We start from the raw sequence: 44,896 nt of genomic DNA, 5'->3' as shown, positions 1-44,896 counted from the left end.
AGCTCCCAAAAGATTTATCTCCTTTGTTTGAGTGGCGTTGAGGGGCTTTTGAGCGGGGCTCAAAAGCCCCTCAACGATCATATGACAAACTTACAGCTAAAGACCGGTGATCCCTCCGGGGCTCCGCCCCTGCGGGATCGGCAGGCGTGTGCATTAGGAGAGGAATCTCGCGCCGCAGATCTCCTCTGCATAGCTGTAAAGCTCAAATGCGTCACCCCTATAGGCGCAGATCTAATACCGGTATTAGTCTGACGGCACAGCCACCTGATCCTAATGCATTATCCCCAAGCACGGAACTATCCGCTCTTTGCCTCATTTCCGGCCCGTCCGACCCGTCTTACCTGCCTGACCCTCGCCATCAATATCGTACTACCTTATATTTGCAAGGTACTAAGATTATACGTATCTTTGCCGTACAATATAGAGATAGAATCATTTTCACTAACTACAGTAAGAGCATCATGGCAAAGACTGACTTGGCGGACAAGTTCCGCTCACAGATGAGACGAGGGCTCCTGGAGTACTACCTGCTCCTCCTGCTTGACAGTCGCCAGGCCTACTCGGCAGACATTATCGATCTGCTCAAGGAGGCCGACCTGCTTATCGTGGAGGGCTCACTCTACCCTCTCCTGAGCAAGATGCGTCGCGCCGGCATCATTGGCTACACCTGGGCGGAGAGTACTCAGGGTCCTCCTCGCAAGTACTACACCCTTACGGATAAGGGACGAAGTATACTGGATAAGCTCAATCAGAACTGGGCTGAGATGAATGCTCAGGTCGATCTCATACGAGCTGCCAAGCAGGAGAATAACGGTCCGCAGATCACCCCCGCTCCTATGCAGGAGCCCGTCGATGAGATGCGACCGACAGATAAGGAATAGAGAACCATAAGGGCAAAAAAAACAGAGCATCATGAAAAAGAACCTTTCAGTCACCCTTGGCGGCCGCTCCTTCACGATCGATGAGGACGCCTACTTCGCCCTTGACGCCTACATCGAGGGCATCCGATCACACTATGCCCCCGAGGACCCCGATGGGGAGATCGTCTCCGACTTCGAGAGCCGCATCGCCGACCTCTTTGCCGATGAGATCCGGCAGCAGGGTCCGGGAGCCACCATCACCATCGATGCCGTCCGCCGCACGATAGAGCGGGTCGGCTCCTTAGATCGCCTCTTCGACGACGAGGAGGAGCAGCAGTCGGTCGAGGAAGAGCTGCTGGCAGACGACGAGCCTGCCCAGTCCGACACCTCTGCCCCAGAGACCGAGACGGAGCAGAGGAGGACCCCCACGCCACCGATCCCACCGATCGGCATGGAGGGACCACGGCCTCGGCACATCTACTACCGCTCCACTGTGGACCGCTGGCTCGGTGGTGTCCTCGGCGGCATCGGAGAGTACCTCGGCATGGACGCCCTACTCTTCCGTCTCACATTCATCCTCCTACTCTTCACCCCCGTCGCACCGGCGATCATCCTCGTCTACCTGGCGATGGCACTCTTTGTTCCTAGGGCGAGGACCGTGACACAGCGGCTGGAGCTCCACGGCAAGCCGGTCTCCCCCTCGACGATCTGGCAGAATATCGACGAGACGATCACCAAGAGCGAGGCGGAGGGCAAGGAGCCGGGAGAGCGGAGGAGTACCTTCCCCCGCCCCTCCGACTTCCTCTCCCCCGCCTGGCGTAAGGGACTACTTTGGGCAGGGGTCATCCTTATGGTCATTGCCATATGTGTGGCGATGGTGGGTGTGATCGCCGGCCTTGCCGACGGCGATCTCTTTCAGTACGACTTCTTCCACGATGGGCAATACTTCATCAATACCGCAGCAGGCATCCTCTTCACCATCGCGATGAGCTTTGCCGCCCTACCGATCGCCGCCCTGCTGATCTACGTGATCGGGGTGATCCCGATAGGGATGATCCTCCGGAGCAAGCACAGCAGCACGACAGTCAAGGCCGTCAGCATCGCCCTCTGGGTCATCATCCTGCTCGCCCTCTGGCACATCATATTCTGAGGTCTCTACACTGAGGCACAGATCGATTATCTTTTCATATAAGCTAAACCCTATTTAAGACTGCGCCCGCCCTCCGATGCGACATCGAGGGGCGGGCTTCCTTTTTTACACGCCACAGCAAGCCTCCTCCCGGGGAGCGAGAGGTGAAATATCGCTACCTTTGTATTGCTATGGATAAGGGAGTACAGAAGAGTCAGAGGAGCGGACAGACGCTCCAGTTTTACGAGGTGGAGATGGGCGAGGGACTCACCCTGCCCTATGCCGAGGAGGGGATCTTTGCCGGCTTTCCCTCGCCGGCGCAGGACGACCGGCTGGAGTCGATCGACCTGAATAGGGAGCTGATCCGTCACCCGGCGACGACATTCCTTGCCCGCATCGTGGGCGACTCTATGGAGGGGGCCAATATCTACGAGGGGGACATCGTGGTCGTCGACCGCGCCCTGGAGGTGCATAACGATGACGTGGTGGTCTGCTGCGTGAATGGGGAGTTCAATATCAAGTTTGTGGAGCGAAGGGGCGATGTGGCCTACCTCGTCTCTGCCAATAACGCCTACCCGCCTATGCGGGTCGACCCTGAGGACGACTTCATCCTCTGGGGCGTGGTCACCTACGTCATCCATCGGCCGAGACGGATCTGAGCCGTGTATGGTCTGATCGACTGCAACAATTTCTACGTCAGCTGCGAGCGGGTCTTCCGACCCGAGCTGCGCAACCGACCCGTCGTCTGTCTCTCCAATAACGATGGCTGCGTCGTCAGCCGGTCCAATGAAGCCAAGGCACTCGGCATCCCTATGGGCGTGCCTCTCTTCAAGATCCGGGACTTGGTGGAGCGCGAGCACATCGCCGTATGCTCGAGCAATTACGTCCTCTACGGCAATCTCTCCCGCCGCGTGATGAGCGTGGTCCGATCGATCATACCGGAGCAGGAGGTCTACTCCATAGACGAGTGCTTCGTCCACTTTGCCCCCAATGAGGAGTACGAGCGGCTGGCGCGGGAGATCCGGCGAGCCGTCCTCAGGGGCGTGGGCATCCCCACCGGCATCGGTGTCGCCCCCACCAAGACCCTCGCCAAGATCGCCAGCCACTACTCCAAGAAGCACCCCGAGACCGGTGGCGTCTACACCCTTGACAGCCGACGGGACATCGTCAGAGCGCTCGAGGGGACACCTATCGGCGACGTGTGGGGCGTCGGCAGGCGAAACCTCCGCAAGATGGAGAGCTTCCGCATCGAGACCGCCTACGACTTCGTCCAGCGGACACCGGAGTGGGTGCGACGAAATTTCACCATCGTCGGGCTGGACACCTACTACGAGCTGCGAGGGGTGCCGAGGATCCCCTTCGGTGAGGAGACGCCCACGAAGAGCATCGGCCGCTCCCGCTCCTTCGGCAACGCCGTCTCGGACAAGAAGCAGCTGGAGATGATCCTCCTCGAGTTCCTCGACATCGTCTGCAGCGAGCTGGAGCGACAGCACCTCGGCACGCTCAATCTCGCGATCTACCTCCGCACCAATCGCTTTCGCTTCGACATCCCGCAGTACAATCCCTACGTGCAGAGCTCCTTCACGATGCCGACGAGCGACTTCTCGCAGCTGGTGCCGGTGGTGCAGCAGCTGCTCGACTCGATCTGGCGACCGGGCTATGACTTCAAGAAAGGGGGGATCCTCGTCTCCGACCTGGTCCGGATGGACCGGGCGCTGCCCTTTGAGACCGAGGAGGAGCAGCGACGGAAGCGCCTACGAGCCATCGAGGGGCGCATCCGGGAGCGGTACGGGGACCACGGGCTCTTTGTCGCAGCCCGCGACCCCGATGCACTGCAGGGCGTCGTCCGCCGGGAGCACACCAGCCCCCACTACACCACCGACCTCCGCGACATCCTGTGCATCACCCCCCACTGACCTCTTTGTCGTGAATAATCCTTACCTTTGTCGTTAACCGTATAAAAACCACCAATTACAGATGGACAAACCGCTAACTGTAATCATCAAAGGAATAAGAGTAAAATGAGAACACGTACAATCACGATAGGAGCCTTCGTGGCTCTCATACTTGCCTTGGTGGGCTGTCAGTCTAGTAAGGAAGACTTGATTGACAGATCCTTCTACAAGTGTTGTGTCACAGAGTATATCACTAATCCTTCCTTTGTCGCACAATTTAATCCTGAGGGGATCATCCAGTTCTCACATCCAGAAGGCGATTTTGTAGCGTTCACTTGCGAAGCGGTACCCGGCTCTCACTCTACGGTATCTTACGATAATGAAGGAATAGATCGTAAGCGAGGGCTCTACTATTCGCTTAGTAAGAGATATAATGACCTGTCTTATAACGACTACTACATGACAACTCCCGTAATGGCAATCGCATTGTCGGAGCCGCTTAGTCAGTTCCGGTGTTTTGAAGTAACAACATCCGGGGAGGAGGTAGACATCTCGGACAGATTGTATGCCACAACCCGCAGCTTCCTACCTTTCATAGAGAGTGGCTACGATAAGACGCTCACAGGGCGAGATGCGGCGAATAATTTCGTCACGAGCACCAAGCTTGTCTCGGAGCTGACTGAGAAGAATCTCACACTCCTGACCTGCTACTGGATACCTGCCGTCATTTTACGAGCCAAGGCTCCATATAGGCTACCGAAGACCCTCTTGATTCGCACCTCATATAAGGGAGAGAAAATTGAGCTAACTGTACAGAGACCAGAAGAGAAGTAGAGAGTGAGACGGGCCCTCAGCGGATGCGCTGACGGATCTGGTCAGCATAGCCGGTCAGCCCCTGGCGGCCATTGAGGTGGGTAAGAGCTTCATTGTAAGCGCTCTTGGCGTCATCGAGCTTGCCGCCGACTCGGCGGAAGTCCTCCATCATATTATCCACCTGACGGAGCATCTTGTCCGCCAGCGCAATCACCTCGGCGATGTTCTCCTCCTGCCGGCGACTGATCCACGCCTCGCTGATGATCCTGAGGAAGAGCATCAGCGTCTCCGGTGTGACGATGAAGACCCTGCTCGCGAGAGCCTTGTCCCCAAGGTCACTGCTCGAGAGCAACTGCAGCACGACAGGCATGGGGACAAACATCAGGGTGTAGGGGAAGGTGCTCCGCCCCTCGAGCGACAGTTCGTGATAGCGTGCCTTGGCCAGTTCGCTCACATGTGCCCTTAGGTCTCGCTCCATATCCGCAAGAGCCGCCTGTCGTCCCTCCTCATTGGCGGCATCGTGGTAGCGTAGGAAAGCCTGTAGCGACACCTTGGCATCGACCATCACGTCCCGCCCGTCGGGGAAGTGGAGGACAAAGTCGGGGCGCAGCACCTGACCGCCCCGCCGCAACACCACCTGAGCATCGTACTCCGTCCCTCGGATAAAGCCCTCCCGCTGCAGGATCTGCTCCAGCCGCTTCTCGCCCCAGTCGCCCTGCACCTTACCGCTCGTCGACATCGCTCGGGCGAGGCGGTCGGCCTTGTCGCCGACGGCAGTGGTCTGCTCGATCAGCATCTGGATCTGCCGGTCGAGCTCACCGGAGCGGCGAGCATTGGTCTCACCGGTGGACTTCAGCGCGAGGTCCATCTTGTCAATGCTCGCCCGCAGCGGTGCCAGCACTAAGTCCAGCTCCTGCTTATTTGCGGAGGTGAGTTCGTCCGCCCGCCTCTTCGTGATCACCTCCGAGAGCGCCTCGAAGCGCTCCGTCATCCGGTCGAGCTGACGATCGAAGAGCCCCTCCTGCTCCTCCCTCTTCCTCTGCTCGCTCTCGAGGGTCGCCTCCGTGCGGGCAGCGGTCGCCGTGAGTCGCCCCATCCGCCCGAGGAGGAGCAGGACGAGGAGCAGCAGCCCACCGACCACCACAAGCAGTATGATCTCCAGCGTCGTCATCGCTTTGTTCCTGCTTTATCTCTTACTATATCCATACTTCTCACAAAAGTACAGAATTTAGAGGGGGAATGGAGATTCCACATAAAAAGATCCGGGAAAATAATGAACTTTGGGGTCAGAAGATAAATATAATGTCATAGAGTAATCATGGAAGTCATACCACCGCAGAGGGAGCCTAAGCACTCCCTACCCTTTGTCGCCAAGACGCTTATCCTCGGGCTGGTCGCCCTACTGCTCCTGATCCCCCTCTTTATGGTGGAGGGGCTGGTCTCCTCGCGACAGTACGAGGGGCACAAGGCCACGCAGGAGATCACCTCGCGCTGGGGCGAGAGCCAAAACATCCTCACCCCCGTGTTGGTCGTCCCCTACACACCCGATGTCAAGGACGCTCAGGAGAGCGCCCTCTACCTGATCCCCGAGGAGGTCTCCGCAGATGCCGTGCTCGACATTGAGAACCGCCACCGCAGCATCTACGAGGTCGCCGTCTATACGGCGCACGTGGACCTATCCGGCACCTGGCGGGCGGAGGAGATCCGTCGAGCTCTCTCCGAGGTGAAGGGGACATACGACCTCAGCCGGGCTAAGGTCGCCCTCTCCACCAGCGACGCCACCGGCTACCGGGACATCGTCAGGATCAAGGTCAATGGGAAGGAGTATAAGATGAAGAACGACCCCTCCCTCTCCACGCTCACTACCTGCATCGATGACAATTACGGCGATCTCATGGAGGTGAACTTCCCCTACCTGAGTGACATGGATGTGACCAGTGCCCCGCTCTCTGCCGACCTGCCCCTCTCCGACGATGAGGAGGGGGCGCTGAGAGACCTCTCCTTCAGCCTCCAGACCGACATCGCCGGGAGTGAGCACTTCGGACTCCTCGCCGTCGGCGTATCGGCCAAGAGCTCGATCAAGGGGAATTGGCCCGACCCCTCCTTCCGGGGCAAGAAGCTGCCGGACGACTACAGCATCACCGGCGGGGACTTTGAGGCTCACTGGAGCACCTTCGCCGAGGACAATCTGATCGCCAGCGAGGGACAGTCCACCCTCCTCCGCAACAGCCACTTCGTCAGTCTCCTCAGCCCGGTAGACAACTACGCCCAGACGGAGCGGAGCGTGAAGTACGGCATCCTCGTCATCGCCCTCACGCTCCTCTCGGTCTATCTCGTGGAGCTGACACTACGTCGTCGCGGCGGGAGCATCTACCTCCTTCACTACGTCCTCACAGGGCTTTCGCTGGTACTCTTCTACACCCTGCTCCTCTCCATGAGTGAGGTGATCGGCTTCGGCCTCGCCTACCTGATCTCCGCCGTGATGACGATAGGGCTCAATACCATCTACTTCCGCATGATCCTCCCGGAGACGAGGAAGGCACTCCTCCTCGGGGGCATCATGACGCTCCTCTACCTGACCATCTACGTGCTGATGCAGCTGGAGAGCTACGCCCTCCTCATCGGGAGCTTGGTCCTCTTCGTCATCCTGGCGATCGTTATGTACATCTCCGCCAAGACCCTCCGCGACTGAGGAAATCTAATATCGGTATTAGAGAAATCTTTTATCGGTATTAGAGATCACTAATATCGGTATTAGATTTCTCTAATACCGATAAAAGAAAATGCCCTCTCGGATGGCTCACATGAGGGTAGGCGTCCTAAAGCAGGAGAAAGGGGGTATCTTTGTCGTATGAAACCAACCCTGCCGGAGGAGGAGCACCAAGGGAGCAACAGTCGTATCGCACGGAATACGCTGATGCTCTACGTCCGTCAGCTGGTCGTGCTGCTGATCGGGCTCTATACCTCCCGGGCGCTCCTCGCCGCCCTCGGCGTGACCGACTATGGTCTCTACAACGTAGTCGGAGGGGTGGTGACGATGCTCGGCTTCCTCAATGGGGCGATGATCGGGGCGACGCAGCGCTTCCTCGCCGTCGATCTGGGGCGACGGGATGAGGCGCACCTGAGGATCACCTTCAGCGCCACCCGGTACCTCCATATGGCGCTGGCTCTCGTGATCGGGCTGCTGGCGGAGACGGTGGGGCTGTGGTTTGTCCACCGCTACCTGATCATCCCGCCGGAGCGTATGGCGGCGGCACTCTGGGTCTACCACTTCGCCGTGCTCTCCTTTATGGTGACGATCGTGCAGGTGCCCTTCAATGCCCTCATCGTGGCGGATGAGCGGATGGAGGTCTTTGCCCGGATCAGCATCCTCGAGACGCTCCTCAAGCTGGGCGTCGTCCTCGTGTTGGTCTACGCTGCCCTCGAGGCCGACCGGCTCGTCGCCTATGGGGGGATGCTCCTCGGGGTGAGCCTCGTCATCGCGCTGATCTATAGGCTCTACGTGCGGCAACACTTCCCCGGGGCGCAGCTGACGCGGATAGAGGACAAGGGCTACTTCCGGACACTGCTCGGCTATATGGGGTGGAATGTCTTTGGCAACCTCGCCGGGGTGATGAAGGGGCAGGGGGCCAATGTGCTGATGAACCTCTTCTTCGGGCCCACCGCCAATGCCTCCCGCGCCATAGCTATGCAGGTGATGTCGTCGGTGCAGACCTTTTACACCAATTTTCAGGTCGCCTCCAATCCTCAGATCATCAAGCGGTACGCCATCGGGGAGACGGAGGAGATGCTTCGCCTGGTGACCCGCACGGGAAAGTTCTCTCTCTACCTCCTGACGCTCGTCTGCGTGCCGGCGATACTGGAGATGGACTTCCTCCAGACGGTCTGGCTCGTGACGCCGCCGAGGGGGGCGGTGCTCTTTGCCTCCCTCGCCCTCATCGACTGTATGGTGGAGTGCGCCTCCGGTTCGCTCGCCATGGCGATGCAGGCGACGGGGCGCATCGCCAAGTACCAGGCACTCGTCGGTACGCTGATCATGCTCAATCTCCCGCTCACTTACGTGGCCTACAAGGTGGGGATGGCGGTGGAGACTGCCTTCTACATCCACATCGGGATCGATGTGGTGGCACTCGCTCTGAGGCTGCTCCTCGTGCGGGAGAAGATCCCGGCGCTCGGCATAGCCACCTATGTGCGGGAGGTGGTCGCCAAGCCGCTCCTCATCATCGCCCTCTCGACGGGCGTGACGCTGATGATGCAGGATGCGCTGGAGCCGTCGTGGGGGCGGCTCGTTACGGTAACTCTGTGTAGCTTTGCGGTATCCGGAGGGCTGATCCTCTGGATCGGGCTCACGACCGGTGAGCGGAGCTATCTCCGCCGTGTGGTGCGGGAGCGAGTAGGATCATGGAGAAGGTGACACCCAAGGAGAGACTAAAGAGACTGCTGGGACCGCGGCTGATGTCGTGGTACAATCGGGTGCGCCTCCGCCTGCAGGTGCCCCGGATCTTCATCGCCGACTATCGGCGCTACCGCCGTCACTCCGCCTACTTCCACCGGGAGACCCGCTCGGCTCGAGAGCTGGAGATCACCGTGCTCTACCACTCGCTCGAGAAGGGCTTCCTCCACGAGGGGGGCGACCTGAGGTTGCGCTTCGGGCGGGCAAAGGTGGCGCGCCTGCTGCAGTTGCTTCAGGCGTGGCGCGAGGAGGGACTCCCGGAGACCTCGCAGATCATCGCCGCCGAAGAGATCCTGAGCGCCTACTACAGCTACCACCGGGAGCGGGAGGCGGACATCTCGGACTACTTCCCCGACGCCACCTACAGCGCTCTCACCCACCACTCGACCCGGAGGGCGGTGGAGGTGCTACCCGAGGAGACACGGCATGGGGACTTTGCCACTTTTGCTCCCTCCCGCCATAGCATCCGCCGCTTCAGCGATCGCCCGGTGCCGGACGCATTGCTCAGGGAGGTGGTTCGCCTCGCCAATACCGCCCCCTCAGCCTGCAATCGGCAGGAGGTGCGGGTCCACTCGGTCTCCGAGCTTGCCGTAGTCCGTGAGATCCTCGATCTGCAGGGCGGCTTCCGAAGCGAGAGCGAGGGGATCAGGCAGCTGCTCCTTGTCACCGCCGACCTCACCTTTACCTATATGGAGGGGATGGATCGGCAGCAGCCCTACATCGACGGAGGGATCTACCTGATGAACCTCCTCTACGCCCTCCACTACCACGGCGTGGGCGCCTGCGCCGGCAATGCCTCGCTCCTCCCGCGGGACGAAGCGAGGATCCTCAGCCTCACCGGCTGTCGGGAGTCGGAGGCGCTCATCGCCATCGTCCCGATCGGCTTCCCCGCCACGCCGATCCTCACCACACCCTCACGGCGTCGACCGCCCGAGGAGACACTTTTAGGATAATGCTTATGTACGGGATCATCACCTTTGACGACGTCACCAATTACGGCACCATACTCCAGCTCTACGGACTCACGCGGGTCCTCCGCCGCCACTTCGGCATCGAGGCAAGGGCTCTGGGGTATGAGGAAAATCACGACTTTGCCCCTCAGGAGGGGTCCGGTTCCGGCGGTATCTCCATCGACCGCCCCGAGGAGTGGCTCTGGAGGGGCGACCGCTTCCTCTTTGCCCAGCGTAAGCGGACTGTCCTCCGCCGATTTGTCCGGGACAAAGGGCTGCGCGGGGGACGCCTCGCCGACTACCGCGACCTCGAGGGGGTACTGATCGGTAGCGATGAGGTCTTTACCCTCCATGCCGGGATCACTCCCGCGAGATGGGGCTTCGGAGTCCCCTCCGATCGGGTGTCGACCTACGCTGCCTCCTTTGGCCCCACCACTATGAGCGAGATCGCTGATCGGCATTGCCTCCCGATGGTCCGGGCGGCTCTCTCAGATATGGATCACATCTCCGTGCGGGATGCCAACTCCGCTGACATCGTGGAGGAGCTTACGGGGAAGCGACCCCTCCGGACGCTTGACCCGGTGCTGCTGGACGGCTTTGACGCCGAGCTTCAGATCGCCCCACCCGCACCGGCACGGCCTTACCTTCTCGTCTACGGCTACGACTATCGGCGGGAGGACCCCGTCATCCTCCGGCAGATCGAGTCCTACGCCTCCCGCGAGGGGCTGGAGATCGTCTCCGTCGGCTTTTACCACCCCTGGGCCCATCGTAACCTCGCGCTGGAGCCGGAGACGCTCATCGGCTACTTCGCACACGCTGCCGGGGTGGTGACCAATACCTTCCACGGCACGGTGCTGGGACTGCTGGCGGGAGTGCCGATGACGGTCTTCCCGACAGACTTCAATCGGATCAAGGTGACCGGTCTCCTGGAGGACTTTGGGCTCACCGGCTGTCTCGGCGAGGGGGTACCGCTCCTCTCCTTCAGCCCCGACTACGAGGCGGTTCGGCAGCAGCTCGAGGAGCAGAGGCACCTCTCCCTTGACTATCTGGCAGAGGTGGTGCAGCGATGACAAGAAAGCTCTCCATACTGGTCCCGATCTACAACGTTGCGCCCTACCTGCGGCAGTGTCTCGACTCGCTCCTCGCTCAAGGGTTGGAGGTCGGGAGCTATGAGGTGATCCTCATCGACGATGGGAGCACGGACGAGTCGGGAGAGATCGCTCGGGCGTATGCGGAGCGGGTGCCACACTTCATCTATCACCATAAGGAGAATGGCGGGCTCAGCTCTGCCCGCAACGCCGCCCTTGCCCTCGCCTCCGGGGAGTACCTCCTCCATGTAGACTCGGACGACTGGCTCGAGGAGGGCGTGCTGCCGGGGCTGCTCGCCGATGCGGAGGCTCGGCGACTCGACCTCTGCCTCCTTGACTGGACAGACCGCTACCCCGACGGCACCACCCGACCCAATATCGACTTCTCCGCCCTCGGGGAGCGGATCGTCACGGGGCGCGAATTGATCCACCGGCACCGCAGCTACGCCACCTCCTGGTCCTTCATCATGCATCGGTCGGTGGTGGAGCGGGGCCGGCTCACTTTCATCCCGATACAGCCGGGGGAGGATGTCGCCTTCTTCATCTCCGCCATACCCCACTGTCGGCGCATCGGGTACTATGCAGGCGCGGTGGTGTACAACTACCGGCGGGAGCGCCCCGGGGCGATCACGCAGGGACCTAAGGCCTCCAAGGAGCTGGAGGCGGCACGACGGCTACTCGGATGGATCGACGAGACCTATCCCTATCAGGGCAAAGGCGAAGACTACGCCGCCCTGCTGGCTCCGTGGTACGATGACATCCTCGCCGATATGGCGATGAATAAGATCGCCCGTGCGGGGGAGGTGAAGTGCTTTGCGGAGATCATGAGCCATTTCCGCTACCGCTACCCCTCAGAGCGGGGTGCGCGGCGCATCGCCTTCCGACTGATGGACTACGCCCACAGCTCCTACCGGCTCTCCGATCTGCTCTGGAGCATCAAGCGAAAGATCCGCTGACCGCGTATGCTGACGATTTTTACCCCCACCTACAACCGCGCCTACATCCTCCCCAAGCTCTACGAGAGCCTGAGGGAGCAGAGCTGTCACGACCTCGAGTGGATCATCATCGATGACGGCTCCACCGATGACACGAGGTCGCTCGTGGAGGACTGGACTGGGGCGGCCAACCCCTTCCCCATCCGCTACCACCGTCAGCCCAATGGCGGTAAGCACCGGGCGATCAATAGAGGGGTCGAGCTGGCGAGGGGCGACTTCTTTTTCATCGTCGACAGCGATGACCGCTTGCCATCGGATGCGGTGGAGACGATCCTGAGAGAGACGGAGCGGATCAGCGATGATGCCACCTTTGCCGGGCTGGTAGGGCTGCGGGGAGCCCTCGACGGCACCCCCTCGGGAGATCTCGGGGAGGAATTCTTTGACAACCACCTGCGGACGATCCGTCACCGGCGGGGGATGATGCAGGATATGGCGGAGGTCTTCCGGACCGACTACCTGCGGAGGTACCCTTTCCCCGAGCTGGAGGGCGAGCGCTTCTGCACCGAGGCGCTGGTCTGGAACCGCCTCGACCGGCAGTACCGCTTTCGCTTCCTCAATCGCGTCATCTACCTCTGCGAGTACCGCGACGATGGTCTCAGTGCGAAGTATATGAACCTCCTCTACCACTCGCCCCGGTCCGCCCTCACCTACCACCTCGAGCTGGCGCATGACCGGGAGGTGCCACTCAAGACCCGCCTGCGGTCGATCATCAGCGTCTGGCGCTACTACGACCTGATCCCGCCGGCAGAGCGACCGCGGATGCCGCGCCTTTGGACGCTGCTTCGCCTCATCGGGCGATACTTTAGAAAAAAAGATCAGCGGAGATACGCCCCACGATGATACCCAAGATCATACACTACTGCTGGTTTGGTCCCAATCCTCTGCCCCCCATGGTGGAGAGCTGGCGGGCGAAGCTCCCCGACTATGAGCTGAGGGCGTGGACGGAGGAGACCTTTGACATCGACCGGCTCGATTACACGCGGGAGGCTTACGAGGCGGGGAAGTACGCCTTCGTCTCCGACGTGGCACGCCTCTACGCCCTCGAGCGAGAGGGAGGGATCTACCTCGACACCGACATGGAGGTGATCCACTCCATAGACGACCTGCTGGACGACACCGCCTTCGTCGGACTGGGCGAGGAGGTGGGGCTGCACGTGCTGGCGGGGATCATCGCCGCCGAGCCGCACCATCCCTTTATCCAAGAGCTACTCGCTCACTACGAGAGCCGTCCCTTCCGTCTGCCCGATGGGACGCTCAACCTCACGCCCAATCCGCAGCTGCTCACCACGACGCTGCAGGCGAAGGGGCTTCGACTCCAAGACCGGCTCCAGCGGGTGGGAGACGTGACGGTCTACCCCACCGACTACTTCTACACCATGGACTTCGTCAGCCACCGCGTGACGCTCACGCCACGCAGCCGCACGATCCACCACTACGCCGCCTCCTGGCAGAGCGACGACCCCTATGCACGCCACCTCGGGACGATCTTCCGCATCAAGCGGGTACTCTATAGGCTCTTGGGTCAGGAGCGGAGCGAGCGGCTACTCAATGGGCGCCTCGTCCAGACTCTCAGGCGACTCGTCTGGGGCGACAAAAAGCGTCGCGGAGGTGATCGGTAGCATCATCCGACCGAGCGGATTCATCGCATTGATCAGAGAAATCTCCCTCCAGCGACCGGCGAGCAGCTCTGAGACCGAGACCGGCACGGCACTGATCGCCCCCGCATCGAGGTAGGAGCGACGCCTCGTCCCCTCCAGGAGAGGTACGTCGGGCGTCTCCCAGCGGCCGTCACGGCGGAGGCAGACATTGGTGAAGGTGGTGTCGGTCACCCGCCCGCCCTGCGTCAGCAGCGCCACCGTCTCGTGGTCCGGCAGGGAGGCGGCGATGCGGTCGAGGAGCTCCCGGTCGAGATACTTCCGGTCGTAGCGATAGTCGCTCGGCAGCTCCACCAACTGAAGTCTCCTCACCCGACTGATGTCGTACGTATAAGGAGTGACCGACACCTCCTCGATGCCGGCAGCGGAGTAGACGAGACGAAGCTTGTACTGCCCGGCCTCCTCAGCGGGGCGGTTTGCACGGAAGAGCCTGACCAGCTGTACCTCTGACCGGAGGAAGTCCGGCTCCTCCCCCAGCGTCTCCCGCACCCGCCGGAGGTGATACGCCGCGAGAGGGATCGCCTCCCCCTGCTCCACGCTGATGGTCTCGATGTAGCGGATCATAGGGGCAGGTATATCTTCTCGATTACCTCCTCATACTCGCTCCGGCAGTCGCTATTGATCGTGATGCCTCCGCCGGCGTGGTAGAAATAGTGCTCCCCATCCCGCTCGATGAAGCGGATCATCACGCCCGTGTTGAGGCTCTTCCCATCGAAGTGACCACAGATGCCGGTGTAAAATCCCCGCTCATGTCTCTCCGCCTGCTCGATCAGCGCCCGGGTCGCCCCCTTAGGCGCTCCGGTGATCGACCCGGCCGGGAGGAGCCGGTCGAGCAGGTCGCCCAGCCGACCGCGCCATCCCTCGGGCAGCTGTCCCGTTACCTCGGAGCTCACTTGAAGCAGCGCCCCACCCCGCGTCTCCACGCGATCCAGATAGCGGTAGCGCCGCACCCGGACCTGCTCTGCCACCGAGGAGAGGTCGTTGCGGATCAAGTCGACAATCGTCGCCGACTCCGCCTGCTCCTTTGGGTCGGTGAGGATCCGCTCCGCCGCATCCGGCAGCGTGGCATCGATCGTCCCTTTCATCGGGTAAGAACTGATCTCTCCGCCCTCAGATATACGGACGAAGATCTCCGGGGAGAAGCAGAGAAACCGCCCCGGCACCCAGGCGCAATACTTCGCCTGCACCCGCCTCAGGAGCTCCCTCGGGTCACCGCTGAAGTCCACCGCTGTCCGCAGCGTCAGATTGGCGAGGAAGGAGTCCCCCCGCAGCTGCCCCTCCCGGATCACCCCGAAGCGCTCCGCATACCGCTCGAAGCTCTCCGGATAAGCTGAGAGCGAGAGGGGCACCAATGGTCCATCGTAGGGGAGGCTCTCCAAGGGCCGATTGGCCTGCCCCTCTACAGAGAGGTAAAAAGCCTGCTCACCCGAGCCGTCACCCATGTCGATGTAGCACTCGTCCCCCTTATAACTCAGGAGGAAGTAGAAGGGGGTCCCGGACGCCCCCAGTCGATTGAAATCCCGGACTATCTCACTAAGCATAACCAAATGTACTACCTTTGTGGGAGAATCAACCCATGGACCAATGAAAAAGCTCTATCTCATCGACCAGCGAGACTCCTTTGTCTACAATCTTGCCCAGATCCTCCGCGAGGAGTGCCGGGCAGAGGTCGAGGTGCTGCCCGAGGAGGCGCTCAGTCGACCGGGTCTCCTCGAGGGGGCAGACGGGGTGATCCTCTCCCCGGGACCCGGTGTCGTGGAGGAGCACCCCGATGTACTCCACTTCCTCCATAGGCGACCCGCCGGGCTGCCGGTGCTGGGGATCTGTATGGGACACCAGCAGATCGGCACGCTCTATGGCATGGAGCTCTACCGGCTGGATCACCCGCAGCATGGCGTCGGGTCGCTCATCGAGTGGCGGGACGGCACCTACCCCCCGATGTGCGTGGGGCGGTACCACAGCTGGGCGCTTCGTGAGACCGAGGTGAGCCGATCGCAGATCGCCGTCACAGCAGAGACGGTAGAGGACCGGGTGGTGATGGCGATACGGCACAGGGAGCTCCCGCTCGTCGGGCTGCAGTTTCACCCCGAGAGCATCCTCACACCCGACGGCGCCTGCCTCCTCAGCGACTGGTGCCGATCTCTCTGAGGCGCTCCGGCAGCCGGGTCAGCGTCCCACTTTTTACTATCCGGACAGAAATAGCTACATTTGTCCCTAGTTGTGTCACCGACACACTCACTCCATAGATGGACTTCAACACCTTATCAATACGAATCCGTATGAAAAAAATTGTAACCCTCTTAGCAGGCATTGCATGTATGAGCCTGATAGGCATTACCGGATGCGACTCCAAGAAGGAGAAGCCTCTGACAGACAACCCCTTCCTCGAGGCGAGCACGCTACCCTTCCAGGCACCTGACTTCGCCAACATCAAGGATGAGGACTTCATCCCCGCATTCAAGGAGGGGATCCGCCTCCAGCGTGAGGAGATCAAGGCGATCACCGACAATAAGGAGGCGCCCACCTTTGAGAATACGATCATCTCCCTCGAGAAGAGTGGCGCCATGCTGGACCGTGTCAGCAGCGTCTTCTTCAAGCTCGTCTCCGCTGACGGCACCGATGCTCGGCGCAAGATCGAGACCGAGGCATCCAAGATGCTCACCGACTGGGACAATGAGCTCAACCTCAATCAGAAGCTCTTCGCCCGCATCAAGACGATCTACGACACGCAGCTCGATCAGCTCCAGGGCGAGGATCGCGCCCTGCTGGAGTACACCTACAAGGGCTTTGAGAAAAACGGTGCTGCCCTCCCCGAGGAGAGTCGCGAGGAGTATAAGGAGATCAGCTCTCGTCTCTCCGAGCTGACGACGGAGTTTGGCCGCGTCATTGTCGACGCCCTCGCCGCTCAGACCGTCTGGACGGACGATGAGGCAGAGCTGGACGGACTGAACGAGTCTCAGCTCGCACAGGCTCGCTCTGATGCAGAGCAGCGTGGCAAGAAGGCCACCTACGCCCTCGTGCTGACCAACACCACCCAGCAGCCGATCATGGCATCGCTGAATAACCGCGCCATGAGGGAGAAGGTCTACAACGCCTCCATCCACCGCGCCGACGGCGAGGGTGTCAGTGGAGCCAACACTTGGCCACTGATCACCGAGATCGCCAAGCTCCGCGCACGCCAGGCTCAGCTCCTCGGCTTCCCCGACTACGCCAGCTACTCGCTCAATTACCAGATGGCCGGCACCGAGCAGGCTGCCAACGACTTCCTCACCCAGCTCAAGGAGTCCTTTGTCCCCAAGGCTGAGGCTGAGATGGCATCGATCCAGGACTTTGCCCGCAAGACCGAGGGCAGCGACTTTACCCTCCAGCCCTGGGACGTCGCCTACTACTCTGCCAAGATGAAGGAGGACCGCTTCCACTTCAGCGATGCAGACGTACTGCCCTACTTCGAGATCGACTCCGTCCTCCGCAATGGCGTCTTCTACGCTGCTGAGCGCGCGTATGGTCTCACCTTCGAGGAGCGCTTTGACCTCCCCGTCTACGCCGATGATGTCCACGTATTTACGGTAAAGGATAAGGACGGCAGCGACCTCGGGATCTTCTACTGCGACTACTTCCACCGCGACACCAAGGCTCCGGGCGCCTGGATGGACGAGTTTGTCACCCAGAGCACCTTTGACGGCACCAAGCCGGTGATCTACAACTGCTGCAATTACCCGAAGGCTCCCGAGGGTCAGCCCAACCTCATCTCTTGGGACAACGTGACCACCATGTTCCATGAGTTTGGCCACTCCCTCCACGGCTTCCTCTCCAATAACAAGTACCGCAGCATCTCCGGGACCAATACCCCGCGCGACTTCGTCGAGATGCCGAGCCAGTTCAATGAGAACTTCGCCACCGTTCCTGAGATCTTCGACCACTACGCTCGTCACTACGAGACCGGTGAGCCGATGCCGAAGGAGCTGAAGGAGAAGATGCTCCAGTCTGTCCAGTATCTCGCTGCCTACTCCCTCGGAGAGAATCTGATCGCCTCCACGATGGACATTCAGTGGCACATGCTGACCCCTGATCAGGTACCGGCAGACGCTGCTGCCGCCGCCCAGTGGGATCTCAACCGCCGTCAGGAGCTGGGCCTCGCCTGGCAGTCCATCGTACCCCGCTACTTCCAGACCTACTTCAGCCACGTCTGGGGCGGTGGTTACGCCTCCGGCTACTACAGCTACCTCTGGACGGAGGTGCTGGCAGTCAATATCGCTCAGCGCTTTGAGCGTGAGGGATGGCTCAATCAGGCTGTCGCACAGGACTTCCGCGACAAGATCCTCTCCAAGGGTCGCACCGTGGATCTGAATCAGGCCTTCACCGCCTTCACCGGCATGGAGCACCCTGATGCCTCCGCTCTCCTCCCCGCTCGCGGCATCAAGTAAGTAGTTCATACACTATACATACGACTCAAGGGCTGTGGCGCATCTGCGTCACAGCCCTTCTTTTTTGCTCCCACCTCACGGGACAGCTCACCGATCTTGAGAGGCTCCCCACCCAAGAGGGACCTTACTTGACCGGTCGCTCTCAGACAAAACTAATACCGATATTAGTGATCACTAATACCGATATTAGAGATCACTAATATCGGTAAAAGAATTGCCCCACTCAGAGAGGGTACCACAGGTGTCTGAGGGGCTGGGGAAGCACCCTTGTGGATCGCAGAGGGAGCTATGTGCATCCGGTGCGACCCGCAAGGGGTTGAGGTCAAGACGTTGAACTGTCCACAGGTCATCGCCGCTATCGCGGCTCGACCTGTGGCTATCAAGCGGGGATCCCTATCGGGATCCTCCACCCGCAGAAGAGATTGAGGCATAGGGCAAGGACACGCACCTGAGTGGCACAGAAGCCCTTCGTCTCATCGTGAGGAGAAGCACCCCGGCAGGGGTGCCCGCTTCGTAGCCACAGGTCGAGGGGCGCAGCCCCGAAGACCCGTGGATCAGCCATTACAAGCGATCCCACGACCCCGCCAGGGTGTCGCACTGATTGCCTTACTGGTAAGTGCGACACCCTGGCGGGGTCGTTTACCTTAAAAGCATCGTCGTCTCCCGCGGTCTTCGGCACTTCGTGCCTCGACACGCAGGCTAAAAAACGATGATCCCAACGGGGCTTCGCCCCTGCGGGATCGACAGGCGGTGGCATATCGCTGAGGATGACGCACTTGAGCAATACAGAAGCCAATTAAACGGGTTATCGGCGAGGGTGAAAATGACCAAAAACCCAAAAATTGTAAGGTGGAGATGGCGCGTTGTACAATCAATTCAAAAAACCTTTGTATATTTGCACTCAGAGGTACATGTTTTCCCTCAAAATTTTAGGGTTCTGCGGTTTTTTCGGTCGTAAAGGGCTCACATACAGATCTTCACAGATTTGACCCTCGCAGACCATATTCCATTAAAACAAGGATTAAGACACACGAGTTTCTACAGTCTCATGTTCCTGAGACTGACTCGCAGACCATATTCCATTAAAACAAGGATTAAGACACAGTTCTCAACAGTACGAAGCGATTTGTTTATGTCTCGCAGACCATATTCCATTAAAACAAGGATTAAGACAAGCGGAAGACCATTGTCATCCACAACGGGAACCTCGCAGACCATATTCCATTAAAACAAGGATTAAGACCCAGCTGAGAGATAATTGTAGATATGATATGAACAACTCGCAGACCATATTCCATTAAAACAAGGATTAAGACGGAAAGAATAGAAAGCATCTCCTCCAATGGAATGGAGGAGCTCGCAGACCATATTCCATTAAAACAAGGATTAAGACTCCAGAAATAGGAGCATAAGAGCTCCCAGAGGATGCCCTCGCAGACCATATTCCATTAAAACAAGGATTAAGGCTCCATGTCGTAATCCCATTCTGGACGAGCAAATTTGCTCGCAGACCATATTCCATTAAAACAAGGATTAAGACATTTGGCTTTAGGATTTCTACTTTTGCTTTAAGCTTCTCGCAGACCATATTCCATTAAAACAAGGATTAAGACAACTCCACCTTGCCCCCTCCGTCACCTCGAGTGGCGCTCGCAGACCATATTCCATTAAAACAAGGATTAAGACCTCTAAAGCCACGGTCCATCTCTATCCTAAGACCCCTACTCGCAGACCATATTCCATTAAAACAAGGATTTATGTCGGGGGGGCATCCGAACCGTCCGGTCTGTCCCGCAGACCACAACATCGCTCATATCCGCATAGGGCAACCCCCTTGCGGGTCGCAGACGGAGCTATGTGCATCCGATGCGACCCACAAGGGTCGAGAGAACCCCCTCTCGCAGATCGCTGAGAGGGCTGTCGGTTGTTCGCTTTTTGGCTACTTTTGCCGATGGGGTAATTGAGAAGTATGAAGAAAAGAAAGATTGGCACCATAGTAGCCACGTGGGTGCTCAGTATCGTGGTGGGGCTGAGCCTCACAGCGCAGGAAGCAAGCATCACGACCCTCGAGGCGGCTGACTGTGGGATGCGTCCCGTGAGCGGTCAGGATAGCGGGAGAGGCTTCGCAGCGCTACTGCAGCAGGCGAGAGAGGTTTCCGCCAGGGGCGACAGTCTCGTCATCCACTTCGCTCCGGGCGTCTACACGATCCGGGAGCAATCGCTCCCCCGAGAGACCCTTTTTATCTCCAATCACGACCACGTCGCGGAGAGAGCGGTGGCGCTATTCCTGTACAATCTGCACCATACCCGCATCGAGGCAAAGGGGGTCACCTTCCTCCTCCATGGGCAGCTGCTCCCGGTGGTGATCAAGGGGTGTGGCGACCTGACGCTCTCGGGGCTGACGCTGGACTACCCGGCACCGACGCTCACCCAGCTGGAGATCCTCGCCGTGGAGGGCGACGAGGTGGTGGCAAGACTGCCGGAGGAGACGCGGTTTCGCATCGAGGATAATGGCAAGATCTTGCTGCTACTCGGGGAGGGGCGGGAGAGTCGGGTGAGCTATGCGCTTCCTTTCTCGTCCGATGGGCATATGAAGGCGGGTCGGGCGGATGTCGCCTTTGACCCCCACTCCATCCGGCAGCTGGATGAGCACCGGGTGGAGATCAAGGGCTGGGCGGAGGCACCTCACCTTGAGGTGGGGGACCGGTATGCCCTGAGGAGCGGGGCACGACCCACGCCGGCGATCACGGTGATCGACTCGGAGCGGATCGGGCTGGAGGGCGTGACGGTCCACTTTGCCGACGGGATGGGGCTGGTGGCACAGGACACGCGAGACATCTCACTGGATCACTTTGCCGTCAAGCGGCGGGAGGGGAGCGAGCGGTACTTCACCCTCCAGGCCGATGCCACCCACTTCTCCAACTGTCGCGGTCACATACGATCCGTCAACGGACTCTATGAGGGTATGGCAGACGATGCGATCAACGTCCACGGCGTCTACCTGCGGGTGGACAGCCTGCTCCCGGACAGAAGCGTGCTTGCCACCTTTGCGCACCCGCAGGCATTTGGTCTCACCTGGGGCTCCGTCGGGGATACGGTCCGGCTCGTAGACCGAGAGACGCTGCTCCCGCTGCTGACGACGACGATCAGTGCGATCTCGGCAAAGGACCCGCACCACAAGGTCATCCGACTGAGCGACCCCCTCCCCGATGACCTGCCTGCCGAGATGGCCCTTGAGAATTACTCCGCCATGCCCTCCGTGTACTTTGCCAATAACGTCGTGCGGGACAATCGGGCTAGAGGAGCCCTCTTCTCGACCCATCGTCGGGTCATCTGCCGGGACAATCTCTTTGACCACACCCACGGCAGTGCGATCCTCCTGAGTGGCGATGCGAATGGGTGGTACGAGAGTGGTCCGTGCGAGGAGGTGCTGATCACGGGCAACCGCTTCGTCAACGCTCTGACGGCAAGGTACCAGTTTACCGAGGGGGTGATCTCCATCTTCCCTGTGCTTAGGAGAGTGGTCCCGGGTAAGTACTACCACGGGCGGGTGGTGGTAGAGGGGAATACCTTTGACACCTTCCCCTCACCGCTGCTCTACGCCCTGTCGGTGAGGGAATTGGTCTGGCGGGACAATCTCGTCCGTCTATCGCACGACTATGCCCCGCTCTTCGACGACCCGAGCAGCCGGCTCATCAACGTCGGCACCGCAGTGGTGGACCGGAGCGCTACCTCTTGTCCCGGAAAAAGCGAGACATCAGCTCCCGGCAGTCGTCCGCAAGGATGCCGGAGGTGACCTCGGTCTTGGGGTGAAGGATCTCCCGGCTGACGGTGGTGAAGCCGACCTTCGGCTCATCGGCGCCCCAGACCAGCCGTGCGGGGCGACACCAGCGGATGGCACCGGCACACATGACGCAGGGCTCTATCGTGACGTAGAGCGTGCAGTCGGTGAGGAGCTTAGCACCGAGATGCCCCTGAGCTGAGGTGAGGGCGATCATCTCCGCATGGGCGGTCACGTCCCTCAGCCCCTCAGTCTGGTTGTGTCCCCTACCGATGATCTCCCCCTCCAGCGAGACCACCACGGCACCTATCGGCACCTCGCCCTCCTCCCGAGCCAGCTCCGCCTCCCGCAGAGCCTCCCGCATCAGCGCCTCATCACTCGGCCTCATCATCCCGTCCATTACTCGAGGGGAAGGGGCTTAGTGGGCGTCAGCCCCAGTTCGTCCTTTGCCCACTGCTCCATATACCCGAGCGCCTCCCGGCGGTCGTTGTGGATCAGACCATCGAGGATCGCATTCTTGATCGCCTCCTTGATCTGTCCCACGGCGGAGCAGGGCTCCAGCTCGTAGAGGTCCATGATCTCCCGCCCATCCACGGGGGGCTGAAAGTTTCGGATCCGATCCTTCTCCTCGATCTCCCTGAGCTTCTCCCGGACGATGGCGAAGTTATTGAGATACCGCTCCACCTTACGCGGGTTCTTACTCGTCAGGTCGCTCTCGCAGAGTAGCATCAGGTCCTCTATGTCGTCTCCGGCATCAAAGAGGAGCCGCCTCACGGCCGAGTCGGTCACACCGTCGTCTGCCAGCTGCGCCGGGCGCATATGGAGGGAGACCAACTTGCGGACATACTTCAGTCGCTCATCGGTGGGAAACTTCGCCCGACGGAAGATCTTAGGCAGCATCCGCTGACCCAGGTAGTCGTGGTTGTGAAAGGTCCAGCCGCCGCGGACAAATTGCTTGGACCTCGGCTTACCTATATCGTGGAAGAGTGCCGCCATCCGCAGCCGGAGGGAGTCGCTCCGCTCTGCCACATTATCCACCACCTGGAGGGTGTGGTAAAAATTGTCCTTGTGCCCCACCCCGTCCTGCGTCTCGGCGCCCTGCAGTGCCGACACCTCGGGTAGGTAAATGTCCATCAGCCCGGTGCGGTACATCAGGTCAAGCCCTATGGAGGGCTTCCGGCAGGCCATGATCTTCATAAACTCGCCCTCGATCCGGTCCGCCGAGACGATCCGCAGCCGATCGGCATTTCGCCGAATCGCTGCCAGCATATCCGGGGGAATGGTGAAGTGGAGCTGGGTGGCAAAGCGCACCGCCCGCATCATCCGCAGCGGGTCGTCGGAGAAGGTGATGTCCGGATCAAGGGGCGTGCGGATGATCCCCATGCTGAGGTCCCTCAGCCCCTCGAAGGGGTCGTGGAGCGTCCCCGCCTCCGGACCGGTCACGGTGACAGAGAGCACGTTGATCGTGAAGTCCCGCCGCGCCTCGTCCTCCGCAAAGGTCCCCTCCGACACCTCCGGCTTGCGTGACTCCTCCGTATAGCTCTCCCGACGTGCACCGACAAACTCGAGCTCCCGACCCCGATACTTCACCTGAGCGGTGCGGAAGTTGCGGAAAATAGTCGCCTGAGATCCTCGCCCCAGCAGCTCCGAGATGCGATCAGCCACCCGCTCGCAGTCCCCCTCGAGGACAAAGTCCAGGTCCGTCGTCGGTCGGTCGATGATCAGGTCGCGCACCGCACCACCGACCAAGCGTATCTCCACGCCGGTCTCCGCCGCCGCCTGGTCCAGCACCTCCAGCAGGTCCCGACCTATCAGTAGCTGAATATCCTCCCACAGAGGTCTCTCTATCGTCTCTCTTGTGATCACGTCTTGTCTCATCTCGTTAGGGTAGACCTTTTTTATGTAGCAAAAAAGGTCTGGCGCCAAGGAAGCCAAGGCTCTCCGGGCATGACCCATACAGAAAAGCACCTCAGGGGCAAGAGGATGAGCGAGAGGTGCGGTGCTCGCCTTTGCGACCGAGCCTGCCTCTCCGGAGTCCTCGTGTAAGGTATGGTGTATGGGTTCTTCGATGACAAAGGTAACCATTTTGCCCCATCAGTGGTGGAGCGAGAGGAAATCTCTTTCCCCCTCTCACCTGCACGAGACGAACCACCTCGGGAAGAGAAATGAGGAGAAAAGGCTTAACTTTGCACCCATGATTATAGCAGTAGACTTTGATGGCACCATAGTGGAGCACAAGTACCCCGCTATCGGTGACGAGATACCCGGTGCGGTCGAGACCCTGAGGCAGCTGATCCGCGATGGTCATCGGCTGATCCTCTGGTCGGTACGTGAGGGGGCTTTGCTGGACGATGCCGTCCGCTGGTGCGAGGAGCGAGGGATCACCTTCTACTCCATCAATAAGGACTTCCCTGAGGAGCGGGAGGAGGACAGGCACTTCAGCCGCAAGCTCAAGGCCGACCTCTTCATCGACGACCGCAACCTCGGCGGTCTCCCGGACTGGCAGGTGATCTACCAGATGGTCGCCTCGGGTCACCCACACCATCCTCTCCACGTCACCACGGTGATCGACACGGAGCAGGCGGAGATGATGAAGCGGTACAAGAAGTCCCGCCATCGGGGCCGCTTCTTCTGAGGCTCGCGCGTAGTCTTATCGGACGCATCGGACGGCGCGCCATACTGGCACCCGACCCGTGCGTCTTGTCCGATAGAGCATTGATTTTCCCCCCTCTCCTGCGGGGGGAAAATTCTTTTACCGGTTTAGTGTGACGCCTGAGCGGGGGTCTACCGGGTCTCGTCGGCGGGGCGGTGCCCCTTATGGAGGATGTAGGAGAGGCGCTCCACGACAACGCAGAGCATAGGCGTAGCAATGAGGATCGTGCGCAGGGCTATGGGTGAGAGCCGGTTCGTCCGACCCATACAGGCGATCAGCACCAGCAGGAGGGAATGGAGGTGGAAGAGGATCGGGTACTGCCTCCAGATGAACGCCCGATCAGGCAGCAGGCGGTCACGACCAATGATCCGCCGGAGCAGCCGGATCACCGCAAGGGCACTGACGAGCGCCACGACGGAGTGCCACAGTGGCACCACACCTATAGGGGTGAGGTACAGCGCCGTCAGGGCTAAGAAAAACTCACAGACCCAGAGGTACAGGGTGCGGCTGTGTCGGCTCCGCCCGCTGATCGTGCCACCGAGATAGACGATGGCGAGCAGCAGTGGTACGACGAAGTAGTAGCCGATCCGGTCCATAGGGCTGCTGAGAGGCGATCAGACGTTGAATCGGAAGTTCATGATGTCGCCATCCTGCACGACATAGTCCTTTCCCTCGATATTGAGCTTGCCGGCCTCCTTGACCGCCTGCTCACTCCGGAGGGCGATGAAGTCGTCGTACTTAATCACCTCGGCGCAGATAAATCCGCGCTCAAAGTCGGAGTGGATCACGCCCGCCGCCTGCGGGGCCTTGCTCCCCCTCGGGTAGGTCCAGGCGCGCACCTCCTTCTTCCCCTCCGTGAAGTAGGTCTCCAGTCCCAGCAGCGCATAGGCGGTCCGGATCAGGCGCGAGACGCCGCTATCCGAGAGCCCTGCCGCCTCGAGGAACTCTTGTCGCTCCTCGTAGGTGTCCAGCTCAGCGATGTCCGCCTCCATCTGAGCCGCCATCACCATCACCTGCGCCTCCTCGTCCTTCACCTCCTCACGCACAGCATCGACGTAGGCATTGCCACTCACGGCATCGTCGTCGGTAACGTTGCAGACGTAGAGGACCGGCTTAGCGGTGAGGAGGAAGAGCTCACGGAAGCACTTCCCCTCCTCGCTGTCGGGGTCGATGTCGAGGGTGCGGGCATTTTTCCCCGCCTCGAGGATCGGCTTGACCTGCTTGAGGACGCTCAGCATCGCCTTGGCGTGCGGGTCGCCACCGGAGGCGGTATGCTCCGCCTTTTTCCACCGGCCCTCGATCGTCTCGAGGTCCTTGAGCTGCAGCTCGGTGTCCACCACCTCCTTGTCCCTCACCGGGTCTATCGTTCCATCGACGTGTACGATATTGGGGTCCTCAAAGCAGCGAAGCACATGGATGATCGCATCGGTCTCGCGGATGTTGGCGAGGAATTGGTTGCCCAGTCCCTCGCCCTTGCTGGCACCGCGCACGAGACCGGCGATGTCTACGATCTCCACCGTCGTCGGGACGATGCGCTCCGGGTCGACGATCTCGGCGAGGGCATTGAGCCGCTTATCCGGCACGGTGATCGTGCCGAGGTTGGGCTCAATGGTGCAGAAGGGGAAGTTGGCCGACTGCGCCTTGGCATTGGAGAGCGAATTGAAGAGAGTGGACTTGCCGACATTGGGCAGCCCGATGATACCGCACTTGAGTGACATGGGTCTTGATTGCTTGATTGGGTGGTGTCAGATCTTTTCCGAGGGAGTGTCGATGGGCGCCTTCAGCTCCATCATCTTGCGCTGCCGCTCACGCGCCTCGGTGACGCGCTTCATCAGGTCGACCGGGTGATCCACCTGCTTGTCGGAGAGGGCGGCATCGATCACTTCGCTGATGTCGCGGACGTAGACGAAGGTGAGGTCCTCGAGGTACTCCGCCTTGATCTCGTCGATGTCCTTCTTATTCTCCTCACAGAGGATCAGCGTCTTGATGCCGGCGCGCTTGGCGGCGAGGATCTTCTCCTTGATACCCCCCACGGGGAGCACCTTGCCGCGCAGCGTGATCTCACCCGTCATGGCGATGTGGGGCTTGACCTGGCGCTGGGTGAGCGTGGAGATGAGCGAGGTGACGATGGTGATGCCGGCGGAGGGGCCGTCCTTGGGGATCGCGCCCTCCGGCACGTGGATGTGGAGGTCCCAGTAGTCGAAGAGGTCCGCATCGATGCCGTACATGTCGGCGTGGCTCTTGACATACTCGAGGGCGAGGGTGGCGCTCTCCTTCATCACCTCGCCGAGGTTGCCGGTCATACTGAGCCTCCCCTGGCGAGAGGGGATGGCGGCACTCTCCACGAGGAGGATCACACCGCCGACGCTGGTCCAGGCGAGACCGGTGACGACACCGGCGTACCTATTGCCCTCATACTTCTCCTGCTTGTATTTCTCCGGACCGATCAGCTCGGGGAGATCGGAGGGGGAGACGGTGACGGGGAAGAAGGTGCGCGCCCGCTCGCGCATCTGGTCCTCCTTGGTGAGACGGATCTCCTTCCCCTCCGCATCAGTACGGGTCTCGGGGATCTCCCGTGCCTGAGCCTCAGGGCTCTCAGCATGCTCCATCGCCTGCTTGGCGAGCTTGCGGAGGAGCTCACGGATGCGCTTGTCGAGCTGACGCACACCGCTCTCGAGGGTATAGTCCTCGATCAGCCGGTCGATGGTCCGCTTGGAGAACTTCACGTCGCCCTTCCTCAGCCCGATCTGGTCGAGCGAGTTGGGGATCAGGTGTCGCTTGGCGATCTCCACCTTCTCCTCCGGGATGTAGCCGCTCACCTCGATCATCTCCATACGGTCCCGCAGGGGGCCAGGAATCTCACCGACGTTATTGGCCGTGGCGATGAAGAGCGCCCGGCTGAGGTCGTAGTCGAGGTCGAGGTAATTGTCGTGGAAGGTATTATTCTGCTCCGGGTCGAGCACCTCGAGGAGGGCGCTGGAGGGGTCGCCCTTGTAGTCGTTGGCGAGCTTGTCCACCTCGTCGAGGACGAAGACGGGATTGCCCGAGCCGGCCTTGAGGAAGCCCTTGATGATCCGTCCCGGCATCGCCCCTATGTAGGTGCGGCGGTGACCGCGGATCTCCGCCTCATCGTGCATGCCGCCGAGGGAGATCCGGACATACTTCCGCCCGAGAGCGCGGGCGATACTCTTGCCGAGGGAGGTCTTACCCACTCCGGGAGGGCCGTAGAGGCAGAGGATCGGGGCGTGGAGGTTGCCCTTGAGCTTCAGCACCGAAAGATGCTCGAGGATGCGCTCCTTGACCTTCTCGAGGCCGAAGTGGTCCTTGTCGAGGATGCGCTGGGCAGTCTGGATATTGAAGTTATCCTTCGTCACCTTATCCCAGGGCAGGTCGAGGATCGTCTGGCAGTACTGCAGCTGGACACTGTAGTCCGGGCTCTGGGTGCTCATATGCCGCAGCTTGGAGACCTCCTTGCGGAAGGTCTCGCCCACCTCGCGGGGCCACTTTTTCTTAGCCCCCTTGGCGAGCATCATCGTGATCTGGTCCTCGTCGTCGTCGGAGAGCTCCTTGCGGATCTGCTGCATCTGCTGCTGGAGGAAGTAGTCCCTCTGCTGCTTGTCCATCTCGCTCCGAGTCTGGAGGCGGATCTTCTGCCGCAGGGTCTGCAGCTCAGCCATCTGATTGAGGATCGGGAGGAGGAGGAAGCCGCGCTGCTTCATGTCCGACGTGAGGAGGAGCTGGATCTTCTGCTCCTGCTCCTCGGGGAAGTTGCTGGCGCTGAAGTTGATGATCACCGTAGGGTCCTGCAGCCGGTGGGCCGAAGCGATGAAGGGCTTGGGCACATCGCCCTTAAAGATCAGGAGCTGGATCATCACCTCCTTGATCGTCATGGCGAGGGCGCGATACTCCATATCGCTCTCGTCCGGCTCCGTCTCGGGGCTGAGGGTGTAGGAGGCCTTGACAAAGGGGGTGACGCTCACGAAGTCGCCCAGCCGCACGCGGACCTTACCCTGCATCACGACGGTAAGCATCCCATCTCCCATATCGGCCACATGCATCACCTCAGCGATGATGCCGTAGTCGATCAGGTCCTCGCGGGTCGGCTCCTCGATGGTCGGGTCCTTCTGCGTCGCCACGAGGATATGCTTATTCTCCGCCGAGGAGAGATAGTCGAGGAGACGCTTCGACTTATCCCGACCGACGATGAGCGGCATCGCCACGTAGGGGAAGATCTGGTCTGTGCGCATCGGCAGGAGCGGCAGCACATCCGGCAGCTCGCGTATGTCCTCCTCGAAGTCCAGTCTCTCGTCGTACTCAGGCAGTATCATAGGCATCATTTGCGGTCTCTGCGGAGTGTCGTCGTCCTCCTCGAGCTCTATATCATCGATATCAAACATGCTGAACGTCAGTTCTGTTACGGCATAGCAACACATACCTACGCCAATAGTGTGCAAAGGTACCAATAATTGACCACAGCCCTACCTCCCACACTGCCCCACGTCACCTCAGGAGAGGAGCTGGCGGAGGATGGCGGGGGACTTGAGGGTCCCCATCTCAGGGAAGTGGTAGGTCATGTAGTCGAGGAGCAGCGTCATCAGGCTATTTCGCTCCTCCCTGGAGAGAGGGATGGCGAGCGGATCGGGGTCGGTGATAAAGCGGTAGAGGAGCGCCGCCTTGCCCGTCTCTGCCCCTTCGCTGCGGCTCCTCGGTGCGCGGAAGAGTCCCTCCTGCAGGTCGAGAACGTCACCGGAGCGGTACTCCTCGTACCGGGGCAGGATCCCGAGGTGGTGGCAAAGGCCGATCATCAGCCGCAGATGCCACGAGGCGCGCGCCGTCTCGCGGATCCGGTCGAGGTCGGCGAGAGTCTCCCGGAGGTAGCCGTAGAGCGCTCGGTCCGGCGAGGCAGAGCGGAGGAGCCGGTGGAGCAGCTCGGTGGCAAAGAGGGCGAGGGCATTGGCGGAGGGGTCGACGCCCGGCGCCGAGAGGAGCTGCACGATCGTCGTCCCTCGGGGGATGAAGACCTCCCGCATACTCCGGTAGTCAATCGTGGTGCGGACGACGGAGAGGGGGATAAAAAGGGCTCTCGCCCCACCAGCTGTCTTGCGGCCGGCGGGACGAGAGGCTCTCAGGGACAGCGACCCGAAGAGGTCACTGTATATATGTATCATGTAAGCGGTGTCGGAGAAGCGTACCGCTGTGAGGACGATGGCTTCGATCTCAGTCGTCATGGGACCCTTGCGGAGCGCCCTCTCGCTGGTGCGTCAGAGTTTCTCCAGCATCCGTACGACGAGGTCGTATGCCTGACCGACGGTGTCGATCTTGACACGCTCGTCGGGGCTGTGCGGGTGGAGGATCGTCGGTCCTACAGAGACCATATCGGTCTCGGGGGCGATGCCCTGGAAGAGCCCGGTCTCCAGTCCGCCGTGGATGATCTGGAGCTTAGGCTCAGCCTTGAAGAGCTCCTTATACGCCTCCTTCGTCACGTCCAGCAGGTGGGACTGCGCATTGGGCTGCCAGCCGGTGTAGGAGCCACTCAGCTCCACCTCGGCACCGATCAGCTCAAAGGCACTGCAGACCATGTCGGCGACCATCTCCTTGCGGCTCTCGCTGGAGCTGCGGACGAGGAACTTAGCGTGTACCTCACCCTCCTCGATGCTGAGGATCGCAAGATTGGACGACGCCTCGGTGGTGCCGGGGAAGTCTACGAGGGTAGAGGCGACACCATTGTGCACCGCACTGATGGCGAGGATCACCGCATCGCGAACCTCTCGGGGCATGACCTTCTTCGGCTCCTCCTCGATCGGAGTGATGGCAAAGGTGATGTGATTCTCCACCTGACCATACTCGGCATTGAAGAGGCACTCCCACTCCTCGACCATCTTGACGAGGGTGTCTGCCTTCTCCCCCTCCTTGACGCAGACGATCGCCTTAGCCTCGCGGGGGATAGCATTGCGGAGCGTGCCGGCATCGACGGAGGCGATGTCGAGGTTTGTCTCCTGGACGGCGTGCTTGAGGAAGCGGAAGAGCATCTTCACGGCATTGCCACGACCGAGGTTGATGTCCACGCCGGAGTGGCCGCCCTTGAGGCCCGAGAGGGAGAGCTCGTAGGCGATGGCGCTCTTCTTTGCCTTCTCCTCCTTATAGCCGAGTGTTGCGGTGACATCCACACCGCCGGCGCAGCCGATGAAGATCTCGCCCATCATCTCGGAGTCGAGGTTGATGAGGTACTTACCCTTGATGTCTCCGGCGACCAGCTCGTGTGCACCGATCATACCCTCCTCCTCATCGACGGTGAAGATCGCCTCGATGGGGCCGTGCTTCAGCGTCTTATCCTCGAGGATCGCCAGCGTGATCGCATCCCCAATGCCATCATCGGCACCGAGAGTGGTGTCGCGTGCGGTGACCCACTCGCCATCGATGTAGGCATCGATCGGGTCCTTCACAAAGTCGTGATCCAACTCGGGAGTCTTCTGTGGCACCATATCCATATGGGACTGGAGGGTCACCATCGCGTGATCCTCATACCCCTCAGAGGCGGGCTTGTAGATAAATACGTTACCTGCCTCAGTGCGGCGGGTCTCGAGACCGAGCTCCTTACCGACGCCGGCGATATACTTCGAGATCTCCTCGCAGTGGTGGGTGGGGCGGGGATGCTGGGTGAAGGCGTGGAAATGCTTCCAGACCAATTCGGGCTTCAGATTTTTGATTTCCTCAGACATACAGATGTGAGTTATTGGTTTCTTGGTTTCATGATTTTCTCAAAGGTACAAAAAAACTCTCCTACCACCCACAGAGATGCCTAGGGGGAGGGCGCTCCCACCACAATTCCCTCATCTGCAGGGGCAAGTCTAATACCGATATTAGACAGACGGCTGAGGAGGGGGCACCAAAGGGGTCCGTGAGAGAGGGGTGACGCATTTGAGTAGCACAGAAGTCCATCAACTCATTACGAAGAGTGGGGAACGAAGCACCCCCTGCGGGATCGGCAGTCGGGTGCATTAGGAGAGGGATCTCCCGCCACAGATCTCCTCTGCATAGCTGTAAAGATCTAATGCGTCCCCCCTGCCCGTGAGAGAGCAGGAGAGTATGGCCTACGAATAATTTCGTACCTTTGTCACTACACGTAAGGTAGCTCCGTATCGGTAGTTGCTCATAATCAGATAATAATGGAAAGAAATAACATGATGAAAAGAAGTACACTTTACCTGCTCTCCCTGCTTGTGCTGAGCCTCTTCGGGGCGACGGCCATGGCACAGGGGCTGCAGCAAGATGACAGCAAGAAGGCTGCGATCGAGTTTGTCGAGTCGGAGCATGACTTCGGCACCATCAGCGAGGGTGACGGACCGGTCACCTACGTCTTCACCCTTAAGAATGTCGGCAATGCGCCCCTCGTCCTCACCCGTGTGATCTCGAGCTGTGGCTGCACCACGCCCTCATTCTCCAAGGATCCGATCGCTCCGGGTAAGGAGGGTAAGGTGACCGTCACCTACGATCCCACGGGACGCATCTACCCCTTCGTCAAGACCATCTCGGTCTACAGCAATGGCAAGAAGGGACCATCCGTCCTCACCATTCGTGGAGAGGTGGTCAAGTAACAGATCAACTAAACAAGAAAAGGGGCTGCATTGTCATGGCGACAACGCAGCCCCTTTTTCGTGTATACCATCACTTGGAGCGGTGGAGCTCCTCATCGATCTTCTGGAAGGGAGAGTTATTGGAGACAAACTCCGGGATCAGCACCTTGAGCTCGCGAACCGCCTCCTCGGTCTGGAAGTTCCGAGCGGTGTCTATGATCTTAGCGACCTGAGCGCTGACGGCATCGTAGTCACTGGGTCGGATGTTGGCGATGCGGATCTTATCGACTGTGGTAGGCTCAGTATTCTCCGCCGTGGCCAGCACCTCCTCGTAGAGCTTCTCACCGGGGCGAAGTCCGGAGTAGACGATCTGGATGTCCCTGTCCGGCTCAAATCCTGAGAGGCGAATCATCCGACGCGCGAGGTCATCGATCTTGTGTGCCTCGCCCATATCGAAGACGAAAATCTGTGGTCTCTCCGCCATCGTGCTCGCCTGCAGGACGAGACTGCACGCCTCGGGGATGCTCATGAAGAAGCGGACAATATCCTTGTGCGTCACCGTCACAGGTCCTCCGGAGGCGATCTGCCGACGGAAGAGCCCGATCACGGAGCCGTTGCTGCCGAGGACGTTGCCGAAGCGGGTGGTGATGAAGATCGTCTTCCCCTCCACGTTTCCTTCCTGGATCGCCTTGCCGAGGCTCTGGATATACATCTCACAGGCGCGCTTGCAGGCACCCATGACGTTAGTCGGATTGACCGCCTTGTCCGTGGAGATCATCACCATGCGCTCAGCTCCATACTTGACGCACATATCGGCGATGTTGCGCGTGCCGGAGAGATTGGCGAGGACGGACTCGCAGGGATGCTCCTCCATCAGTGGTACGTGCTTGTAGGCAGCGGCATGGAGGACGATATCCGGGCGGTATCGGTCAAAGACGATCTCCACCTTCTCCCTATTTCGGACATCCCCGATCATCGGCACGAGGTCAAGGTCGGGGTAGTCGTGCTCCAGCTCTAAGCGGATCTCGTGGAGGGGCGACTCTGCCATCTCGAGGAGGATCAGCCGGCGGACGCCATAGGAGGCGATCTGTCGGGCGATCTCACTCCCGATACTGCCGGCAGCGCCGGTCACCATGACGACCTTGCCCTCGTAGAGCTGGCGGACTGCCCCATTATCCTGATGGATGGTGTCGCGGAAGAGGAGGTCCTCGATCCGGATCTTACGGACACTCTCCAGCGCGATCGTGTCACTGCTCGCCTCGGAGACAGCAGGCAGGAGGTAGGTCTCCAGATGGATCGACTCGCAGTCCTGCACTACCTTCTCCCCTTCACCGAGGAAGTCCCTTCGGTCCGTGAAGAGGATTCCATCGAGACTCTTGGAGCGCTTGAGGAGGTACAGGTCGTTACGCCCGGCTACGTGATAGATCCGGTGACCATTGATCTCGTGACCGGCCACCGCCTGATCATTGGTCACGAAGCCCATCATCCGGTAGGTCGTGCTCCCCTCGATGAGGGAGGAGACACCGGGTGAGTTGCTCTTCACACCATAGACCATGACCCGCTTACGGCTGATCGGTCCATCGGTACTGACGAGGAGACGGCGGGCGAGGAAGACCATCACCCCACGGAGTGCAAGGGCGATAAGGTAGGTGAAGATCACGTAGCTCCCGCAGTAGAAGAGGATCACCTTGGGCGAGAAGGTGAGGTGAAGGAGCGTGACGTTGATCACATAGAGGGTGAGGAGGGAGATGGATGCATTGATGAGCGTGGAGATCAGGAGATTGAAGCTCACCCTGAGCGTCGTAAAGCGGAAGATCTGCTTATGGACCCCTGTGAGGAAGTCGGCGACAGTGGCACCGACAGCCACAGCAGCCAAGCTGGCTGGGACTAAAGTCCGCAGTGCAACCTCGGGCATGCCGACAAAGTAGCGTGTGGCGAGAGCGGCAAGAACGGCGCAGAAGAGTGCCGTGATGATGTCGATCGCAAGCACGATCCATCGATTGAGATAAGATCGCGATAGGGACGAGAGAAGACTTCGCTTGCTTGTCATAATAATATTCACTCCATAGACCTGAGGTCTGGCTCACAGCCCCATCGACCTTACGATGGCACCCCACGAGTGCAGTTTCACTTTAACAACTCTACAAAGGTAAGTAAAAAAGGGTCACTCGAAACACTCACTACAATACTGAGCCATCGGATCGTCTCCCTACGAGGGTCGATCAAGTCTGGGAGCCGTCAGCGGAAGTTCGTTGCAGCTTTCATCCCTATATAATATGGGATCTCCTGATGATCGCAGAGCATCTGTCGGGAAATGGCGGTCGGAGGCACCTCAAAGAGAGGGACGTCCCTCACAGACCCAGGTTGAGGGAGGCGGTGAGGACCATCGAGACCTCCCGGAAGGCGTAGAGCGATCGGCGCCCCGTGGGCAGCTCGCGGATCAGGATCCGACCGTCGGGCCTCACCCCCTCGATCATCCCGTAGAAGGTCTCGCCGGAGGGTCGAGCAAAGCGGGCCACCTCTCCCCGTCCAAAGAGACTGCGGTGATACTCCGCTCGTAGTCGGCTAACCGGTCGACTCCGCCACTCCTCGAGCGCCTCAAGGATCTCGTAGACCAGTCGGTCGTGCCAACCGTCACCGGTGAGGGGTGTTACGCCGAGCCGACGCTGCTCTATGGCTATCGAGGTGGGTGGCGTCGGATAGCCCTCACCGAAGTGCTCCTGCAGGACATTGACCCCGATGCCGACGACGCTTGCGTCGAGGCGAGAGGAGGAGAAGGTGTTCTCGATCAGGATGCCGCAGATCTTTCGCCCGCCGACGAGGAGGTCGTTAGGCCACTTCACCTTCACTTCCGCCCCGGGGGGAAGCTCGCGCAGGAGCGCCTGTCTCACGGCAAGGGCGGTGAGGATATTGAGGTCAAAGAGCGTCCCCCCGTCCTCCATCAGGTCACCCGGGTGAAGGAGCAGGGTCATCGTGAGGTTTTGCCCCGCCGTCGCCTCCCAGCGATGACCGGGCTGACCGCGCCCTGCAGTCTGATCGGTGGCGGTGATGACCGTGTACTCCTCCAGGTCCGGCTCCTCTGCGAGACGTCGCCGGAGGTAGCTATTGGTGGAGTCGACCTGAGCCAGATGGATCTGCCTCACGCCTCACGTTTCTCATCCCTCCGCCGGTGATGATGGTAGAGGAGCCCGCTCACAACTATCACCAGTAGCAGCACGCCGTAGGAGGCGTAGGCGGTTGTCTCGGTGACCTGCAGGGTCTTGGGGTCAAAGGTGAGGACCACCTCATGCTCCCCCGCCGGGACGACGAGACCGCGGAGCAGGTAGTCGACCCGAAGGATCTTCGCCTCCTCGCCATCGATGCGCGCCTCCCAGCCGTGCGGGTAGTAGATCTCCGAGAGCACCGCCAGACCGGCATGCGCATTGGAGGTCCTGTAGACCAGCCGGTCAGGAGCGTAGTCGGTGAGCGTCACCGTGGATAGGCTGTCCCGGAGAGTGCCGGTGGGCAAGCCCCCGACAAGCGACTTGTCCACCACCGCCACTCGGTCGAGCGGCAGCTGCCCAAGCGCATCGTACTCTTCCTTTGGACCGGTGACCGTATGGATGTCGGAGACAAACCATCCGTCTCCGTACGCCTCCGGGTCGACCACGAGCCGCTGACCGGTGACGCTGTCGGGCACGATGTAGTACTTCGTATTGAGCGCCCGGAGGACATTCCGATCCAGCTTGGAGAGATAGCCGGTGATCAGGTCCTGATAGCGACCCAACTTGGCCGCATTATAGCCCCCTATGGAGCGGTGGTAGTAGGAGGTGGTGGCGTCATTAAAGGTATCGACCGACAGGTTCATCACCCTCGCCTCGGAGGGATCGCTGAGGATCTGCTCGTCCACCGGTGTCTTCTCCTGCACCCTCGCCGTAATGTCGGTCCGCGGGTGGTACATGGAGTCATTGAGGTACCTCTTGTCCACCGTCCAGAGATCGACGAGGCAGAGCAGTGTCACCAGTGCCAGCGTCGGCATCGGCTTCACCTTTTTCTTATAGAGAAGGAGCAGGATGCCCATCCCCACGAGGAGATAGATCAGCGACCGCAGCGCATCGGCCCTGAAGATCGCCGTCCGGACGCTCTTGAGGTCCTCGACCGCATCGATCAGCTGTGGCATCTGTGCGAGGTAGGGAGCGAGTGCCTGCTGCTCCATCTGCGACGTGAAGGAGCCGCCGATGGAGGGGAAGAGGTACGCCAGTAGCGCCACACTGACCGTCAGCACGCTCGCCGTGATCGTCGCTCCCCTGTCAGTCTTCAGCCTATCCGGCTGCCGCAGGATCAGTGCCAGGCCCCAGACGGCAAAGAGCGGTATCGTCAGCTCCGGGACCACTAAGATCGACGAGGGGGTGCGGAACTTATTGTAGAGCGGCACGTGGTCGATGAAGAAATTTGTCAGCCCGGGGAAGTTGTGCCCCCACGAGAGCAGGAGGCAGAGGAGGGAGACCGCCAGCAGCGCCCACTTCATCGGGCCCTTACCCGCCACCATGCCGAAGAGCGCAAGCCACAGGACAAAGGCACCCACGTAGACCGGTCCCGCCGTGAAGGGCTGATCGCCCCAGTAGCGGTTTTGCTGTGCCACGAAGGCTCTACTCTCCATCCGCGCCTTGCTCAGCGCCGGCTCATCGTAGCCGATGGCGCCGCTTGCGCCTCCCTTGGCATCCGGGATCAGCAGCGTCAGCGTCTCATCTACGCCGTAGCTCCAGGCGGTGATATAGTCCCGTGAGAGCCCCTTGGAGGAGGCTTCACCCGTGCCCTCCGTTGCGATGGCGCTCCCCCCGCGCATCGTCTCCTGCTGTAGCTCCCAGGTATGGTAGAGACCCGAACCATTGAGCCCCAGCCCGACGACGCCCCCCAGCGTCACCGCCAGCAGCGCCTTGCCAAAGTGCTTCCACTCCCCCTGACGACCGGCCTCCACCGCCCACGCGATGATCATACCCGCCATGAGGAAGGCGAAGTAGTAGCTCATCTGGTAGTGATTGCAGAGGATCTGCAGCCCCGTGAAGACCGCCATGACGATAAATCCCAAGCGGTAGTATCGTCGGTGGAAGGCGTAGACCAGCCCCGCGATCGTCGGTGGGATGAAGGCGAGGGTGGTGAGCTTCCAGATGTGCCCCGCCTGTATCAGGATCAGGAAGTAGGAGGAGAAGGTCCAGAGGATCGCCCCAAAGACCGAGAGCCCCCGCCTCAGCCCCCAGCTCCGCATGAAGAGGTATCCCCCGAGGAGCATCATCAGGAGGAGGTAGGTGTCGCCCGGCATCAGGTCGATCGGCCACTCGAGCCGGAGGAGACTCCGCAGCGTCACAAGGGGTGCCTGAGAGTCGTAGTCTGGGCGGATCTGGTAGGTGGGCATCCCCCCAAAGAGGCTGCCCGTCCAGCGGGACCACTCTCCGGTCTCCTTATGGTAGTCGACCACATCCCGTCCCGTACCCTGCGAGGCGGCTCCGTCCACCTGGTAGAGCACCCGGTCCTCAAAGGCCGCGGGATAGAAGTAGGCATAAGAAAGTCCCACAAAGAGCACCAGCGACAGGAGTACGTAAAACCACTCCTGCCTGTACCACTTCTTCCTCGTCTCGCGCTCGGTCATTGTCTCCGTCATAGTCTCTTGGCTTATTGTTTCTTCCGACAAAGATAGACAGAAGTTCAGACCTACATAGTCGACCTCAGCTAAGGGATAGGGGTGACGCATTTGAGCGGTACTGCAAAGAAGTGATAATCCCTGCCGGGATGCATCGCCTAGCGATCCCGCAGGGGCAGAGCCCCGGAGGGATCGTCGGCTTTTAGCCCGGGTGTCGAGGCACGAAGTGCCGATGACCCCGGGAAAGAGGACCTCCGGATAGATATACGACCCCGCCAGGGTGTCGCACTTATCAGGGAGCCTGATCCACGGGTCTTCGGGGCTACGCCCTTTGACCGGTGGCTATGGAGCGGGCACCCGCAAGGGGTGCTTCGTCCCCCACCCTTCACAATGAGTTGAATGACTTATGTAAAGCTCAAATGCGCCGCTCCTGCCCCCCGGACTTACCCCACACAGGGGAGTACGCATGAGAGGTCAGTGGGCCTCGAGCCAATTCTCGCCCACGCCGACATCGGCGACGAGCGGGACAGAGAGCGAGGGGAGCACCTGCTCCATCTTCTCCTTGACCATCGCCACGAGCCGCTCGCGCTCATCGCCCGGCACGGTGAAGCAGAGCTCGTCGTGCACCTGCAGGATCATCTGCGAGCGGAAGCCCTCCTCCCGCAGGCGTCGCGCCACCCGGACCATCGCCACCTTGATGATGTCGGCGGCGGTGCCCTGGATAGGGGCGTTGATCGCCATACGCTCGGCGTTGGCGACGAGGTTGCGATTACGAGAGTTGATATTCTGTATGTACCGCCGGCGTCCGAAGAGGGTATCGACGTAGCCATCCTTATGCGCCTGCTCGATGGTCTTGTCGATGTAGCGCTTCACGCCGGGGAAGGAACTGAAGTAGCCGTCGATCAGCTCCTTCGCCTCGCCTCGCGGGATGCCCAGCCTCGCCGAGAGACCAAAGGCGGAGATACCGTAGATGATGCCGAAGTTGGCAGTCTTCGCCTTCCGCCGCATCTCCCCCGTCACCTCCTCTTCGGGGATGCCGAAGATCTTGGCTGCCGTGGCGGCGTGGATGTCCGCCCCGTGGCGAAACGCCTCTATCAGTGAGGTGTCTCCGCTCAGGTGCGCCATCAGTCGCAGCTCCACCTGGGAGTAGTCGGCGCTGACGAAGAGGTCCCCGGCGGCGGGATCGTTTGCCGTGAAGGCCTTGCGTATCTCCCGCCCCTGCTCGTCCCGCACCGGGATATTCTGTAGGTTGGGGTCGCTCGAGGAGAGCCTGCCGGTCGCTGTCTTCGCCTGATGATAGGTGGTATGGATGCGCCCGGTCACCGGATTGACCATCATCGGCAGCGGGAGGAGGTAGGTATTGACCAGCTTGGAGAGCCCTCGGTAGTCGAGGATCAGCCGCACGGCAGGGTGCCGGTCGGCTACCATCTCCAGGTCCTCCTCCCGTGTGGAGTACTGCCCCGTGCGAGTCTTCTTGGGCTTCTCGCTCAGCCCTAAGCGCCCGAAGAGGAAGTCGCCCACCTCCTTCGGGGAGTTGATATTCACCGGATCCCCCAGGGTGTACCTCTGGAAGTCCTCCTCTATCCGCTCCAGCTCCGTCGACAGGTCTACGATCGCACTCTGGAGCAGATCGACATCGACCCGCACACCCGCCTGCTCCATCTCCAGCAGCACGCCCGCGAGGGGCATCTCGATGTCATAGAAGAGCGACCTCAGGTGCTCCTCGCCCTCGATCCGCGGTCGGAGGTGGTGGTAGAGCTGCAGCGTCAGGTCGGCATCCTCGGCAGCGTAGGGCAGCACCTCCCTCGGATCCACCTGACGCATATTCCTCTGCTTACTGCCCTTGCCGATCAGCTGCTCGATCGGGATCGGGCGGTACCGCAGGAGCGTCTCCGAGAGGTGGTCCAGCCCGTGGCGCGCCTCCGGGTCGAGGAGGTAGTGCGCCAGCATCGTGTCCCACAGTGGCGGAACGGCGTGGAGGTCGTAGCGGGAGAGGAACTTGAGGTCAAACTTTCCATTCTGCGCCACCTTCACCTTCTCCGGGTCGGAGAAAAAGGGAGCCAAGGGTCTCAGCAGCGCCTTCGCCTCCTCCATATCCTCCGGCAGAGGGAGGTACCACGCCTCGTGCGGGCGCACGGCGACCGAGATCCCCACGAGGTGGTCCTGCATCCCGTCCAGCCCGTCCGTCTCGGTGTCGAAGGAGAAGGCCTCAGCCCCCGAGAGAGCCTCGAGGAGCCCCTTCATCTCCTCCTCCCCCGTGATCAGGGTGTAGCTGTGCTCCACGGTAGAGAGGTCGCCGACCGAGTCCTCCACCGGGGGCTCTGCTGCCGCCTCCACGGGGGTGAGGTCAAAGAGGGTTCGCCGAGGTGTGGGCACCGGAGACTCGTCCAGCAGTGCCTTCTTCTTGGAGCGGAAGTCCAGCTCGTCATAGAGGTCCACCAGTCGCTGCAGATCCTGAGCGCCACGCGTCATCTCCTCGAGGGAGACCTCTATCGGCACATCGGTGACGATGGTGACGAGGTGGCGGGACGCCTCCAGCTGCTCCCGATGCTCGAGGAGATTCTCCTTCATCTTCCCCTTCAGCTCATCGATATGGTCGTAGATCCCCTCGATGGAGCCATAGGCCCGCAGGAGATCGGCGGCACGCTTCTTCCCTATCCCCGGCACGCCCGGCACGTTATCCGACGCATCCCCCATCAGCGCCAGGAAGTCCCGCACCTGCGTCTCGTCGGTGAGGTCGTGCTTTGCCGCCACCTCCCCCGGTCCCAGGTCGTCAAAGCCGCCCGCCGACCCCGGCGCAAGCATATGCACCCGCTCCGTCACCAGCTGTCCATAGTCCTTATCCGGCGTCACCATCAGCACCTCCAGCTCCGGGTGCGCCTCCGAGAGGTGCGTCGCCAGCGTCCCGATCACGTCGTCCGCCTCGTACCCGGCCACCTCGTAGCTCTGCACGCCGCGCGCCGTGATGATCTCGCGGATATAGGGGAGCGCAAAGGTGATCGCCTCGGGCTGCTTCGCCCGTTGTGCCTTGTACTCCTCGTACTCCTCGCTGCGGAAGGTTCCTCCCGGCGGATCAAAGACCACCGCGAGGTACTCCCCCTCCGCCGCCTCGAGGATCTTGTCAAAGGTGTTGACAAACCCCAGCACCGCCGAGGTGTCCTCGCCCCGGCGATTGAGCATCGGTCGATTGGCAAAGGGGAAGTAGCCCCGATAGATCATCGCAAAGGCGTCGATGAGGTAGAGTCGCTTGGAGGTCTTCTGAGTCATATGGCTATAGAGTAGATGATGATTAGGTAGGAAAGGTACGAAAAAAATAATCGTCCGAACCGGCCCACAGCCCTCCACCGACGGGGCAGGGTTTTAGGATTCAATTATTTACGTTACCTTTGCGCTGTGCTTGTCCACCGATTTCCCGGAGGGAAAGGGGTGGACGGGCATAGTAACGTATTGTTTAACCCTTTTAGAAACATGATAGCCTAGAGCTATTAATGCATGATTACAAAGTACGACGAGACAAAGCCCAACGCGGACTTTGACTGGGACAAGTACAACCGCGAGTCCGACATCTCTGCTGAGCAGCTGGAGGAGGAGAAGAAGAAGTACGCTGAGACCATCCCCAATATCACCGAGGACGAGATCATCTCCGGTAAGGTGATCTCTATGGACAAGCGTGAGGTCAAGGTAGACGTGGGTCTGCGCGCTCCCGCCGTCATCCCCACAAGCGAGTTCCGCTACAATAAGGATCTCAAGGTCGGTGACGAGGTAGAGGTGTACGTCCGCAAGACGGAGTCCAAGGACGGTCGTCCTCTGCTCTCTCACGAGGACGCTATGCGCGACCGTGCTTGGAAGCGCATCGAGGAGGCCCTCGAGTCCAAGGAGACCATCACCGGATACATCGACAAAAGCATCAAGGGTGGTATGCTGGTCAATATCTTTGGTGTCAATGCCTTCCTCCCCGGCTCACAGATCGACGTCCGTCCGATCCGCGACTTCGAGGAGTTTGTCGGCAAGACGATGGAGTTCCGCGTCATCAAGGTCAATCCCGACTATCACAATGTCGTCGTATCGCACAAGGCTCTCATCGAGGAGGAGCTCGAGTCACAGCGTGCCGAGATCATCTCTCACCTCGAGAAGGGTCAGGTACTCGAGGGTACGGTGAAGAACATCACCTCCTACGGTGCCTTCATCGACCTCGGTGGTGTCGATGGTCTGATACACATCACGGACCTCTCCTGGGGTCGTGTCAATAGCCCCGAGGAGGTGGTCGAGATCGGTCAGAAGATCAATGTCGTCGTCCTCGACTACGATGAGGAGCGCAAGCGTATCGCCCTCGGTCTGAAGCAGCTCACCCCCCACCCCTGGGACGCTCTTGAGGAGAGCCTCCAGGTGGGTGACAAGGTGACCGGCAAGGTCGTTGTCCTCACCGACTACGGTGCCTTCGTAGAGGTAAAGCCCGGGGTAGAGGGTCTCGTCCACGTCAGCGAGATGAGCTGGACGAAGCACGTACACCACCCCTCCGACCTGCTTAAGGTAGGCGAGGAGATCGAGTGCGTCATCCTCTCCATCGACCGCGAGGAGCGCAAGATGAGCCTCGGCATCCGCCAGCTCACCCCCGATCCCTGGGAGAGCATCGAGGAGCGCTACCCCATCGGCAGCAAGCACACCGCTGAGGTGCGCAATTTCACCCACTTCGGTATCTTCGTAACCTTCGAGGACGGGATCGATGGTCTGATCCACATCAGCGACCTCTCCTGGACCAAGAAGATCAAGCACCCGAGCGACTTCACCTCCATCGGCTCCAAGATCGATGTCGTGGTCCTGGATGTGGATAAGGAGAGCCGTCGTCTCTCACTCGGCCACAAGCAGTGCACCCCCGATCCCTGGGGCAGCATCGAGGGCGTCTACTCCATCGGCTCTATCCACAAGGGCAAGGTAGGCGAGATCAGCGCACGCGGTGCGGTGATCGAGTTCCCCGAGGAGATCGAGGGCTTCGCACCCCTGAAGCAGCTCACCAAGGAGGACGGCTCTGAGGCCCAGACGGGCGAGGAGCTCAACTTCAAGGTGCTCGAGTTCAATCGCAACGCCAAGCGCATCATCGTCAGCCACACCCGCACCTACGAGGATGCCGCCAAGGGACTCAACGTCGAGGCTACCCCCTCAGACGTGAAGGTCAATAAGAGCGCCACCACCTCTGCCCCCGCAGAGAAGTCTACCCTCGGAGACCTCGACGCCCTCGCCGAGCTCCGCGAGAAGATGGAGGACGCTGAGACCACCGGCGAGCAGGAGTAATCCCTCCCGGTCACAGCCCCAAGCCCTTGACCTAAGGGCATACCAAACCTGTACGAGGACCGTATCCCACACCGGGATGCGGCCCTCTTTTTTTTGCCTACGCCCGGGCGGGTCGGACGAGTCGGACGCCCAGCCCCAGCCCTTCTCGGTCCTCCCTCCAGCTCTCGCTCTCCAGCCCCCCTCCAGCTCTCGCTTTCCAGCCCTCCTCGGTGCTCCTCCAGCTCTCGCTCTCCAGCCCTCCTCGGTGCTCCCCCCAGCTCACGCTCTCCAGCCCTCCTCGGTGCTTCCCCCAGCTCACGCTCTCCAGCCCTCCAGCATCCGTAGGATGCCCGCTCCATAGGCATCGGTCGAGGCACGAAGTGCCGACGACCGATGTATAGGCAGACGCAATGTGCCACCACCCCGCCAGGGGTCGCCGGGAAGTGGGGCTCAGCTCGGCGACACCCTGGCGGGGTCGTGGTGCTAGGGTGGGGCGCTATACATCGGTCACCGCTTCGCGGATGACCGATGCCTATGGAGCGAGCACCCCGGAGGGGTGCACCACCGATCTGCGCTGCCTGGCCCTTTCCGGCTCGGTAGGTATGGTGGCACTCGATCTGCGCTGTCCGACTTGTCCGACTCGTCCGACTCGTCCGATAAGACAGCGCGATATGTCCGATAAGACAGCGCGACTCGTCCGACCCGTCCGATACCCCGGTCTAGAGGGGGGCCATTTCTTTTACCGGTATTAGTGATTACTAATACCGATATTAGAGATCACTAATATCGGTATTAGATTTGACCGATAGCGACTCTGCGAGCCCCAAGGGGTCGAGGATGTATGTTCCGGCTGATCCACGGGTCATCGGGGCTACGCCCCTCGACCTGTGGCTACGAAGCGGGCACCCACAAGGGGTGCAACCCCGCACCTCCGGGATCGGTTGAGGTGGATGGATTTTCCAAAAGCGAGCAGGTGTCCTCTGCGCTGTCCGACCCGTCCGACTTATCCGACTCGTCCGATAGGGATGTGCTGTCCCTCTTTCCCCTTATTTATTATTTTTATTATCTACCTCACCGATCGCCTTTATTCCTCAATAGCTGCGTGTTTTTCGCTTTTTGTCGCTTTTTTGTCGCAGATCTCACTTCTGATGCGCCTTTATCCGGCTTGGTGTTATTCTTTTGGTCGGCATTTTGTATTAAATGCCAACAAGGATATTATTCCGAATTGTCAGAAATATTAATTTTAACATTTAGTAGAAACACACTCTACAAGCGGGATAGCCGTCTCTTGTCATATTTGATTTTCTTGTAAGGCTTGAAAATGTGTGTCAAGTTATAAATAAAGCTTTACCTTTGTCACATGTAAGAGTTCCACTTGATATGGGATCGATTTGTATACAAGGTTGAGTACTTCTCACAGAGGTGAGGCAGAGTGCCACTTTAGTAGCAGATAAGGTATCTCATATCAAGTAATCATAGTCCGTATAGACTCGGCTCGCATGCAATGGCATGCATATTATTATGAAGCAAATGAGAAGAATCGTCTTGACGCTGGCGCTGCTGCTCACAGCTGCACTAGGCGCGCAGGCACAGAAAGTGGCCCTGAAGACCAACGCCCTCCACTGGGCGGTGATGGGCTCCCCCAATGCATCCCTCGAGTTTGCCATGGGCCCCAAGGTGACTCTTGACCTCTACGGAGGGGGCAACCTCTGGAAGTTTGAGAAGCCCCTCGAGGTGCGTC

General features: G+C 60.2%; 36 protein-coding genes and 1 CRISPR repeat array. Of the genes, 20 read left to right on the top strand and 16 right to left on the bottom strand.

The window, feature by feature from the left end; all coding sequences use genetic code 11:
* The 6 genes from QZR17_RS06225 to QZR17_RS06200 all read left to right on the top strand — a co-directional run.
* Positions 1–252: hypothetical protein (locus QZR17_RS06225; RefSeq protein ID WP_297129033.1), on the top strand; the 252-nt coding region annotated here is incomplete at its 5' end.
* Between the two features lie 209 nt (positions 253–461).
* Complete coding sequence (locus QZR17_RS06220; protein WP_296159553.1) at positions 462–881, top strand: PadR family transcriptional regulator; 420 nt, start codon at positions 462–464, stop codon at positions 879–881.
* Between the two features lie 31 nt (positions 882–912).
* Entirely contained in the window at positions 913–2,010 is a 1,098-nt protein-coding gene (locus tag QZR17_RS06215; RefSeq protein ID WP_296159543.1) for a PspC domain-containing protein, read from the top strand.
* Positions 2,011–2,180: 170 nt separating this feature from the next.
* Positions 2,181–2,648 (top strand): translesion error-prone DNA polymerase V autoproteolytic subunit, encoded by a 468-nt coding sequence (gene umuD, locus QZR17_RS06210; protein ID WP_297129030.1) that lies wholly within the window; start codon positions 2,181–2,183, stop codon positions 2,646–2,648.
* 3 nt (positions 2,649–2,651) lie between these two features.
* Positions 2,652–3,905, top strand: coding sequence for a Y-family DNA polymerase (locus QZR17_RS06205; RefSeq protein WP_297129029.1), 1,254 nt, complete (start codon positions 2,652–2,654; stop codon positions 3,903–3,905).
* Between the two features lie 105 nt (positions 3,906–4,010).
* The gene (locus QZR17_RS06200) at positions 4,011–4,718 is read left to right on the top strand and encodes a hypothetical protein (protein WP_297129026.1); all 708 of its coding nucleotides are present in this window, start codon (positions 4,011–4,013) and stop codon (positions 4,716–4,718) included.
* A 16-nt stretch (positions 4,719–4,734) separates the two neighbouring features.
* On the opposite strand, the gene QZR17_RS06195 is transcribed toward QZR17_RS06200, so the two are convergent.
* Entirely contained in the window at positions 4,735–5,868 is a 1,134-nt protein-coding gene (locus tag QZR17_RS06195) for a DNA recombination protein RmuC (protein ID WP_297129024.1), read from the bottom strand.
* 147 nt (positions 5,869–6,015) lie between these two features.
* On the opposite strand from QZR17_RS06195, the gene creD reads away from it, so the two are divergent.
* The 7 genes from creD (at position 6,016) to QZR17_RS06160 (ending at position 13,802) form a co-directional block, all read left to right on the top strand.
* Positions 6,016–7,389 (top strand): cell envelope integrity protein CreD, encoded by a 1,374-nt coding sequence (gene creD / locus QZR17_RS06190; RefSeq protein ID WP_297129021.1) that lies wholly within the window; start codon positions 6,016–6,018, stop codon positions 7,387–7,389.
* Between the two features lie 159 nt (positions 7,390–7,548).
* Positions 7,549–9,111 carry a lipopolysaccharide biosynthesis protein gene (locus QZR17_RS06185; protein ID WP_297129018.1) on the top strand — a complete coding sequence of 521 codons (1,563 nt, stop codon included), beginning with the start codon at positions 7,549–7,551 and terminating at the stop codon, positions 9,109–9,111.
* The gene (locus QZR17_RS06180) at positions 9,099–10,103 is read left to right on the top strand and encodes a nitroreductase family protein (protein ID WP_297129015.1); all 1,005 of its coding nucleotides are present in this window, start codon (positions 9,099–9,101) and stop codon (positions 10,101–10,103) included. The genes QZR17_RS06185 and QZR17_RS06180 overlap by 13 nt, the downstream gene beginning before the upstream one ends.
* A gap of 5 nt (positions 10,104–10,108) precedes the next feature.
* The gene (locus QZR17_RS06175) at positions 10,109–11,170 is read left to right on the top strand and encodes a polysaccharide pyruvyl transferase family protein (protein ID WP_297129013.1); all 1,062 of its coding nucleotides are present in this window, start codon (positions 10,109–10,111) and stop codon (positions 11,168–11,170) included.
* The gene (locus QZR17_RS06170) at positions 11,167–12,144 is read left to right on the top strand and encodes a glycosyltransferase (protein WP_297129010.1); all 978 of its coding nucleotides are present in this window, start codon (positions 11,167–11,169) and stop codon (positions 12,142–12,144) included. The genes QZR17_RS06175 and QZR17_RS06170 overlap by 4 nt, the downstream gene beginning before the upstream one ends.
* A gap of 6 nt (positions 12,145–12,150) precedes the next feature.
* Positions 12,151–13,023: a glycosyltransferase family 2 protein gene (locus QZR17_RS06165; protein ID WP_297129007.1), complete on the top strand. Its 873-nt coding sequence runs from the start codon at positions 12,151–12,153 to the stop codon at positions 13,021–13,023.
* Complete coding sequence (locus QZR17_RS06160; protein ID WP_297129005.1) at positions 13,020–13,802, top strand: glycosyltransferase; 783 nt, start codon at positions 13,020–13,022, stop codon at positions 13,800–13,802. Before QZR17_RS06165 ends, QZR17_RS06160 begins: the two co-directional genes overlap by 4 nt.
* On the opposite strand, the gene QZR17_RS06155 is transcribed toward QZR17_RS06160, so the two are convergent.
* Together QZR17_RS06155 and QZR17_RS06150 are read right to left on the bottom strand one after the other, a co-directional pair.
* The gene (locus tag QZR17_RS06155; RefSeq protein WP_297129001.1) at positions 13,725–14,402 is read right to left on the bottom strand and encodes an aminotransferase class IV; all 678 of its coding nucleotides are present in this window, start codon (positions 14,400–14,402) and stop codon (positions 13,725–13,727) included. The genes QZR17_RS06160 and QZR17_RS06155 overlap by 78 nt on opposite strands.
* Positions 14,399–15,379 carry an aminodeoxychorismate synthase component I gene (locus tag QZR17_RS06150; RefSeq protein ID WP_297128997.1) on the bottom strand — a complete coding sequence of 327 codons (981 nt, stop codon included), beginning with the start codon at positions 15,377–15,379 and terminating at the stop codon, positions 14,399–14,401. Before QZR17_RS06150 ends, QZR17_RS06155 begins: the two co-directional genes overlap by 4 nt.
* Positions 15,380–15,422: 43 nt before the next feature.
* On the opposite strand from QZR17_RS06150, the gene QZR17_RS06145 reads away from it, so the two are divergent.
* Together QZR17_RS06145 and QZR17_RS06140 are read left to right on the top strand one after the other, a co-directional pair.
* A complete protein-coding gene (locus QZR17_RS06145) occupies positions 15,423–15,986 on the top strand; it encodes an aminodeoxychorismate/anthranilate synthase component II (protein WP_297128994.1) in 564 nt (187 codons plus the stop codon).
* A 131-nt stretch (positions 15,987–16,117) separates the two neighbouring features.
* Positions 16,118–18,262 (top strand): M3 family metallopeptidase, encoded by a 2,145-nt coding sequence (locus tag QZR17_RS06140; RefSeq protein ID WP_297128990.1) that lies wholly within the window; start codon positions 16,118–16,120, stop codon positions 18,260–18,262.
* Between the two features lie 379 nt (positions 18,263–18,641).
* On the opposite strand, the gene QZR17_RS06135 is transcribed toward QZR17_RS06140, so the two are convergent.
* Positions 18,642–18,824, bottom strand: a complete 183-nt coding sequence (locus QZR17_RS06135; protein ID WP_297128988.1) for a hypothetical protein — start codon at positions 18,822–18,824, stop codon at positions 18,642–18,644.
* Between the two features lie 429 nt (positions 18,825–19,253).
* Positions 19,254–20,023: direct repeats of the CRISPR family, unit length 37 nt; unit sequence CTCGCAGACCATATTCCATTAAAACAAGGATTAAGAC.
* 208 nt (positions 20,024–20,231) lie between these two features.
* On the opposite strand from QZR17_RS06135, the gene QZR17_RS06130 reads away from it, so the two are divergent.
* The gene (locus QZR17_RS06130; RefSeq protein ID WP_297128985.1) at positions 20,232–22,058 is read left to right on the top strand and encodes an alpha-1,3-galactosidase B; all 1,827 of its coding nucleotides are present in this window, start codon (positions 20,232–20,234) and stop codon (positions 22,056–22,058) included.
* Here QZR17_RS06130 and QZR17_RS06125 read toward each other — a convergent pair.
* Both QZR17_RS06125 and QZR17_RS06120 read right to left on the bottom strand, forming a co-directional pair.
* On the bottom strand, positions 21,991–22,434 hold the full coding sequence (locus tag QZR17_RS06125) for a nucleoside deaminase (protein ID WP_297128982.1): 444 nt from the start codon (positions 22,432–22,434) through the stop codon (positions 21,991–21,993). The two genes, QZR17_RS06130 and QZR17_RS06125, sit on opposite strands and share 68 nt — an antisense overlap.
* Before the next feature lie 8 nt (positions 22,435–22,442).
* Complete coding sequence (locus QZR17_RS06120) at positions 22,443–23,921, bottom strand: HD domain-containing protein (RefSeq protein ID WP_297128980.1); 1,479 nt, start codon at positions 23,919–23,921, stop codon at positions 22,443–22,445.
* A 316-nt stretch (positions 23,922–24,237) separates the two neighbouring features.
* On the opposite strand from QZR17_RS06120, the gene QZR17_RS06115 reads away from it, so the two are divergent.
* Positions 24,238–24,678 (top strand): BT0820 family HAD-type phosphatase, encoded by a 441-nt coding sequence (locus QZR17_RS06115; protein WP_296159712.1) that lies wholly within the window; start codon positions 24,238–24,240, stop codon positions 24,676–24,678.
* Between the two features lie 149 nt (positions 24,679–24,827).
* On the opposite strand, the gene QZR17_RS06110 is transcribed toward QZR17_RS06115, so the two are convergent.
* The 5 genes from QZR17_RS06110 to QZR17_RS06090 all read right to left on the bottom strand — a co-directional run bounded on the left by QZR17_RS06110 (position 24,828) and on the right by QZR17_RS06090 (position 31,415).
* The gene (locus QZR17_RS06110; RefSeq protein WP_297128977.1) at positions 24,828–25,292 is read right to left on the bottom strand and encodes a hypothetical protein; all 465 of its coding nucleotides are present in this window, start codon (positions 25,290–25,292) and stop codon (positions 24,828–24,830) included.
* Between the two features lie 18 nt (positions 25,293–25,310).
* Positions 25,311–26,414 carry a redox-regulated ATPase YchF gene (gene ychF, locus QZR17_RS06105; protein ID WP_297128974.1) on the bottom strand — a complete coding sequence of 368 codons (1,104 nt, stop codon included), beginning with the start codon at positions 26,412–26,414 and terminating at the stop codon, positions 25,311–25,313.
* A 27-nt stretch (positions 26,415–26,441) separates the two neighbouring features.
* The gene (gene lon, locus QZR17_RS06100) at positions 26,442–29,093 is read right to left on the bottom strand and encodes an endopeptidase La (RefSeq protein WP_297128971.1); all 2,652 of its coding nucleotides are present in this window, start codon (positions 29,091–29,093) and stop codon (positions 26,442–26,444) included.
* A 108-nt stretch (positions 29,094–29,201) separates the two neighbouring features.
* Positions 29,202–29,924, bottom strand: coding sequence for a DNA repair protein RecO C-terminal domain-containing protein (locus QZR17_RS06095; protein ID WP_297128968.1), 723 nt, complete (start codon positions 29,922–29,924; stop codon positions 29,202–29,204).
* Positions 29,925–29,957: 33 nt separating this feature from the next.
* A complete protein-coding gene (locus QZR17_RS06090; RefSeq protein ID WP_297128965.1) occupies positions 29,958–31,415 on the bottom strand; it encodes an aminoacyl-histidine dipeptidase in 1,458 nt (485 codons plus the stop codon).
* A gap of 465 nt (positions 31,416–31,880) precedes the next feature.
* Here QZR17_RS06090 and QZR17_RS06085 point away from each other — a divergent pair, with 465 nt between their 5' ends.
* Positions 31,881–32,291: a DUF1573 domain-containing protein gene (locus tag QZR17_RS06085; protein WP_070464027.1), complete on the top strand. Its 411-nt coding sequence runs from the start codon at positions 31,881–31,883 to the stop codon at positions 32,289–32,291.
* A 70-nt stretch (positions 32,292–32,361) separates the two neighbouring features.
* Here QZR17_RS06085 and QZR17_RS06080 read toward each other — a convergent pair whose 3' ends face one another.
* From QZR17_RS06080 to polA, 4 genes are all read right to left on the bottom strand, one after another.
* Entirely contained in the window at positions 32,362–34,320 is a 1,959-nt protein-coding gene (locus tag QZR17_RS06080) for a nucleoside-diphosphate sugar epimerase/dehydratase (protein WP_297128962.1), read from the bottom strand.
* Positions 34,321–34,621: 301 nt separating this feature from the next.
* Positions 34,622–35,413 carry a biotin--[acetyl-CoA-carboxylase] ligase gene (locus QZR17_RS06075; RefSeq protein ID WP_297128959.1) on the bottom strand — a complete coding sequence of 264 codons (792 nt, stop codon included), beginning with the start codon at positions 35,411–35,413 and terminating at the stop codon, positions 34,622–34,624.
* Positions 35,410–37,908, bottom strand: coding sequence for a hypothetical protein (locus tag QZR17_RS06070; protein WP_297128956.1), 2,499 nt, complete (start codon positions 37,906–37,908; stop codon positions 35,410–35,412). The genes QZR17_RS06075 and QZR17_RS06070 overlap by 4 nt, the downstream gene beginning before the upstream one ends.
* Before the next feature lie 453 nt (positions 37,909–38,361).
* Positions 38,362–41,154 carry a DNA polymerase I gene (gene polA, locus QZR17_RS06065; RefSeq protein ID WP_297128953.1) on the bottom strand — a complete coding sequence of 931 codons (2,793 nt, stop codon included), beginning with the start codon at positions 41,152–41,154 and terminating at the stop codon, positions 38,362–38,364.
* Between the two features lie 225 nt (positions 41,155–41,379).
* Here polA and rpsA point away from each other — a divergent pair, with 225 nt between their 5' ends.
* On the top strand, positions 41,380–43,176 hold the full coding sequence (gene rpsA / locus QZR17_RS06060; RefSeq protein WP_297128950.1) for a 30S ribosomal protein S1: 1,797 nt from the start codon (positions 41,380–41,382) through the stop codon (positions 43,174–43,176).
* A 97-nt stretch (positions 43,177–43,273) separates the two neighbouring features.
* On the opposite strand, the gene QZR17_RS06055 is transcribed toward rpsA, so the two are convergent.
* On the bottom strand, positions 43,274–43,474 hold the full coding sequence (locus tag QZR17_RS06055; protein WP_296164967.1) for a hypothetical protein: 201 nt from the start codon (positions 43,472–43,474) through the stop codon (positions 43,274–43,276).
* A gap of 1,211 nt (positions 43,475–44,685) precedes the next feature.
* On the opposite strand from QZR17_RS06055, the gene QZR17_RS06050 reads away from it, so the two are divergent.
* A partial coding sequence (locus QZR17_RS06050; protein WP_297128947.1) for a DUF3575 domain-containing protein occupies positions 44,686–44,896 on the top strand: 211 nt, incomplete at its 3' end.

This window comes from uncultured Porphyromonas sp., from assembly GCF_900541275.1.
Lineage (GTDB): Bacteria > Bacteroidota > Bacteroidia > Bacteroidales > Porphyromonadaceae > Porphyromonas_A.
The sequence above is the reverse complement of the archived record's forward strand: the minus strand, read 5'-3'. Positions and strand labels throughout refer to the sequence as shown.

Bases quoted from the DNA above. Each gene is read 5' to 3' on its own strand.
- QZR17_RS06220 (WP_296159553.1), top strand. From the start codon at position 462: ATGGCAAAGACTGACTTGGCGGACAAGTTCCGCTCACAGATGAGACGA.
- QZR17_RS06215 (WP_296159543.1), top strand. From the start codon at position 913: ATGAAAAAGAACCTTTCAGTCACCCTTGGCGGCCGCTCCTTCACGATC.
- umuD (WP_297129030.1), top strand. From the start codon at position 2,181: ATGGATAAGGGAGTACAGAAGAGTCAGAGGAGCGGACAGACGCTCCAG.
- QZR17_RS06200 (WP_297129026.1), top strand. From the start codon at position 4,011: ATGAGAACACGTACAATCACGATAGGAGCCTTCGTGGCTCTCATACTT.
- QZR17_RS06195 (WP_297129024.1), bottom strand. From the start codon at position 5,868: ATGACGACGCTGGAGATCATACTGCTTGTGGTGGTCGGTGGGCTGCTG.
- creD (WP_297129021.1), top strand. From the start codon at position 6,016: ATGGAAGTCATACCACCGCAGAGGGAGCCTAAGCACTCCCTACCCTTT.
- QZR17_RS06185 (WP_297129018.1), top strand. From the start codon at position 7,549: ATGAAACCAACCCTGCCGGAGGAGGAGCACCAAGGGAGCAACAGTCGT.
- QZR17_RS06180 (WP_297129015.1), top strand. From the start codon at position 9,099: ATGGAGAAGGTGACACCCAAGGAGAGACTAAAGAGACTGCTGGGACCG.
- QZR17_RS06175 (WP_297129013.1), top strand. From the start codon at position 10,109: ATGTACGGGATCATCACCTTTGACGACGTCACCAATTACGGCACCATA.
- QZR17_RS06170 (WP_297129010.1), top strand. From the start codon at position 11,167: ATGACAAGAAAGCTCTCCATACTGGTCCCGATCTACAACGTTGCGCCC.
- QZR17_RS06165 (WP_297129007.1), top strand. From the start codon at position 12,151: ATGCTGACGATTTTTACCCCCACCTACAACCGCGCCTACATCCTCCCC.
- QZR17_RS06160 (WP_297129005.1), top strand. From the start codon at position 13,020: ATGATACCCAAGATCATACACTACTGCTGGTTTGGTCCCAATCCTCTG.
- QZR17_RS06155 (WP_297129001.1), bottom strand. From the start codon at position 14,402: ATGATCCGCTACATCGAGACCATCAGCGTGGAGCAGGGGGAGGCGATC.
- QZR17_RS06150 (WP_297128997.1), bottom strand. From the start codon at position 15,379: ATGCTTAGTGAGATAGTCCGGGATTTCAATCGACTGGGGGCGTCCGGG.
- QZR17_RS06145 (WP_297128994.1), top strand. From the start codon at position 15,423: ATGAAAAAGCTCTATCTCATCGACCAGCGAGACTCCTTTGTCTACAAT.
- QZR17_RS06140 (WP_297128990.1), top strand. From the start codon at position 16,118: ATGAAAAAAATTGTAACCCTCTTAGCAGGCATTGCATGTATGAGCCTG.
- QZR17_RS06135 (WP_297128988.1), bottom strand. From the start codon at position 18,824: ATGGCTGATCCACGGGTCTTCGGGGCTGCGCCCCTCGACCTGTGGCTA.
- QZR17_RS06130 (WP_297128985.1), top strand. From the start codon at position 20,232: ATGAAGAAAAGAAAGATTGGCACCATAGTAGCCACGTGGGTGCTCAGT.
- QZR17_RS06125 (WP_297128982.1), bottom strand. From the start codon at position 22,434: ATGATGAGGCCGAGTGATGAGGCGCTGATGCGGGAGGCTCTGCGGGAG.
- QZR17_RS06120 (WP_297128980.1), bottom strand. From the start codon at position 23,921: ATGAGACAAGACGTGATCACAAGAGAGACGATAGAGAGACCTCTGTGG.
- QZR17_RS06115 (WP_296159712.1), top strand. From the start codon at position 24,238: ATGATTATAGCAGTAGACTTTGATGGCACCATAGTGGAGCACAAGTAC.
- QZR17_RS06110 (WP_297128977.1), bottom strand. From the start codon at position 25,292: ATGGACCGGATCGGCTACTACTTCGTCGTACCACTGCTGCTCGCCATC.
- ychF (WP_297128974.1), bottom strand. From the start codon at position 26,414: ATGTCACTCAAGTGCGGTATCATCGGGCTGCCCAATGTCGGCAAGTCC.
- lon (WP_297128971.1), bottom strand. From the start codon at position 29,093: ATGTTTGATATCGATGATATAGAGCTCGAGGAGGACGACGACACTCCG.
- QZR17_RS06095 (WP_297128968.1), bottom strand. From the start codon at position 29,924: ATGACGACTGAGATCGAAGCCATCGTCCTCACAGCGGTACGCTTCTCC.
- QZR17_RS06090 (WP_297128965.1), bottom strand. From the start codon at position 31,415: ATGTCTGAGGAAATCAAAAATCTGAAGCCCGAATTGGTCTGGAAGCAT.
- QZR17_RS06085 (WP_070464027.1), top strand. From the start codon at position 31,881: ATGAAAAGAAGTACACTTTACCTGCTCTCCCTGCTTGTGCTGAGCCTC.
- QZR17_RS06080 (WP_297128962.1), bottom strand. From the start codon at position 34,320: ATGACAAGCAAGCGAAGTCTTCTCTCGTCCCTATCGCGATCTTATCTC.
- QZR17_RS06070 (WP_297128956.1), bottom strand. From the start codon at position 37,908: ATGACGGAGACAATGACCGAGCGCGAGACGAGGAAGAAGTGGTACAGG.
- polA (WP_297128953.1), bottom strand. From the start codon at position 41,154: ATGACTCAGAAGACCTCCAAGCGACTCTACCTCATCGACGCCTTTGCG.
- rpsA (WP_297128950.1), top strand. From the start codon at position 41,380: ATGATTACAAAGTACGACGAGACAAAGCCCAACGCGGACTTTGACTGG.